The following is a 55,681-nucleotide window of genomic DNA, read 5'->3' on the forward strand; positions in this document are numbered from 1 at the left end:
CTGGAAGCAGTTGAACCGTTCGACCAGGTATTTCCTGAGGCGTAAGATGAAGTCAGAGTTACGGAGCCACTGCCACAAATTGCCACTGGACCGTTCGCACTTACTGTCGGATTACTTGGAGCTGTAGTTACAACAATTGTTTCCGTAGCAGTTCCCGTACATCCGGCACCATTATCGCCTGTTACAGTATAAGTCATAGTTCCTGAAGGAGTAAACGGTGTATTGTTCACTACTCCGTTATTCCAGGAAATGTTTTGTCCGCCGGTTGCAGAAAGCGTCACTGATTGTCCCTGGCAAATACTGTTGGAAGTTGCATTGGTAACCAACGTAATTCCTGTGGTAGTGACATTGAAATTGCCGGTATAGTTAAATTGCCCGTCGTTTGCAGTAAGCGTGATCTGAGCAGTTCCCAAAGAATTGTTACTCAAATTAGCGATCACAATCCCATAAGTTCCACCTCCTAAATTATTCACTGTAATATCGCTGTTATCAATGATGCTTTGATTATTACTTGTTCCGACAACCGATGAGATTGCAGAACCCACATTTGTTATAATTGCGTTTACACTGCTCATTCCCGTCGATTGACAGATACTTTGAGTGGAAGGCATCGAAATTGTTGCGTCGTTATCTAAATTCGTGATTGCCTGGTTTTTATTCGGTAATGCTGCATAAGCTACATCCGCACTTCCGGTGGTTGAGGCAACCAGATTGAAAGGAATATCTCCGTCATCCGTCACGTCATCTACTCCTGTTACCATCACATTCTGAACTACGTTCCAGTTTGCAGGCGTAAAGGTTAATTGGGATACGCTTACTGTTCCTTCAGTCAAATCAGACGAAGTTAAGTTTACAGTAACATTTGCAGTTGGTTGCGTTGCAAGCGTAACTCCTATTGTTGCAGTAGTTCCCGTTTCACTTATTGTGTAAGTTCCCGCGTTACTGAATGTGACAGAAGGGAAAGACACCGCATTGTATGCACGTGAATAAATTCCCTGAGTATCTCCCTGAAACCCATTTCCTGCCCAGCAAGCAACAAATCCACCATTTGGTAATTTTGCACAAGTGGCATATTCCTGTGATCCTGAGTTTGTACTGTTCATCTGTAGAACTCCACTATTGCTCGTATTGTAATTTACTCCATAAATAATATATGCTTCTCCTTCATTTGGATTGGCAGATCCACTTACAGACATGGATTTAGATATCAAGAAGTTACCGTTATTATACAACTGACATTCAAGCCTGTCATACCAGAAATAATTTGTACCGTCCAACAAAATAGTGTTATTAACAATAAAACTTCCGGTATTACTTAAAATCCACAAACGCATCTGTCGATAAGTGGATCCAGTAAAATGTGCTGTTGTAATCATTATTTCGTCATTATCATTTCCACTTGCATCCAAGTCATCTCCTATATAGTCACTAGCCTGGGCTGACCACAAGGTATATTCCGGAATTTCAGCTACAAAAGAACTGCTGAAAGTCTTACGTAGGATTCTTCGTTCATAGTTACCTGAAACATTGATATACAGATTATAAATTGCAGTTAGCCGACCATCATTGTGGTAGATAATATTCGGTTCGAAATAGGCAGACGAACCAATTTCAGTAACTAAAGTACCTGCATTAAACCAAGCGTTTGTTGATAAATTATATCCTCTCAAATACAATTGACCATTTGATGTGCTTCTATATAGCAATGCTAAGGAATCTCCTTTTGGCGCAAGGTCGTAATCAAAAGCAGAGGCTAAAACAGTTACTTCGGCTCCAACTGCATTCAGTTCATCCAAAACAGTAAATTTGAGATTATTTCCTGTTGTCTCAATATAGGAGATCACATACTTCCCATCTTCCCAATGTTCAATATTGATAGCTGATGAATTTTGTGAGTTAATGGTTAACTCTCCGGAAATAGCCACGTGTGAACTATTATACCTTCTGGCCATAACCGCACCGGAATATTCTTGTGTGGTCCAGATAATCACATAAGCACCTGTCGGGTCGGTCGCGATCTGACTATTGAACTGGGTTGTTGAAACATCTGTGTTCACGAGTTGTTCCAAGGAAACCGGACTCAGTGATTGTCCCCACGAAACCGTCAGAAAGACGGCAAAAAAGAGCATTAAACCTGTTGACTTCATAAATTCTTATTAAACAATTGGCTGCAAAATTAGGTGTTAAATAATGCCTTCAGTTGATTTTGAACACTCAAAAACGGATGGATTTATATCTGTAAAAGACTTTTTTTGAAAAGTGTTGATTCACAGTGATTTAGGTTTGAGCCAATTGATAAGCGTTTTTATAACCGAAAACCATTTGTAAAAACAAAAGCCCCATCCGTCATGCGAATAGGGCTTTCGATAATTCTTTATTTCAACAATTACACGTTAAATCTGAAATGCATGATATCTCCATCTTGCACGATGTATTCCTTACCTTCTACTTTAAACTTACCGGCTTCTTTCACTGCTGCTTCCGAACCCAAAGTCGTGTAATCTTCGTACTTCATCACTTCCGCGCGAATAAATCCTTTTTCAAAATCGGTATGGATCACTCCGGCAGCTTGTGGAGCTGTAGCACCAACATGAACTGTCCAGGCTCTCACCTCTTTCACTCCGGCAGTAAAATACGTCTGAAGATTCAACAAAGAGTATGCTGAGCGGATCAAACGGTTCACACCCGGTTCTTCCAAACCAAGCTCTTCCAGGAACATCTGACGCTCTTCGTATGTTTCCAATTCTGTAATATCCGCTTCTATTTTCGCTCCGACGATTAAAATTTGAGCACCTTCGTCTTTCACCGACTCGCGAACAGCGTCCACGTGTGCATTTCCGGTTTTAACTGCAGATTCCTCCACATTACAAACGTACATTACCGGTTTCGATGTGATTAACTGGAATTTCTGAACGATTTCCTGCTCTCTCTCATCAAATGTCATGGAACGAACAGACTTTCCTTGTTCCAACGTAGCTTTAATTGCTAATGCAAGCTCATTCTCTTTGATAATTTCCTTATCTCCGGATTTCAAGGCGCGAGCCAAAGATTGGATGCGTTTTTCAATGGATTCCAAATCCTTCAACTGCAACTCGATATCGATGATTTCTTTATCACTTACCGGATCAACACGTCCGTCAACGTGAATGATGTTGCCATCTTCAAAGCAACGCAATACGTGTAAGATTGCATCAGTTTCGCGGATGTTTGCCAAAAACTGATTACCAAGACCTTCACCTTTTGAAGCTCCTTTCACCAAACCTGCGATATCTACAATTTCCATGGTTGTAGGTACCACTCTCTCCGGATTCACTATCGATTCCAATTTCTCCAAACGAGGATCCGGAACCGAGATAGTTCCCACATTCGGTTCAATTGTACAGAAAGGGAAATTCGCAGATTGCGCTTTAGCGTTTGATAAACAATTAAACAAAGTCGACTTCCCTACATTAGGTAAACCAACTATTCCGCATTTCAATGCCATAAAATATTTTTTTGCAAAGATAATTTATAATTGCGAATTGAGAAGTGTGTAAGTTACAGCCGATTTATTTTCTTACACTACTTGCTGTGGATGTTGCGTTGAACCTTACTCAAATATTTTTCATAGAAGTACTTCAGCCCCCATAACGCTAAGCCCATGTTAGCCGTTCCTTGTTTTTTCGTTCGTTTGCCTGGTCGGATTTTGGTTGAATAATTGTCTAATCGATGTCAAGTGTCCAAAAAGTACAATTGGAACGATAAATGTCGGCAACCAACTAAATGGAAAATTCAAAATTGCTATGTTCGGTTGTTCAAATGCAAATTTCTGTATCGGTGAAGGCGCTGAAAACAAAGCATTCACAACGATATTGATTAATAATCCAAGGCAAATGAAATTCCAAATCAATAAGATATTTCTGCTTAGTGTTAGTTTTACAAAACCAAAATAGGCGATTATTGGAGCTGTTATTCCTGCAAGAATGTCAAAGTTCCGACCTTCAAAAGTCATCAATTCTGGAATTGCTTTGTTCAGAAATAGCCAAAATAAAACTATCTCAACTGGAATTCTCACTACATTTATTATTGTCAAATTTCGTAATGGTAAACTGTCAATAAATTGTCTGCCTTTTGATGTTGCAAACAATGAAATAATGATCAAAATTGTCGGTAATATTCCTGTCAATATTATTTTCGGCGGAAAAGTGTTAGTGTCAGAGTTGTAACTATTTTTCAAAGTCAACACGGCCTGAATTGTCAACCAAATCGTTAAACAAATAAAAATTGGCGTTGCTTTTCTCTGTGTTTGTTCAGAATTCGAGTTTCTAATTGTCCAAACAAAAAGCAACAAAGTCGCAACTGTTGTCAGTCCAAAAGTCAGCGAAATATAGGTCGGTAAATTGTCTATCATTTTCTATTTATTCAATGTCTTCGGTATCTCGGTGCAATGATGGCTAACGTTGGGTTGCAACAAAAAGTTGGCAATTTCGAAGCACAAAACTGTCTGCCAGTACTGAACTTGATAAGAAGCACAAATGTTCATTTAAGCACTGAATCGCCAATTTCTTGTAGGTGCTGTTAGCGACTGCCCGATTAGTTTTATACCGCTTAGTCAACATGTCCCGCAGATTTAGCTGTGTTTTCTATAAACAGTTTTCTTAGCTCTTCAAGTTTGTTTTTTATCGCATTGTCGTGTGGATTATTTGCCAAATTTGCCTCATAATATTTTATTCTCATTTGCTCAATCAGAACTCTTGATATTGTCAAGTGATTTGGAAAACCTAAGTTGAAAATTTCCCAATATTTATCCGTATCTGTTTTGTCAAAAACAGAAAATAAACTCTCTAAAGCATTCAGACAGGAATTCAGTTCATCGTTTAATTCATCATAAGTCGCTTGAGCATTGATGTCAATTTTCAAGTCAGGAACGACATGTTCTGTTGAGTTTACAATCTCAACCCTTTTCCAATACTCCTCTGTCTCCTTACGCAATGAAAATATGTGAGCCATACTAACAACCATTGGAGATAAGATATATTTCCCTTCATGTTCTACTTTCATTTCTTTGAGGACTTTAACTGTGAATTTTATTTCATCGTTTGTCTCCACATGATGCTCGTAGCACATAAACATTATGTTTTCATAGCTGTTTATCTGTTCGTCTGATAGTTTAGGATTGAATCTCTCACCAGCCACACCTTCAATATGGCACAACTGTGCAATGAATTCATACTTCTGATTAAATAAAGAATTCGGGCAGCCAGGAAAGGCACATTTATTCCCTGACCTTGCCAGCAAAGTCTTATATACTTGACTATTGATAGTTCTTTTAGCCATTCCAGTCTTTTCCTTTTAAATGGCTTATTACATCTTGAATGTACTTACGAAACTCATCATCCGTCATTTTGTTATGTCTGCCATCATAAGTCCTTGAATTGTGATTGTATGTTGAAGTCTTTTGAAAAATGACAAATGAGCCTCTGAAATGTCTTGTTACAACTCTAGCAGTTGATGGCAATTTTTCTTGATTGTATTCACCTTCATCCCAATATCCTCTTGAAACATAATTACCAGGACTTAACTCACACAGCTCTTCGTCTGAATACTCATTTCCTTCGTAAACACCAGATGGTTTTAACTCTAAAGTTTCAAGTCGAAAATAATTCCATTCGTGTTCTGCTTTAAAAGAATGAAAAATTAGCTTGCTTGGTTTAAGAATGTCAATTAATCCACCTGTGTCTATTTCAACACAATTTTCCTCGACCGAAATGTTCGCATCTTCCAAATCAAGTCCACCACCTCTTGGGAAAAACATATGGTTTGAGTTTCTAATTGAACCGATTGTTTTCAGCACATTTACAATTTCATTTATATCAGTCCATTCGCATCTTTCAGGAAGTCCTGATGGAAATATTTTTCCTTCAATTTCTATCCAATCTAATTTATTCCTTTCTAAAAAGTCCATGTAGTTATTTCTTTGATTTTATAATTGTCTTTGGTCTGCTCTTTTTATGCAGTCATTTCGACTACCCACGGGTTGTCGCTAACGTTTTGAGGCTATGCACCTTCCGAAATTTTATCCAAAAACGACACCTCGAAGTTTAATTGTTTTTAAAAATACAAAATCGTTTCATCGTAGCGTAATATCGGAATGAAGCATGAGCCTCTGTTACAAGCTGCCTTTATTTCTCGCTTGTTTTGCGCAGTTCTGTCAAGACGTTATTTCCTTCCTCAAACAATTTTAGCCACGTTGAAGAATTATTTTCAAAATTTTTCATTTGCTCTTGCCCAACAAAAACACCTTTATTTGTCAATAAGTAAAACCTTACTTCGTCAGCTGATGGTAACGGTTTTATTTCTGTTTTGGTTGTTTTATCAAGATATGTTTGTCCTAAACTAACAAATTGCTTAGCTGCACTATTCACGTTTTGATGTTGCCCACCACCAATTACACCACCACCTGAACTTAAATATAAACTTGCGTCTCCAGTCTGATAGGAAACTGTTGTCGCTGTTGCACCGCCCATTTCCCAATCCATTACAACACCATAAACAACAGTCTTGTCTGTCGGCAATGAAAGTCCAAGTTGTTCGGGTGTAGCTGAAAATGCCATATTTCTTAAACCTTCAAATGAGTTTTCGGTTGTTTCTGCTTTGTCATTTTGACTAGGGTCTGTTCCCCAACCGTCAAATTCACAGTCGAACTTATAACCGAGTTCACACATTTGTTTTGTCCACTGTTTTACAACTTCGTCTGCCATTTTCATTTTTGTTGTCCAGCCAGTTACAATAAATAATTTCTTGTCGCCAGCGGAAACACCGTGTTGAACTGTATAATTTAGCTTCCCAATCTCTATTGCCAATTGCTCAGCTTTCTCTGCTGTGTTTGTGTAAAAGAAATATTCAAGTTTTAATTCTTTATCAGCCGTAACATTCAGTTTTCTTAATTGGTCAAGTGTCTGCGGTGTCATTTGCATTTGCTTGTCACGGTTGCTATTGAATACAGTCTCACTAACAAATTGTCCGCTGTTAGATTTTGGTTTTAAAAAGTCAAATATTCCCATCACAACTAGTGTTGTCGTTATTAAAATTAGCCCTGCTATAAGTGTTTTTTTCTTTGTCGTCATACTTCGGTTCGGTCTTCCTATGGCTACTTGTAACGTTTTCCAAATAGGCAAAGGCGCCTTACAAGTATAGTGAATTTTGCGCTTTTGCTTATTTGGTGTTATACGCATCTATTTTTTCGGTTTTGATAAAGTTTAATATCTGTTTCCCAGTGCTTAATAACTGCTCAAGTTCATCAGATTTCTTCGTTTGAATATCATATAAACTATAAGTTATGTTTCGATCCGAATAAGTCATTTTCGACTCATCAAAATCTTCTTTACCATACTTTTCTTCATAAGCGCCCCAATCAGCCTGATGTATTACATATTCAACTTTTACAATATCACCATCTTCTATGTAATATTCTTTTTTTCTGAAACCGAGCTCTGCGTTTTGTTTTGCCTCAATTATCCGCAGATTGTTTGCATCGTATTTTAATGTTAACCCTCCCCAGATGGTTAAATTGGGATAGGAATATGTAGTTAGATTATTATAAGTTGAATGAACTGTCTTACTTCCGGTTGATGTTGTGTCTTGAGAGATAGATTCTCTAATCTTTTTAGTCTTGACATTAATAACTTCTTCCTTTCCAGCATCAACGGGCACGTTTTTCTTTCTTCTTTCTTTACATGAAAACAGAAAAGCAACAAATAATATTATTAAAATGACTTTCATATTCTGGTTATTACAGTTAACGTTCTGCAGCTTCGTGTCAGTGACGACAACCTACTGCTCTGTTGAAATATATGTAAACTTCTCGTTGAGTAATTTCCAGCTAAAGAAAAATAAACCAGCCATTGCTCGAAACCGCTGTTAGCGGTAGTTTTTTTTTAGAATAAGCCACCGTATATCGTTGGATTTGTCAAAATATTTGCAACAATATTGGATAATACATCTCCACCAAATCCTTTAACTTTTTCAATTACGTTGCTTTTTGTCTGTTCGGGTTCTTTTTCATAATCTGTCATTATTTCTTTTAATGCTTTAAAGTCTTTTCCGGTTATTTCATCTTTTATTGCATCAAGAAATATGTTCAATGTTAATTGTTGTGAGACAGATTGGGTATTAGTGATATTTATATTATTTGTAGAACCTTTAACTTCAATCGTTCTTTCTGGTTCATTTGGAAGTAACTTAATAGCCTTTAAAATTCCCATTATTTTTCTATGATTTTCCGGGCTTATTTTTTTAGAAACTTCTTTCACTTCTTCTAAATCGCTCGAATGATAAGTTTTTACAAATCTTAAAACTGAGGATTGCCAGTTTTGGTACTTTTCTAAGTCAGAAGCCGTATAAACTGATCCGACTCTAATTACATTATGCCCAGCAGGAACATAACTTATTGTATTAGTTAAAGTTTCTCCTTCAGTTATTAAATTCTCTAAAATATCAATGTTCATGATGTTAATTGTTGGTTGTCGAAAAATTCCGCTAACTCACTTATCTGCGCTACATAATTACCCTATTTGTAATTAAAGTGTTGTATAGGCGCAACTTTGTTTCGTTTTATTTTTCAATCAAATATATTCAATTTCGCTGCAAATCAATAGCAATGTGCTCTCTTCCGTGATCCTCGATTTGTTTACAATTATTTGCTGTAGTTTGCCAATTCGTTTCTTATTTTCGCAGCATTACAAATGCTGAAATTATTCGCAAGTATGAAATACACTTCTTTTTTGTTGCTTTTATTGCTATCTGGCTTTTCCTTTTCTCAAAAAAGTTCCGGGCCGGATTCTACCATCATCAGACAGTTCTTCGACGAAGCATTGGTGAAAGGAAAATCTTATGAAGATCTCCGTTCTTTATGTAAAGGAGTCGGTGCCCGACTTTCCGGTTCGGCTCAAGCTCAAATGGCAGTAGAATGGGGAAAACGGAAAATGGAGTCTTACGGTTTTGATCAAATTTACTTACAACCGGTGATGGTTCCCCATTGGGAAAGAGGAAATAAAGAGGTCGCCTGGATTCAAAGTACTTCAGGAGATGCAATTCCGGTTGATATTTTAGCACTTGGAGGCTCCATCGGTACAAACGGTTTGTTGAAAGCGGAAGTGATCGAGTTCAAATCATTGGATGATCTGAAAAAAGCAACCAAGGCGAGTGTTCAGGGGAAAATCGTTTTTCTGAACCAAGCCATGAATCCTGCTGATATCATTACATTTAAGGCGTATGGTGGTTGTTACAGCATTCGAGGACACGGCGCTGTGGAAGGTGCAAAATTAGGAGCAGTGGGTGTTGTGATCCGTTCTCTTGCTTTACCTGAAGATCATTTCCCGCATACCGGTTCGATGTATTATGAAGACGGTGTTTCAAAAATTCCAGCCGGAGCATTATCGACGATTTCTTCCAATGAATTGTCAAAAGCGCTGGAAAAAGGAAAAGTGACCTTGATTATGGAAATGGATTGTCGGGACTTCCCGGATGAACCTTCTTTCAATGTCATGGGAGAATTGACAGGCAGTGAAAAACCAAACGAAATCATCACCATCGGCGGACATCTCGATTCCTGGGATGCAGGTGAAGGAGCCCACGATGACGGAGCCGGAATCATCCATTGCCTGGAAGCATTGCGTATTCTGAAGGCTTCCGGTGTAAAACCAAGACATACTATCCGCGTGGTTTTCTTTATGAATGAGGAAAACGGAAACAAAGGCGGACATGCCTATGCAACATGGGCTAAGAAAGAGAATCAAAAACAAATTGCCGCTGTGGAAAGCGATCGTGGCGGATTCAGTCCGGATGGGTTTGAATGCGATGGAAAAGAATCGTATATCCAATTGATCAAGGGATTCGCACCATTACTTGCTCCGTATGATTTACATCATTTTGAAGCCGGTTATGGCGGAGTGGACATCAGTCCGTTAAAATTGCATTACGATGGGATTCCACTGTTCGGTTTTGTTCCCGATTCACAGCGCTATTTTGATTTTCATCATGCAGCAAGCGACGTTTTTGAAAGTGTCAACAAACGCGAACTCGAATTGGGTTGTGCGAGTATGGCTGCTTTCGTATATTTATTGGATAAATCATTATAACCATGCAAGATCAAAATCGATTCCTTGGAAGACCCAATCCGGAATTTTCACCGGCTTACGCGAAGTATTATTTTGAACGGACAATCGGTCAGGAAGACCTGCTTCTTGCTTTGGAAAAGGATTTGGATGAAACTACCCGCTTTATTTCGAGCCTTCCGGAATCAAAAGCAGATTTTCAATATGCGGATGATAAATGGACTTTAAAAGGTGTTATTCTGCACTTTATAGAAACAGAACGCATTTTTCAATACCGGGCGCTTCGTTTTTCACGCAAGGACAAAACACCTCTAGACGGATTTGACGAAGGCTGGTACAGTCAACATAACAACACCGAACAACGCACTTTGGAAGATCTGCATTCCGAATTCATTGAAGTTCGAAAAGCAAGTATTTCCTTGTTCAAAGGAATGACCTCCTCCATGCTGGATTCCATCGGCACCGCAAACAACAGCCCGAATACTCCACGGAACCTGGGCTGGATCATGGTCGGACATGTAATCCACCACTGCAATATCATTAAGGAGCGGTATCTGGTCGATGTAGATGAAGCGTTTTAACTTATATCGATAGGTACCCGATTAATCCCGCACCTACCAGATAATAAAATCCTCAATTACCCACCTGTTCATTTCTTGGTTAATTAATTTCATTATGAATTGGTAATATGAGCTAGAATACTGCTAAATTTGCACTCTTAACTGTTAATCATGCGACAACATTGGTTAATAGAAAATGAACAAGTATGGCAGATATTTTTGATAAAATTGAACGTAACCGTGGACCTATTGGACAGTACTCAAAAGGAGTTCATGGTTATTTTACCTTCCCGAAGTTAGAAGGTGAATTAGGTAACAAAATGACTTTCCGCGGAAAAGAATGTTTGGTTTGGTCTTTAAACAATTACCTGGGACTGGCAAATCATCCGGAAGTTCGTAAAGCTGATGCTGATGCGGCGGCTCAATACGGTTTGGCTTATCCTATGGGAGCTCGTATGATGACCGGTCAGACAAGTGAGCACGAAAAGTTGGAAAATGAGTTAGCTGAATTCATGGGGAAGGAAGATTGTATCCTTTTGAACTTCGGATATCAGGGAATGGTTTCTGCAATCGATTGTTTGGTTGATCGCAGCGATATCATTGTTTACGACTCTGAAGCACATGCTTGTATTTTGGATGGTATGCGTTTACACACCGGTAAGCGTTTCGTATTCCAACACAACGATATGGAAAGCTTTGACAAACAAATGAGAAATGCAACTCGTTTGGCTGAGACAACCGGTGGTGGTATTTTGGTTATCACTGAAGGAGTTTTCGGAATGGCAGGTGACCAGGGAAGATTGAAAGATATCATTGAATTCCGTAAATCCGGAAAATATGATTTCCGTTTATTTGTGGATGATGCACATGGATTTGGAACATTGGGAGAAACAGGTCAAGGTGCCGGTGAAGCTCAAGGTGTTCAAAATGAGATCGACGTATTATTCGGAACTTTTGCAAAATCAATGTCTTCAATTGGTGGATTCATTTGTGCGAAAGAATCAATTGTAGAATTCTTCCGTTACAATATGCGTTCACAGATGTTCGCCAAAGCATTGCCGATCACTATTACAATCGGTGCTCGCAAGCGTTTGGAATTGTTGCGTACACGTCCGGAATTGAAAGCTAAATTGTGGGAAATCGCAGATGCACTTCAATCAGGATTTAAAAATGCTGGTTTTGATATCGGTGCTTCGAATTCTCCGGTAACTCCGGTTTTCATGAAAGGGAACCTGGCAGAAGCAACGAATTTGACTTTCGATCTACGTGAGAACTACAATATCTTCTGTTCCATTGTAATTTACCCTGTCGTTCCTAAAGATGTGATCATGTTGCGTATTATTCCAACTGCAGCACATACTTTGGAAGATGTGACTTACACTATTGAGACATTCAAGAAGTTAAAAGATAAATTAGATGCTGGCGCTTACAAGGCTGACGAATTAGCAGCTGTTGAAGTAGACAAAAAAAAGTAGAATTTATTCTCTGATAATATGAAAACCTGGTCATCTGACCAGGTTTTTTTATTTTCCCACAGACGTGCACAGAAGATCACAGAAGTTTGATTTGTCCCTTATCAATGAATATTTGGAGGACTATAACACACTTTATTTAATAAATCCTCTTTGCTCCTCCGTGAACTTGCGTGGGAAATAATTCCCATACTTTCACTTTTCAACCAACATACCAAGTGAATCACTAAAAATTTAGCCGATAATCGAATCAGTGATTCAAAGAATCAGTATCTTCACTTTACAAAACTAGACTATGCTTAAGCTACTTCAAAGTGTGTTCTTTCCAAAGTTCGCCAATGAAACCAATTTCGAAGATGAAACCAGATTAACGCTGGCTTACCGCATGTCTTTATTTTTGGCAGTTTCCATCGGAATTCTCAGTGTTATACTTTTCATTTATTTTCACATTGAAGTTGCATTCATTACACTCATTGCTTTTTTCACCGTATTGGTTGCAACGATCTATATTTACCGGACAGGAAAATTCCGCACTCCTACCATCATCTTCAACCTGATCGGAGCGATATCCTGTACAATTCCACTTTTCCTGCTAGAGAATGAACCCCACTTTCTAAATAGCTTATGGATGACCATCAACATCCTCTTTGCCTTTATTGTGATTGGTTCAAAATGGGGAATCGGATTCACTATTTTTCATGCAATCACCCAATCCATCTATTACTACTATTACCTGGACGATCAGATGGAAATCATGCGGAACCTAACCCATGAGCAGCTCATCGCAACCGTGGTCAATGGCGCTATTTGCTTCCTGATTATCGGCTATCTGGGATGGGAAAATATCCGCACCAATGAGCTTGGAAGGAAAAAATTAAACGAAGCACAAGACGTATTGCAAGTGCAATACAACATCATTTCAAAGCAAAACGAGGAGAAAACGGTCATGCTGAAGGAAATTCATCACCGGGTGAAAAACAACCTCCAGATCATTACCAGTTTATTGCGCTTACAATCACGTGAGCTTGAAAACCCGGAAGCCATCGCCAAATTCAAGGATGCCACACATCGCGTCATTGCCATGTCCATGATTCATGAAAAAATGTATCAGAGTGACCATCTTTCAACCCTGCATTTACGTGAATACCTGCATGATCTGTCTTCCGATTTGGTTTCTTCCTACCAATCCGGTTATCATGTAAACCTTAAAATCGATTGTGATATTGATTCCATCGGTTTACGCTCCATAGTTCCCATTGCATTGATTTTGAATGAATTGATTTCCAACTCATTGAAATATGCTTTTGACGATTACGACAACTGTCTTATTTCAATCTCATTCATGCATTACCAGGGCAAAAAATGTAAGCTCATATACAAAGACAGCGGAACTTGGAAAGCACCATCGAGACAGGGATCATTCGGACTCGACCTGATTGAATCCTTAACAGACCAATTGGAAGGAACGATGGATTTGAAAACCTATCCGGAGACAATTTTTGAAATCACTTTCAGTCCGCAAGAGGACCATTAAACAAATTCAAAATGCAATCCCGATAGCTATCGGGATGAGAATGCAAAAGTATCTTACTCAATTCCCCTGCCTACTTTTGAATTTTGCATTTTTAATTTTTAATTTTCAAAATCTCCTGAACTGCCGACGAAACGTACTCCACTCCAATTGCAATGACAATGAATCCGATAATTCGTGATATCGCATTGATTCCTGAAGCACCAAGTGCTTTCACGATGAAATGTGACGTTCTCAGTATTAAATAAATCACCAAACAAACAGCGATAATAGCACAAACGGACAACAAATGCTGTTGTTGATTGTCAAATGTTTGATTGTAAGTGATCAACAAGGAAATCGATCCCGGTCCTGCCAACATCGGAATTGCCAAGGGGGTTAATGAAACCTCGGATCTCGTTTCCAGGTCAGCCTGAACACTTGCTCTTTTCATTCCTTTATGCTTAGTGAAGCTTCCGGTCAGCAAGGCAAATCCGGATGTAGCTATGATCAATCCACCTGCAACACGCAATGAATTGATGCTGATTCCAAAAAAATTAAGAACATACTTCCCTGCAAAGAAGGAAATTAACAGAATGATACACACATTGATTGAGGTCCATAACGAAGTCTTGTCCCGGTTATGTTTGGTATCGTCTTTAGTTAGTCCTACGAAAACGGGAACGGTTCCCAAAGGGTTCAAAACTGAAAACAAGGCGGCAAAAACACTGATAAAAAGTTCCATTTTTTGCCGCAAAATTCCCTATATTCCGTGGTTTCGACGTTAGGTGTATGTTAATTCTTAATTACGCTTTTTAAGACTTTAGATAGAAAACCGGAGACTTAAGACAGATTATTGTCTCAGGTCTTTAGCCTATCCTCTTCTGTCATAAGAATTATTAATTTTAAAAAAAAGAGCAATGGAGAAAGATCAATTAGCGGCATTGGCTTCACAATTAAGTCATCCATCAGGAGAAAAGGGACTTGAAATTGCTGAAATGATGAATGAAACAAATAGTGGAATGACTAAAAATGCCATTTCGAATTTGAAGCTGACTTCCGGCGATGCTATTCTGGAATTGGGGCATGGAAATGCAGGTCATTTAAATTTTCTCTTTTCCTTCAGTGAAAGGATCCATTATACCGGCTTAGAGATTTCAACATTGATGAACCAGGAAGCCCGGCAACGGAATAAAAACCTCATCGAAGCCCAAAAAGCTACTTTTGTTTTATATGATGGAAAGCAAATTCCGCTTCCGGATAACCAGTTTGATAAATTGTTCACTGTAAACACCCTCTATTTCTGGAAGAATCCAGTGGAAATGCTTACCGAATTATCGCGCATCTTAAAGCCAAAAGCACTCTTCTCTCTTACTTTTGCGCATCGAAGTTTTATGGAAACCTTACCTTTTACGCCTTATGGGTTCACTTTATACAACCCGGATGAAGTAATGACATTGGTGCTAGAAAGTGTTTTTGATCTGAACTACGAGGATTCACAAATTGAAACAGTCATGACGAAAGACGGACAAGCAGTTGAAAGACAATTTTCTACTTTTGTATTGGAAAACAATAAATGACAATTCCCGATTTAAACCTTTTAACTCTTTGAACTTATTATGAAAGAACATACTTACGAAGCAACCATTTCCTGGACAGGAAACAAAGGAACCGGAACATCCGATTATGCAGCTTATGGAAGAGAGTTTACGCTCGAAATCCCAAATAAACCCAACTTGTTCTGCTCTGCAGATGTTCCGTTTCGTGGTGATAAAACGAAACACAATCCGGAAGATTTCTTTTTGGCATCCCTTTCAAGCTGCCATATGTTATGGTATTTTCATTTATGCGCGGATGCCGGAATTCAGGTAATCGAATACCAGGATCATCCGATTGGAAAAATGATCCAGGATCCGAATGGAGGTCGCTTCACCTCTGTCCTGCTTCGTCCAAAAGTGGTAATTACTGATGCTTCTCAAATTGAACTGGCAAACAGCTTGCATCAGGAAGCAAACAAACAATGTTTCATCGCTAATTCCTGTAATTTCCCGGTAACTCACCAACCCACTTGTTCTTCAGAAGATGCTTGAGTTAAGACCGACCTGTGAAAATTGCTCTAAGAAGTTACCTCCGGAGAGCACCGAAGCACTTATTTGCAGTTTCGAATGCACCTTTTGTTCAGACTGTGTAGAAAAACTACCTGGAAAAAGCTGTCCGAATTGTGGCGGAGGATTCGAGAAAAGACCCATCAGACCGAAACATTTGCTTGTAAAGTATCCTGCAACAACTCATATTACTTTCAAACCGATCACTAAATCTTGACAATGAACAAGAGAAACAAATCTTTGCGCAAAGTCAGGTATGTTCTGTATAAAGAAACATTGGTCGATTTCAAAGAACATTTCTGGACTTTCATTGGTTCTTTCTTCGGTATTGGGTTAATTGCTCTAACACAGTCCCAATCGCTCGATAAGCTGGAGAATATCTTCCTCATCGGTTCATTTGGAGCAAGCAGTGTATTGATTTACGGTGCAATTCAAAGTCCATTAGCACAGCCACGAAATCTGGTTGGAGGGCATCTCATCTCAGCATTTATTGGTGTTTGTGTTTATAAGTTGGTACCTGATCCAATCTGGATTTCCGCGCCTCTGGCAGTCAGTCTTTCAATTGTAGCCATGCAGATGACCAAAACATTGCATCCTCCAGGTGGAGCAACTGCCTTAATTGCTGTGATCGGAACTCCAAAGGTTAAAGCGCTCGGATTCATGTATGTTCTTTCTCCTGTGTTAACCGGTGTACTGATTCTTTTGGTTGTTGCCATCATTGTGAATAACCTTACAAAGAACAGGAAATACCCCACCAATAGCCGATGGACAAAGTATCTCAAACTGAAAAATCGAATGTAATTTGAGTTATATTTATCCTTGGAAGACTAATAGACATAAGATTCAAGACCAAAGACTTGATCTGTCTATAGTCTTAGGTCTAACGTCTTTTGTCTTAACAACATGAAAACTTTTACAACTGTCGATCAATATATCCAAGAGTTTGAGAAGGAAACTCAAGAGCGCTTAAATGCCATCAGAAAACTCATTTTGGAAATAGCTCCACAAGCTGTTGAATCGATTTCTTACGGAATGCCGGCTTACAAAGTGAACGGGAAGCCATTGGTCTATTTCGGAGGATACAAATCACATATCGGATTTTATGCTACTCCGACCGGTCACAAAGCTTTTGAAAAAGAGTTGTCCAAATACAAACAAGGCAAAGGATCTGTTCAATTTCCATTGAGCGAACCACTTCCGGTAAAATTGATCAAAGAAATCGTGCTGTTTCGCCTGTCCGAAAATCAACAGAAACACCAAAAGAAGTAAATAGACAAGCTTCCGGAAAAAGGAATCATTAAATTTGAAAAAAACAATCCATGAGATACCTGCTTATTCTTCTTTTGACACTTTCAACTTCGTGGTCATTCTGTCAATTCACTCACGGGGATTCCTTGAGAGGGACTTATGGTTCGGCTCGCAATTGGTGGGATCTGAAAAACTATGACTTAAGTGTCACATTTGACATCGAGAAGAAGGAAATTCATGGAAAAAACAGGATTCAATTCTCCCCTGTCGTGAATGAGCAATCAATAACCTCAGAATTACAACTGGATTTGCAGGAGCCAATGGTTCTCGACAGTGTCATGAATAAGGGAAACACAAAAAAATTGCTATTCCGAAAGGATGGGAATGCTTATTTCATTTCCGGTGGTTTTGATGATGAAATAACCGCCTATTTCCACGGAAAACCAAGAGTTGCAAAACGCGCACCTTGGGACGGCGGGATTGTCTGGACGAAAGATCACAATGGCAAACCCTGGGTTTCGGTTGCCTGCCAGGGACAAGGTGCAAGCGTCTGGTTCCCGTGTAAAGATTCCCAGCTCGATGAACCGGATAATGGAGTTAGCATGCATTATACCTGCCCTAGTGATTTGGTTTGTGTGAGCAATGGATTATTCCTTGGCAAGGAAATTAACAATATGAATCAATCAACCTATTCCTGGAAAGTCTCCAACCCGATCAACAATTACTGCATGATCCCTTATATTGGAGATTATGTCAACTTGCACGAACATTTTGCAGGCGAAAAAGGAAACCTGGAAATCGATTATTGGGTTTTGAGAGGGAATGAGGAGAAAGCCAGAACGCACTTTCAGGATGCACCAAAGACCTTGAAGGCTCTGGAGTATTGGTTCGGTCCCTACCCTTTTTATGAAGACGGATACAAATTGGTCGAAGCTCCCTATTTAGGAATGGAACACCAAAGTGCGGTAGCTTATGGGAATGGGTATAAAAATGGTTACATGGGCTCCGACTTAAGCGGAACCGGAGTTGGATTGAAATGGGATTTCATCATTGTTCACGAAAGCGGACACGAATGGTACGGGAACAATATCACATCAAAGGACATTGCAGATATGTGGATTCATGAAGGCTTCACATGCTACAGCGAGACTTTGTTTACGGATTATTGGTTCGGAAAAGAAGATGCAGACAAATACTGCCAGGGATTGCGCAAGAATATTGCAAATGACAAACCGATTATCGGTCCATATGGTGTAAACACCGAAGGAAGCGGCGATATGTACTACAAGGGAGCAAATATGATCCATACCATCCGGACGATTTATGGAAACGATTCCCTCTTCCGTATGATGCTCCGAAAGATGAATGCGAGGTTTTACCATCAAACAGTGACAACCGCACAAATTGAGCAATTCATGTCTGCCGAACTGGGAATGGACCTGTCCAAAGTGTTCGATCAGTATCTGAGAACAAAAAATCCACCGACACTGCAATTGAAATACTCCAAAAACAAAGTGAAATTCCGTTGGATCAATTGTGTTTCCGGATTCAATATGCCAATCATGAATGGAAAGCAAAAACTGGCTTGTTCATCCAAATGGGGCTCCTATGCAATTGGTCACGATTATTCCTTTGAGCTGAATCCAAACATCTATGTGATTCATCATAAAAAGTGATGAAATCGAAGAGAATTGGCTAAAATATGTACTTTTGCAGCCTATTCTTATCATATGAAAATCATACACCACCTCATCATTTCATGTCTACCTCTTTTTTCTTTTGGACAATTAACCCTAGGGGGAAATAATCCGCAAGATTTAGTTTTGCAAACTCTTTCCGGATCTGGAGTAACTATTTCCGATATAATCTATGTAGGTTCGTCTGAAGCGATTTCTTACTTCAGTGCCAATACGCAGAATATGCCTTTTCATTCCGGGTTTTTAATGACCACAGGTTATAGAAACTTAGCAGTTGGCCCAAATAATGATCCGCGAGCAGGGATTGACAACGGTTATCCGGGATCAACGATTATGAATAGTTATATTGGAGGCGAGAGCCATAATGCCGCTATACTTTCTTTTGACCTTATCCCTTCAGGAGACTCCCTGAAAATAAAGTATATTTTTGGGTCAGATGAATACCCGGAATATGTTGGTGCACAATACTGTGACGCATTCGCCATTTTTGTTCAAGGTCCTGGTATAAATGGAACTATCAATATTGCAACAGTACCAAACCAATCAATTGTATCCATAAATACTGTTAATGGAGGAAACCCGGGAGGAACAGGTAGTGGCATTAACGCCAGTCCACCTGTCAATCTTTCTTACTTTATAAATAATGGAGATGGATCTCAATCGCCTTACAACTCCAGCGCAGGATACGTGCAATATGACGGATTAACGAAACCATTAATTGCAAAAACAAAAGTAACCCCAAATCAAAGTTATCATGTAATGATGATCATTATTGATGCCGTGGACGGAATCTACGACTCAGGAGTTTTTATCGAAGAAGGTGGAATAACTGCAAGCGTTTCAGAAAACAACTTGAGTAACTTTGTGAATGTGTTTTATAGTGCTTCAAATCAACAAGCTACGATTCAAATAACAGACTATCAGGAAAATCTGACTTATTCCATTGTCGATCTATCCGGAAAGATCATGACACAATCAAAAATCAGTGAAACGACATCCATTGATCTGAGCAATTATTCTTCCGGAATGTACCTGATTCAGGTAGAAGGAGCGAACGGAAAAATGACTAAAAAAGTGATTCGTTAATTTGTTTCATAGTTATTCCGTTCTCTTTCAGATTTTATTAATCAGTTGATTTTGCAGTGTATTAAAATGCACTTGGAATGGTTAATTTTCCTAAATTAGTATGAATAATTTCAAGTAGACCCCAACTTGAAGATGAAAACAAGTCATCGATCAAAAAGTGAATGGTATGTCGAACGAAATATCTTATGTCTGCGGACAATCTTCTTTCCCCTTGTTGGGTGAAACAATCGGACAAAATTTAGCTAAAACAGTTGCTCAATTCCCGCAATCCGAAGCATTAGTATGCCCGGAGCAAGAATACCGGGCAACTTACAGTGAATTTTATACCCAGACAACACTCGTGGCTAAAGCTTTGATAGCTCTTGGAGTTGAAAAAGGGACGCGTGTTGGAATTTGGAGCCCGAACCGCTCTGAATGGGTGTTGATCCAATATGCAACTGCTCGAATAGGAGCTGTTTTGGTAACTATTAATCCTGCTTACCGACCACATGAATTGACTTTCGTTTTGAACCAATCCGAAATCAGTTATTTATTTTCTGCAAGAGCATTCAAAACCAGTAATTACGAATCCATGGTAGCAGAAGTAAAAGCAGATTGTCCCAGTTTAAAAACATCCGTTTTTTTCGATAAAGATTGGAATGATTTTTTGGAAACTGCACATTCCGTTTCTGACTCTGCATTGGACGCCATTGAAAACAGTTTGCAATTCGACGATCCAATTAACATTCAATATACTTCAGGAACAACCGGTTTTCCAAAAGGAGTCACTCTTTCTCATCACAACCTTTTGAATAATGGCTATTTCATTGGAAAACGATTGAATTATTCCTCCCGAGACCGTGTTTGTATTCCTGTTCCTTTTTATCATTGTTTCGGGATGGTGATCGGAAATTTGTGTTGCACATCTCATGGAGCTTGTATGGTTATTCCTGCTGAAAGTTTCGATCCTGTTAAAACACTACAATCCGTCGAAACAGAAAAATGCACTTCTCTTTATGGAGTTCCCACCATGTTTATCTCGGAGTTAACTCACCCGGAATTTGACCGCTTTGATCTCAGTTCATTGCGCACAGGTGTTATGGCTGGATCTCCCTGTCCGATTGAAATCATGAAACAAGTGCAGTCCAAAATGAATATGACAGAAGTGTCAATTTGCTATGGAATGACTGAAACCTCTCCCGTTTCGGTTCAAACCATCATCGGTACACCACTAGAAAAGCAAGTGAGCACCGTTGGGACAGTTCACGATCATCTGGAATTAAAAATCATCGACCCGGAAACCGGACATGCAGTTCAACGGGGAGTAAGCGGTGAACTTTGCATACGCGGTTATTCGGTTATGCTTAAATATTGGAATAATTCAGAAGCCACAGCTACTGTATTGGATCAGCAACGCTGGATGCATACGGGAGATTTAGCCACCATGGATGCAGAAGGTTATATCAATATTACCGGAAGAATCAAAGATCTCATCATTCGAGGTGGAGAGAATATTTCACCCAAAGAAATTGAAGATTTTCTCTATACCCATCCTGCTATTGCTGATGTCCAGGTGATTGGAGTTCCTAGTGAGAAATTCGGAGAAGAAGTAATGGCCTGGATTCGGTTAAAAGACGATTCTTCAGCAAATGAACAAGAGTTGAGTGATTTTTGCAAAAAGAATATTGCACATTACAAGATTCCTAAATATTGGAAATTTGTTTCTGAATTCCCCATGACCATAACCGGAAAAATCAGAAAGATTGAGATGAGAGAAACAGCAATTAAAGAACTAAATCTATCCTCCATTTCGAAAATTAAAACTTCTTAAGTAATTGGTTTATTTGAATTAGTTGGAAAGAAAAAATCCGATCAAAGCTTCTTTCATTTTGTGAATTACTTTTCAGAATGAGCTAGCAATCGCGTCCATCAAATTGGTAATTTTGCCGTAAAATGATGAAGATGTTAACGCTCGATCCGAAAGAACTTCCCGTACCAAAACTTCATAGTTATTTACTTGGGGCTATTGGACCACGTCCCATCGCTTTTGCTTCAACAATCGATGAGAACGGAGTGAACAATCTATCGCCGTTCAGTTTTTTCAATGTGTTTTCGGCGGCTCCTCCCATTCTGATTTTTTCTCCTGCAAGAAACGGAAGGACAAATACAACCAAGGATACTTATAACAATGTCAAGCATATTCCCGAAGTGGTTATTAACATTGTGAACATGGATATCCTTCACCAAATGAGTTTAAGTAGCTCTCCGTATGCTCCGGGAGTTGATGAATTTGTAAAGGCCGGATTAACTCCAATTGCTTCTGATACCATCAAACCCATGCGTGTTTTGGAAGCTCCTGTTCAATTTGAATGCAAGGTATTGGAAGTGCGCGAATTGGGAGATCAGGGAGGTGCAGGAAACCTGGTGATTTGTGAAGTCACTAAAATTCACATCCACGAAGAAATTTTGGCGGAAGATGGAACGATTGACCAAAAGAAAATCAATTTGGTGGCTCGCATGGGAGGAAACTGGTATTGTCATGCCAATGAAGCTTCCATGTTTGAAATCACGAAGCCAATTACCACAATTGGGATTGGTTTTGACCAGATTCCGGCAGATATCCGCATCAGTTCCGTGCTATCCGGAAATGATCTGGCACAGTTGGCGGGTGTTACCGAATTGCCAAATGAAACGGATGTAAATGAGTATAAGCTATTGGAATTAAGTGATTTATTCCTAACTTTAGAAGACGAGCCGGAAAAATTAGAGCTCGCTTTGCATCAACGTGCAAAAGAATTAATAACTGAAAACGATATTGAAGGAGCTTGGATGACCTTGCTTTCCTTTAACGATTAAATAGTGTAAATAACCAGTAGAAATATGTTTAAAATATCCGGAATCCTTAAGGTAAAAAATGATACAGTTCAAGTATCGGAGAAATTTTCAAAAAGAGAATTTGTATTAACTGATAACGCAAGTATGTATCCTCAAGATATTATGTTCCAGTTAACACAAGATAAATGCAGTTTGATTGATGGATTTAATACACAAGACCAAATTGAGGTATCTTTCAATTTAAGAGGTCGTGAGTGGACAAGTCCTCAAGGTGAAGTGAAATACTTCAATACTTTGGAAGCTTGGAGAATTGAAAAAGTTGGAACACCTTCCATGGGTGGTGGAATTCCAGCTGGCGGACCAACAGCAATGAGTCTGGATCCGATTGCCACTCCAAGTGCATCAACAGCACCAAGTGACGACGACGATTTACCGTTCTAATTATTGAAAGCCCTGATTCCGTAAATACGGAATTGGGGTTTCTTTTTTACCCATCATTTCAGAATCACTATGAACGAACAAATTTCGCGTAAACTAACGAACAGCATAACATTAATCCGAATTGTTTTCGGCGGCTTGTTGTTCGGTTTGGTCAGTTTTCTGACTGCTATGATGATCATTATTCCTTCCGGTGGAAGTCAGGAAACCGAACCTAATGAGCTTTTTCAATTGATTGCACCTATTTTCATGGTAATCACGGTGTCCACTTCTATTTTCTTGAGACGTGCAATGTTGGCTAAAGTACACAACGAAACCAATCCATTGAATCTGATCAAAGCTTATACTTCCTCCAAAATTATCCAGATGGCACTTATGGATGCCTCCATCCTATTTTCGATTGTCTGTTATGTCCTTCCACCAATTCCTATTTCACCATTTTAAGTGGATTGGGAATTTTATACTTTATATCGCTTTTTCCACTTCAACAGAAGGTTGCACAACAATTGAAACTCGATAGTCCGATTGGATATTAGTTTAAATCAGTTCCTTTTAAGCTTGATTCCCTTATTCAAATCGGGAAGCTTTTTTCCAATTTGGAAATTTCCCTTGTGTTTATACCACTTTGGCATAAGAGAACCCATGAACCTAACTTAAGTTCAACCATTTAATAATCAATTCATTAAGTATCTATTTAACTTATTTTACAAAGTCCAAACCCGGCACTGGCATTATTTTCCCAAATGACCAGTCAGAAATAATTTAAATCAAGTAATATGAAAAAGTTTATTATCGCTGCAATCGCAATTACAACAACAGTATTCGCTAATGCACAAGCAGATGTCAATGCAACTCAGGCAAAAACAGAAGAAGTAGCAACAACTAATCCTGATCGAGTTAAAATCAATTTGGAAGATTTACCGGCGGCAGTTAAAAAATCACTTACGGAAGATGCATTTCAAGGATGGACAGCAAAAACAGCATATATTGTAAAAGCTGAAAAACCTTACTACGAGGTAGAATTGGTTAACGCTAAATCCGAAGCAAACGTAGTGAAATTCAATGAGGACGGGACAGTTATCAAATAACCGATTACCCTTGTTAATATTAAGAAAGGTAGTAGGTACGTGATGCGTCTCGTACCTACTACCTTCCCTTCCATTCAGGTTGGGAAACCATTAGGTAAGCCAGTAGTGCAAATAAATAGACCGGATAAAACAATTCAAACAAACCCAGCCCTAAGAGATCAAACCCTTTCGGCTTCTTTCGGTCCATTTTCACCAACATGAAATCCATTCCATACTTGAATCCGATTAGCAGAATGGTCAGCCAATAAACTCCTGCAAAAAAAGTGATGATTAGAAGCAGGAAGTAGTACAGATGAAGTCCGACCGCCCAAATACCCAAGAAATTATTCAATGAATCAGCCACATGACTTGTTTTTCCCAGCCAGCGTACACGTTGCTCCATTACTTCAGATAAGGTTTCAGGAGTCTCTGTTTCCACTTTGAGCGCTTCATTTTCCACGATTTCTATCCGTTTTCCCGAGCTTCGAAAAGCTCTTAGGGTATAGATATCATCTCCACTCAAAATATGGTCATGATCATCAATATCATCTACTTGATCAAAACTTTCAACATGAATCAGGAGATTGGCACCACTGCAGTTTACGGGTCTCGCCCAACCTGCAATTCCTTTATTTAAAAGTGTCGTGAAAAGGTATTCCAAGGTAAAGAATGATTGCCACCATTTGGTTCCGGTCATTTCGACAGGAAGAATGATCAACTCGGCTTCCGGAAGCATCAACATCGATTTCATGTAATCTTTTCCGAATAAAACATCTGCATCCATCGTCAGGCAGTATTCCGTCCGGACATGATCCATTCCAAAGCGGATCGCACGCTTCTTCCCTCTTTGCTCTTCGGGTAAATGCAATAAGCGGATAGGGAACGAATCCATTTCCTTGAACAGGTCAATATACGCATCCGAAGAATGGTCATTGACAAAGATCCATTGCGCAGGTTGGTAGCGTTGCGCATAAATGCACTCCAGAAATACTTTCAGATTGTCAACTTCATTTCTAAAAGGAATCACAACGGAAATTTCATCTATCGCCATCATCTTTTTTGAATTTCGGCTGATCCGCAAGCGGTTTACACCGAACAACAGTGTTAGAATCGAAAGAACATAAAGAAGTAACCAGGAACCAATCAACCACATAACCTATTTTTTTCTTTTCGGCAACCAAATAAAACTACTCATAAATGCCGGCAAGGCAATATTAATGAGGTAAATAATAATACTTGAAACAATGATATCCGGAACGGAAACGAGAGTTCCGCTAAAAACAAATAAAGCAGCCGTTTCACGGATCAAAACCTTCCCCGACCACAAAGACGGAACAAATGAGGTGAACAGGTAGATCAACCAGATTTGTGTGAGCAAGAACCAAAAGTCTTCATATCCGAAAGTCACAAACAACAACACGTATTGCAAACTGAAAACCAAAAACCGGATCATTGAAAAGGTTAAGAACGGCCATTTCAAACTTTGATACCTGCCCCGGATGCTTTGAAGTCGTCTAACGAACTGGAATCGGCTTCTCTTTTTGGGAAGCAGGTAATCGCCGAAGAAATAAAATGCCAAAATGCAGATTGCCCCGGCACTTGTGAAAAGCCAGATCGAATTTGAATCTCCATACTTCAGAAGTACTGCAAACAATCCGAAAAGCAAAGTCGGAATCAGTTGACTCAAATTGGCAAGCGCCGTGGAAAAGATGATATAAATGGTTTGTCGCTTTTGAAAGTAGATCAACCTGCCTAAGAAATTTCCCCAGCCATTGGGAGACATGAATCCGGAAGCTACTCCTGCCCAAAAGGCATTCTTCACCAGTTTCATTTCCACATGCATGGGATTTGTGATGATTTTCCATTTCAGAAACTCCATCCATAAATTGGGAATAAGCAATAAAAAAGCCAAAACAAGTGCCCACCAATGCTTTATCTCCAATCCTTTGGCATGCTCCCAATCCACATTATTCAGCTGAAAATACAAGGTCCCAATTACGGCTACAAACACCAATAATTTGAAGAATGTCATTAAACCAGCTTGTTTTTTAGTAGCTTTATCTCTCTCTTTCATTTGCATGGCCGAAGATAAAATAATTTTAGGGATTGACCCCGGAACAACAGTATTAGGATATGGTTTAATTCATATCAAGGGCACGAAAATTGAGATGCTCAACTTTGGAATTATTCAGTTGAACAAACTCGATAATCAACCGGATAAGCTGAAACGAATTTTTGATCGAATTGATGGTCTGATGGAAGAATACAAACCAGACGAAATGGCTATTGAAGCACCTTTCTTCGGAAAGAACGTTCAATCTATGCTTAAACTTGGAAGAGCGCAGGGAGTTGCCATTGCGGCATCTCTTAGAAGGAATATTCCATACGAGGAATACACTCCGAAAAGAATCAAACAAGCGATTACAGGTAATGGAAATGCATCCAAAGAGCAAGTAGCACTAATGCTTCAGACCCTGCTTCGTTTTGACGAACTTCCAAAATACCTGGATGCAACAGATGGGCTGGCAGCAGCAGTTTGTCATCATTTCTCAAAAGGGATCGGTGAAAACAATAAAAGCAAAGGAAATAGCTGGACCAGTTTCCTAAGTAAAAACCCGGAACGAAAATTAAGATGAAATACCTTTTTTTAGCACTCGCCTTTTTAAGCTTATCTCCTGAGGAACTGACCGCTCAGGAACCTACTTTTGAATGGTATGAAGGATCCTGTCTTTTCAATGGAGTGATCGACACTTCCAAAACAAATTACCAGGAAGTCCAAAATGTGCATTACACCTTGATCCAGGCTTCGGAACTGAGCCAACCCTATCTGGCATACCAACCGAAAGATACCGCTTATCTGAAGGTCAAGAATATTCAATTCGAATGTGATAATTTTCTGAAGGAATTGAACCAAATGGAATATCCAAAAGGGGATTATTGGACCAATATCAAGAAAATGCGCTTGGCAAATATCCGGGAACAATGCTTATTACGAGAAAAAGCTGTCATCTCATTAAACCGTCCAAATGCATTGAAGGGAACTCCTTATTGCAAGGAATGCTCCAAATACGTAACCGCATTGGATAAAGGAGGTAAAACATTGTTGAATCTTTGGAAGGAAATTCACGACAAGGAAGTTGCGGATGCTCTTGATCCAAACCCGATAAACAAGTCATTTGAACAACATTGGAATAGTCCGGATCAGGAATTATGGGCGCGGATTGAAGTTTTAAGATATGGTTGGTGGAACTGTATTCTGGAAAATCAAACGATTTGGTTCAAGGAAAGTCAATACAATTCAGAGTTTAAGAAATTGATGACTTCAATAAAATCCGATTGTCACTAGGATTTCTTCTGCAGCTCGATTGATTCCTTTTGCAGATTTTCCATCACTTTCTCCATCATCCCCCTGTATTCTTCATTCTTACTGCTGTAGTAAGCAAATGAATCCTCGTATTGTTTTTGGGAAATATGTTGTGTTTTCAAGTACGATCTTCCGGATGCACTCATGACTTTGTAATAGCGGTTGACCGAAGTATAGGTCGTTTGGATATGACCTTCCAAAATAAGCATGTCTGTCATCACCCGAATCATTTGATCTTTTGGGATCAGCTTATCCGGTTTTTTCAACCCATGAAGTTCACTGTTACAAGATTGTAAACCCAATAGAATGAATATGATCAGTGCGATTCTCATCTGTTAAACAACAAACGCTCTCCGCTTTGTCTTCCTGTTAACTGACCATTGTCATAAACCAACTCCCCGTTTACAAATGTTTTTTCAATGCTGGAAGAAAAAGTGGTTCCTTCAAACGGCGACCAGGCGCATTGATACAGTAAGGATTCTTTTGTAACCGGTGATTTTTTAGTCAAATCCACCAAAACCAGATCTGCGAAATAACCTTCTCTCAAGAAACCGCGCTCCTTTATCTGAAAACAGGTAGCAACCGCATGAGCCATTTTTTCAACCACCCGCACCAACGGAATTTTCCCGTGAGCAGAAGCATCCAGCATAGCCAATAAAGCATGTTGAACCAAAGGTCCGCCAGAAGGTGCCTGCAAATATTTCTGTTGTTTTTCCTCTATCGTATGCGGTGCATGGTCTGTTGCGATCACATCAATTCGATTATCCAAAAGTGCCTCCCAAATCCGGTCTCTATCAGAAACTGTTTTCACCGCCGGATTCCATTTGATCCAAGCCCCTTTACTGGCGTAATCCACATCCGAAAACCACAGATGATGAACACATGCCTCTGCAGTGATTCTTTTTTGTTCCAAGGGAATGTCATTCCGGAAAAGTTCCGTTTCAATTCCGGTTGAAATATGTAAAATATGTAATCTTGTATTGTTCTTTTTTGCTAATTCAACTGCTTTGGAGGAAGACAAGTAACAAGCTTCCGCACTTCGGATCAATGGATGTGCTGACATTGGAATGTCTTCACCGTATTGTTCTTTGTACTGCTCCAGGTTCTTTCTGATGGTTGCTTCATCTTCGCAATGCGTAGCGATCAACATGGGAACATTTGCAAACAGGTGCTCCAGGGTATTGGTATTGTCAACCAACATATTTCCCGTTGATGAACCCATGAATATCTTGACTCCACAAACATTCTGAATATTCGTTTTCATCACTTCCTCGTAGTTGTCATTCGATGCTCCCATAAAAAAGGAATAGTTTGCCGGAGAAACCTCAGCAGCCCTTTGATATTTTGCTTCCAACAACTCTTGGGTCAATGCATTTGGAACCGTATTCGGCATTTCCATGAAAGAAGTAATTCCTCCTGCAACTGCTGCTCTGGATTCCGATTGAATAGTCGCTTTATGTGTCAACCCCGGCTCTCTGAAATGAACCTGATCATCAATACAACCGGGAAGTAAGTGTAAGCCTTCACAATTGATTTCAGTTACTGATCCATCAATGGAAATCGAAGAGGCAATTTTAGAAATACGCTTTCCATCTATCAGGACATCTGCAACAAATTCCTTTCCTTCATTTACGAGTGTTGCCCCTTTCAATAAAATCTTTGCCATTACACTTTTAAATTTCTCATTTTCCAAACTCCGAAGAAAGCTTCCTTGAAGATACTTGAAGACATTTTGGACTCACCAAACTGCCGGTCTATAAACGTAATTGGAACTTCAATTATTTTAAATCCTTTTTTCTTTGCGGCATACTTCATTTCAATCTGGAAAGCATATCCTTTGAAATGGATATTATCCAAATCAATTGCCTGAAGCACTTTGCTTGAATAACACATGAATCCTGCTGTAGTATCCGAAATTCCAATAAACAAAATCATCCGAACATATACAGAGGCAAAATAAGACATCATGATCCGACCCATCGGCCAATTCTGAACTTTTCCACCCTTGGTATAGCGGGAACCGATACTCACATCAGCACCTTTCTCGACACAAGCTGCCAATAATCTTGGCAGATCCAACGGATTGTGTGAAAAATCACAATCCATTTCAAAAATGTATTCGTAATTCTGCTTCAAAGACCATTTGAATCCATGGATATAAGCCGTTCCCAAACCTAATTTACCTGCTCTTTCTTCCAAAAAAATGCGTTCGGGGAATTGTAACATCAAGTCACGGATAATTGCTGCAGTTCCATCAGGAGAATTATCGTCTACGAAAAGAATATCTATTGCAACAGGCAATCCCATCACTGCATGAGCCATACGCTCAACATTCTCTTTTTCATTATACGTAGGAATAATTACAACTGCTCGTGTCACGTGGATTTTATTTCAGGTGATAAAAATAGTCAAATTCCGCTTCCTTCAACGAATTTATGCAGTTTCTAACATAATTTTAGAATCCTTAGACCAAAAAGAAGTCACAGTAAATAACTTTTACATTTCACATCATATTACTTACATTTAAAGGAATGACACCTCTTGACTTTGAATAATAATTAACTTTGATAGAGATGAAATGGACTTATCAGATAGTATTCTTAGTGATTTTCACAGGTCAAAACCAGGTGTTGTTTAGTCAATCATTTCACAATATGAGCCTTCTTGACAACTGGCATCAGGATAGTCTCATTTCAAATTCTTCCAAAGTACGCTATTCCGATTGCTTCGGATTTGCACAAAATGGCAATGAATACGCTGTTATCGGGTCAACAGAAGGAACGCATGTTTTCCTGGTCAATGAACAGGACCGATTGATTCCGAAAGGATTTATCAAGGGACGATATTCCAGCACCTTCGTCCAACACCGGGAATATGCTGTTTTCAAACATTACCTGTATGCCGTGTGTGATGAAGGGGTGAGTAGTTTGCAGATCATCGATCTTCAATATCTTCCGGATTCCATTCACTTAGCCAAAGAAGATACGCTACAATTCGGTCGTGTCCACAATATCTTCATTGACAGCTTACAGGAGAAGTTCTATTCCTGTATCCATCGAAGTACTGTCAATACGCAGGTAATCGATGCTCCGATGAAAATTTTCTCCTTGACAGATCCTTTGGCTTTACAGGAACTTTGGAGCGGTCCGACCGATGTGAATGAAGTTCACGATATCTATGTTCGAAATGGAATCGCTCTCATGAATTGCGGCTACGATGGATTGAAGGTTTACGATTTCACCAATACAGGTAGCCCTGTTTATTTGGATTCCAAATCCATTTACACGGATCAGGGATACAATCATCAAGGCTGGCTGACACCTGATGGGACACGCTACCTGTTTGCTGATGAGACAAATGGTAAGCGTGTTAAGAATTGTAGTTTTAACGGATCCGTTGTGACCATTCAGAATTACTTTGGAACCAACTATGAGAATGGCTCGGTTCCACACAATATCAAAGCGACGAATGATTTTGCATTTGTAGCTTATTACAATGAAGGCATCCGAATCTTTGACCTTCGTTACAATGTTCCTTTGGAAGTAGCCCACTACGATACTTATCCGGATGAGAATCCATATAAGATGAATGGAAACTGGGGAATTTTTGCAGACCTTCCATCTAAAAGACTCCTTGTTTCAGATCGACAATACGGTTTGTTCCTGCTTCATTTTGACCAGGGAAGAATGCTTCAGTCGTTTCCTTTGACGGACGATGAAATCGATCTCTTTCCAAATCCTGTCTCAAGTAGCGAATCTATTTCATTGACTATTCCACTAGGAACAGAACGAACCGAATGGGAAATTTATGATGTAAGCGGAAAGAAGGTTTCAACAGGTATCAGTGAAAATTTCAACTATGCCGATGTTCCTGTCAATTTTTCTGCAGGAACATATCAAATTAAAATCCATCTTTACGATAAGCAAGATAAATCACAAGAGATCATTCGAAAAATAGTCGTTATTTAATTAAGAATCAAAACCCGGTAATATGAATATGAAACACGCAATTATTCCAGTTCTGTCAATCGCCCTTTTTGTATTGGGGGCTTGTGGAGGACCTACAAAAAAAGATTATTCAAAGGAAGTCGACGAAGGTACATTCGATGGAAACAAATTTACCAGCCAGGCTTTGGGCTGGACCATGGAATTTCCCGATAATTGGATCATCACAACAAAATCGAGTCTGGAATCGATGGATGAACGCAGCAAACTCGCAGCAGGTGATTCCGTTTCCGATATGTCAGGGATCAAGCGAACGCTTGCTTTCCAAAAGAACTACGACAATAATTTCCAATCCACCTGGGAAGAATTCTCCGGAGATGAAGCGAAATACAAACGAATCATCAGCAATATCCATGAAATGATCTATACCAATTATTTGGATCAGCGAACTTATCTGGATTCTGTTGCCGGGAAATTGGAAGTCAGCGGTGTCACATTTGACACTTACCAGGTTTCACTGTTTGACAGGGACAACAAGAATTTTGCCAATCAATTATTGTTGACTGCGATTGTTAAGAATAAATTCATGAGTGTTACCATCACCTATAACAATGATGCCGACAAGAAAAAGATATTGGATTTATTTAAGAATTCGACTTTTAAATGAGAATGAGAAACAGAATGAAAATGATGAAAGTTTCTCATTCTGTTTCCGCCAAAGCCTCAAAAATCAAATCGTTTTCAACCCCTTTTGATTGCACATAACGAAGCACTTTTGCTTTCTTTTTCCAAGGATCTTTCTCCGTAGAAAGGTCCTTTTTTATGTGAAAACAGCTAAATAAGATTAATTTTTAATCATTAATTGATTAAAAATCATGTTTAATTGAAATAAAATGCTTATATTTGTACCACGATTGTAACGAATTGAAGAGGTTCTTCGCAGAAGATACTGAATAGGTACGATCACTTTTAATCAATTTAATTTAACCTTAGACTACCTAACTAATCGCTGAATAACCTAATTACCTTAACCAGTATTTAAAACCTATTCTTCAATTATTCCTTAGTGGCATTTTCGCGACTTTTTAGGTGGTCCATAATCAGTTTTTATGGAAACAAAAAGAAAGACGGATCTTTTCAGGTTCGCAACAATGAGGGCCCCTCAGCTTATTTCTAAAGAAAGAAGAGCATTGGGGTTTGTAGAAAACGGCTTAATCAACAGTTCACACTTTTTACAAGGTTTGGACCCAGAAGATGGTTTAGATGTTTTGCGTCTGGTAATTCAAGGTAGAATCGCGACATTCAGTGCCTATGAAACTGTTGAACAAGTCAAAGCAATCAATGAGCCTTTTTGGGATTTTTCCTTGTGGCTGGCAGAAAACAGAAACGAGCTTGTTCGGGATGAATTGGATGCAAAAGCAGCAAGTTTTTTAGGTATCAATAGCAGTACCAGAAACAAATTGTGGGACCAGGTTTATTACGACATTCTCACAGAAACAAATCCTTATGTACGCCAGGCTTGTATGCAGTTGTTGGTTGCAGATAATTTCATCTGGAATTACCAAACTTACAGCCCGAATTTGCCAGACGCAGACAAGGAAGCGGAAGCCAAATTATTGAAACGATTGGCCAACGGTAAGTTAATCATCCATGCAGCAATCACCCGTAAAAAAGTGGCCGTATTGCCAGGATCAAGAGTGAATCATTTGCCCGCTTTAAAGCAGGAAGAAAAAATCAAGGCACAGGTTGCAGCGCTGCATGCAGACAAGAAAAGAGTGATTGAAAAAGAATTGATCGCACTGAAGGCTCAATACATTAAAGATTATAACGCAGCTTTCAAAACAGCTCAGACAGCTTACCAGGCAGTTGTAAAACCAATTATCGCTGACTTTTTGGATGACAATCCAGAGATCAAGAACAGCCCAGATAGAGAAGACCTCATTCCTGAACATATCATTGACCCATTTACTTTTACTTTCAACGAGCCTTTATCTCCGATATATGCATCTCCGAAAGTCTCGAAAGAAACCCAGGATTTCATTTCGGCTCAAAAACTTCAGGAATCGGATATTGACGGAGCAATCGGTTTAATTTCACAAGAAAAAACAGCTTTGAAACGAACTGCAGCGAATGTCATTCAAAAACAAGTTTCGCAGGTAACTGTCAACGGGGTACAAATCAATGCAACTACCGGAGATTCGAAAGAATTTGCTGTTCTTTTCGATGAAACAATTGATGAAAACAAATACCTGGTTTATGTTTCTGTGAATTCAGGAGTGAAAGGTGCTTATTTCAAAGACGCCGGCTTTTCCATTCAGCAGGAAGGTTCAGCTGCAAAAACATTCAACAGTCCTTGCCTGAAGACTTCAAACGACGGAAGTATCTTCGTGCTGTTATCCAATGAACCCGTTACGCTTGATCCTTGCAAGATTTTCACCTTTACCGGAACATTCTTGCTGAACAACTCCGAATCCTACACCATTGAAAAAAAGGGAAATACGAACCAACGGGTAATTAGCGGACGTGCATACCGTGCATTGATTACTGACGATGAAACTGTGATTTACGGTGTCAACAAGATCGGCGTGATCGATTACCGGAAAGTAGAACAGGAATTGTGCTGTTATATCCCAGGAGAAGTTTCTCACATTGAGAACATCATGGCTAAGGAATATAAGGACCGTTCGACACGCAGCTTGCTAAGAGTGGAACAAAATACCGAAACTACTACCGAACACGAAGTGGAAACCAATACCGACACCACTTCCACGACACGCGATGAATTAAGCTCCGAAATTTCCAAAATCATTGAGAAAGAACGCAGTACCGATTTAGGATTCAATGCACAAGCTTCCGGAGGTTCCGAGAAAACATACCAATGGGGCGTTGATGCTTCAGCAGATTTCTCTTTCGGGCAATCATCTTCAAACAGCAACAATATTGCCAGAACAAAAGCGCAGGAACTGACTCAACGTGCTTTGGAGCGCGTTGTACACAAAGTTTCCAGCATTCGAACTTCCAAAATGCTACGTGAATTCGAAGATTCAAGTGCTCACGGATTCGACAACAGAAAAGGAAATTCCCATATTACAGGTGTTTACCGCTGGGTTGACAAAGTCTACAAAAACCGAATCGTCAATTACGGAAAACGACTGATCTATGAATTCATGATCCCGGAACCATCTCGTTGGTATAAAGAAGCCATCATTGTTGAAAAAGAAGAATCCGAAGCAAACGGTAATACAGGAAATGGGGACAACGGTCTTGTACCCCCAAAACATCCAAAGGAGAACCAGATTTTCAATGCAGAAAGCATTACCCGTACGAATTACACGCAACTGGCCTCTCTTTATGGAGCTGATATCGTTGCACCGATGGACCAATTCAAATCCGTATCGGAATCGTATGCAGAATCAGTAGGTGATAACAAACACCACAGTTACAATTCTTACACCCCGATTACTTTCCCGGATGGATACGTTTGTACACGCATCAAAGGATCTGTAAGCGGTGAGTACAAATCAAAGTCTTCTCCTTATGCAAGTTTGGTAGTTGGACTCAGCGGAGCTCCAAGTTACACCAAAAACTTCGGAGATGGAAAAGGAAATTATTCTGGCTCTTTTGATTACTCAGGACTCAATTGTACACCTTCGGTAAAAGTTACCATCGGTATGCAAAAAGTGGACTCTGTCAATCTTTCCGTAGAATGTGTTTGTGAATTATCCACCGAACGCTACAAACAATGGCAGCAAGATGCATACGCGGCAATCATGGAAATTTACAACCAGCAATTGGCTCAGTACAACGATGCTGTTACAGCGGCTAAGAACGAACAAGCAGCCAAAGATGCAGCTGAAAAAGCAGAAAATGAATCTGTTCCGAGCAATTCCAAATTCAATGCTCAAATCATCAATACCGAATTAAAACGCTTGTGTATTGAAATGCTGACAGCTCCTTTCGGGCGCGTTCAGGGGAAAGATTTCTACCTGCCAGGTGAATGTAAAGTTCCGAAAGTGGCTCAAAGCGCCGCTTTGGATGCTTATGCTTCACAAGTCAAATTCTTTGAGCAGGCATTCGACTGGAGTATTCTTTCCCAAATGTTTTACCCTTATTACTGGGCGAAAAAATGTGACTGGAAAGAATTGTTCCAATCCCAGGACAGCGGTGACTTAAATTTCCAGGCATTTTTACAATCCGGAATGGCGCGTATCATGGTACCTGTTCGTGAAGGTTTTGAAGATGCGGTAACCTTCTATATGGAAACCGGAAAAATTTGGAACGGAACCGGATTGGTTGTTGATACGGATGATGAATTGTACATCTCTATCGTAGAAGAAATGACCGATGTCAAAGGATTTACCGAAGGGGATGAATGGGAAACAGTTGTTCCTTCCGACCTGACGATCATCCAGGCTAAATCTGTTTTCTTGGAAGACGAAGGATTACCTTGTTGTCATGACAATGAAGACCTTCCTGTAAACATGAAGTTCCAGGGAACTGACAAAGTCCTTACGGCAAAAGACGAATCGGATGATCCCGAATTAATACCCTTAGGATAAATTTCCAACAAACAGGCGGCAAGACCATGTCTTGCCGCCTTATTAATCAACTTTCAAAAGAATAACCATGGCACGAATCACCAAAATCCAATATACCTCCAAACCGGCAAGCAACGGAAAGTATCAGTTTAAAATCTTCAGTGACATTTTCGACCCGAAAAAGGAAACCTTGATCTTTAAGATCTCCTACAAATTTTATTACCCGGTATTCAACACAGAAACCAAAGAACATTATATCGAAATCAACAAGAGTGATTTTGAGTTCGACTCCGGCAAAACATCCAGCGAACGGATGGTCCGTTTGTTTTCTTACAATTTCCAAAGTGATGCAACAACTTACGTAGCTACCGGAAACATTAAAATCTACAAATCATCGGCATCATCCGTTTCCTACTGGAGTTATTCCGCGCTTTCCAAAGCAGCCATCACTTCCGAACGTCCCTGGGTTGACGGATTTAAAGTCCTTGAAGTTTGGGGACCTTACCAGAATAATCAAATTGTGACAAAAATTGATCTTTCCAAAAAAGTCAGATATGCTGCAATTACCAACAAATCCAATCCTTCACAAGCACAGTTGTTAGCCGTCAAATGGAGTTATTCCATCAACGGTGGAGAAAAGGCAGCTTTCTCCACCAAAATAGAATGGTCTCGCGACGAAGATAAAAACCGGGCAATCATGGAGTTTAACCCGCCCGAAAACTGGGATGGGAAAGAAATCAAAGTCTATGCTTTTTACCGCGGAGAAAGTGAAGAAGTGGCTCAAAAAGGAACGGGTTCCGGGATTCCGGTTGTGAAAACGACCAATTCGACCAATACCGGAAAAGGTACTGAAAACAGCCCGCAATTGATTTGGGGGAACAGAGTATCCTTAGCATTTGAGCAAAAAGTAGTGGCGATCTGCAAAGAAATATGGGGAGAAGGGCGAAAGTTTGAAATGGCAAACGGACTTATGGCCGTAATGAATGTAGAAACATGGGGCAGTTTTAAAGCACAGCATTTGGAAGGAGAAACAAAAAGTCAGGATGTAAATACCCTGACGATCGAAAGTTTTTATAAAAAAGGTAATCCGAAATCTTCCAAAGCAGTAGGCTTAATCCAATTTACCCAGAATGCTCTTGAAGCACTTGGAGATTTCCCGAAAGCAACCGAACAAAATAAAGGAACTCAAGAAAGATATGACGCTTTAAACAAAAAGAAGCTGGAATATGCCAAAATGGGGGAAATAAAGCAATTGAACAAGGTTAGGGATTATTTAGCCCTATCAGCTAAAAGATCTAAAAGTCCATCTGACATATACCTCCAGGTATTTGCCCCAATAGGTCTCGGAAAGGAAGGCAATCCCGTTCTATATAAACCCGGAAGTGATGGCTATACATCTAATCAATCAATGGATACAAACACAAAGGATGGCGGAATTACAAAAAATGAATTATTGGCTCGTTACTGGAAAAGCTATGAAGAAGGATTGAAGAATAAGAAAGGGAAAAGCACAACACCAACTCAAGCCCAGGAAAACACACCTGACGATGATAAGACTGATGAACAAGAAACAGGTGCTTTCAATGCTAAAGATGTTGCAACCTTTCGCACCTATCATGACGGAAGAATAGAACTTCATTATCCGAAAATCATTAAACCGGAATATGCCAAAAAAGTAAAGTATATTTACATTACTGCTGAAAACAAAGAATATGATATTTGCACTTTGGATTGGTTTGAAATAGATAAAATAAAATATTCCTCAAAGTGGACTCAGGCAATCCCCAAAGGTTACATCGATCATGAGTCATTTAACATTGATGGTGTAAATCAAAAAGAAAAGTATATTTATGCTGATGGGTCAGTCATAGCAAGTGGATTACCCGGAGAAGGTACCGGAACACTAACTTTAAAATACGTAAAAGCCGGAGGTAAAGCCAGAATGATTAAAATTCCTGAACCATTTGTTTTTAATAAAGATTCGATAAAATTTAACTTTAAGTTTGAAGACACAATTAGAAAATATATGAGCAGATCACACTTTGCAGCTTTAATTGGAGTACTAATTTCAGGCAAATTTAGTGAAATCGTTTCTACTGGTTCAGCAATGAGTGATGGAACATGTTTTCCTAGTAAAGGACATGTTAACGGGGAAAGCGTAGATACCGATTATTTAAGTCATGTAAACACACAAAAATACATTGATCTGATGGCTAAATTTGGCTTTAATCGATTTCTTTATTCTCCATCTTTGAATTTCACAAACCCTAAACCTAATGATTCGAATTTTGAATTTAAAAAAGATGCAGCGCACAGACACCATTTACATGCAGGCTCCCCTTTAATTACCGTGAAAATAATTAATGAAAAATGATGAAAAAAAATAATTCCCTTTTGATTAGCTTTTTTATTTTGCTAATCTCTTCATGTACTAATTCTAATCAACCAAACCAAGAAAAAGAATTGATTAAGAAAGAAATACAAATCGTTAAAAACCACAACTCGGTTGAATTACCCTATGGAAATGAACTGATTACATCAAAATTCCCTGTATTGGAAGATGGAGCAGATTATGACCAGGAAGAAATCGATTTATTGGATGACGAAGAGTCTGAATTAAATCAGTTCTATTCAAACTTGTTCAATAGCAAGGGTACATCCACAAATTATCTGTTCGAAACAAAAAACACCCTTGATTATCATTTACAGTATATTGAAAACATTAATAGTAAGAAGTTCAATCATGATACTTACAAAATCATAGCCGAGCTTCCTGATAAAAAGGGTTTTAAAGTTTATATTGTCTGTTCACAAAAAGCAAATAAGCATCTTTATGCCATTGATAATATAATTGATCTCGTTGTTGTAAAAAACAACGAGATCATCAGTTCACAAAACATATCTATGCGATCAACCTCTGAATTGGGTTATGAAAGCTATTTCGGGGATGTTTACAAGTATTTCTTTATTGATAAGAGCTATACTATTCACCTAAAATATTTTCATGTTAGAAGCGACCAGATTTCAGCAGCTTTTGCTCATACTCAATTCAAAATTAACGCAGAAGGAAAAATCATTCCTTATTTTGATAAAACAACCAAACTGCAAAAGTATCTTGAAGAAGGTCAAATGGTTGATAACACCAAATCCGGAAAGTGGAAAGAATTATTTGCTGGATTTGAAGGTGAACATAGCCGTCGTGCAACAGCTTTGATTACTTACGAAAAAGGTGTGAAATTACCAACTGTTGATATTTACAAGTATCACGAACCTGCAAACGGTAAAATTGCTATTACTGATCCGAGTACCAAAACTATTCTGCTCAACAATCGGAATAAATTCTTGCAATGATTTAATAATGGTCTGAATTTAAATGAAACTAACAGCATTATTAATCGCTTTAACTATTGTTTTGTCTGGTTGTCATAACTCAAATGATGACAACCAGGCATCATCTATTCAAAACAAATCGGAGGAAACAAAAAAAAAGATCATTCCAAAAGGAAAGATTTACACTTACAGATCTGCATATTATCATTGGACTGATAACGGAGATAATCCTGAAATAAGAACCGAACTTGTTCGTGAAAAATTTCAAAATTTACCGATTCATCTTTCAGATGATTCCATTTTTCTAGGAAACTCTGCATTCTCTATCCGGAATGCAGAGTTGAACACCCGTTCTTTTTTCACAAGGAAATACGTTTATGACTATTACAAATCAGCATTTAAACTGGGTTACAATGAAAATTTAGGTGATCAAGTAAAAGTTGTTAGTATTAATTTTGAAGGAGATGTTGATCCTGATCTTTTGGATTCCTTCTTTGAAGGAGGATATGCCATTGTCGTTGGAAAGAATCTATACCTGTCATACAAACGATTTATTATCCAATATTCCTGTGAACCACTAAAAAAAAGCCAACTATGTGATTTGCCTTTTGATATGTGGCAAGATTGGCGTTTTTGTGAATATGATGAAAGGGATTTAAATTGTGATTTTTGCGCTTCCGAATTCCCTATTTATCTATTAAAAAAAGTACCCGAATTAAAATCATCTTTGGAAAAGTTGATTCACGAAGAAGGTCGTGTAATTAAATACATTCATAAAATCAATACTAAAAAAGACAATCCAGAGGTATATATTGTCATTGCACAATCAATGGAAGAATCGAACGGGGACAACTTTATTGTGATTCGAAATAAAAAAAATGAACTTGTAATCCTCAAGGACACTGAAAATGAATTCCTGCACTCCTATTTTTTCACTATTTCAAAAAGCCTGAAAGTAACTATGTATGAAAATACAGGTTACACTCCAAAACAGAAGGTAAATTCTGAATTTCAGATTCAGGCTGACGGAACATACTCAAAATTGTAGAAGATGGCGTTCTGGAAGTTTATTTTACTGGAAAAGAGACTTCTTAGGTTTGTAGCCTCCGTGAATAATCATCATTCTGTTTCAATCTCCGCCAAAGCCTCAAAAATCAAATCGTTTTCAAACCCTTTTGATTGCACATAACGAAGCACTTTTGCTTTCTTTTTCCAAGGATCTTTCTCAGTAGAAAGGTCCTTTTGTTTTTTCCTGATTTCCTTCTGCAGGATTGAAAAGTACTCATCCAAATCAATGGTCTTGAAAGCCAATTGAATGATGTTCTCCGGAATTTGCTTCAGTCTCAAGCCTTGTTTGATCTTAATCCTTCCCCAATGCTTTATTCGGAGCTTTCCTGAAACATAGGATTCGGCAAAACGCCCTTCATCCAGGAATTTGTTTTCAATCAGATAAGCGAGCAACTGGTCGATCTGATCTGAGTGCAATCCCCAGGAAAACAATTTGTTTTTTACTTCGAAATGACTTCGGTCTTGATAAGCACAGTAGGATTCTATTTTGTGCTTAGCTTCCAGAAACGAAAAATTGCTCCCCATTTCTAGAGAGCAATTTCGTTATTATTTTTATCCAGGAAATTATATTCCAGCAAGTGATAAGCAGTTACACCGCGTACATCAACCCACTTTTTATATTTCATGAACCACTTCCAACGCTTTGAAAACAATCCTTTCTTGAAGTAAGCCTCCAGGTAAGGATGCACCAATAGCACAATTTTTTTCTCTTTCTTATCTGCCAACAGGAAATTCAAATTCATTTCAATTTCTTCAGCAAAAAGAATGGAAGCTTGCACTTCACCCGTACCATTACAAGTCGGACAAGTTTCGGACGTATTGATATCCGTTTCAGGTCTGACTCGTTGACGAGTAATTTCAACAACTCCAAACTTAGACGGAGGAAGAATGTTGTGCTTTGCTCTATCCGAGCGCATAAACTCCTTCAACTTCTCGTACAAGTCCTTGTTATTCTCCTTATCGTGCATATCAATGAAATCGATACAAACGATTCCACCCATATCACGCAATTGAAGTAAACGTGCAATTTCCTCAGCAGCTTCAACATTGGTTGCAAGCGCATTGGATTCTTGTCCATCGGCACCTTTACGGTTTCCACTGTTCACATCCACAACGTGCATCGCTTCCGTGTGCTCAATAATCAAGTAACCGCCTGAAGGCAAAGGAACTTTCTTACCAAACATGGTCTTGATTTGCTTATTGATTCCGAAACGCTCAAAAATATCGAGTTTTCCATCATACAATTTCAAGATCTTCTCACGACCCGGAGCAATTCCACTAATGTATTCCTTCAATTCAGCCATCAGCTTTTCATTGCTGATATGGATGTTTGAAAAATCTGCATTCAGTAAATCCCGAAGAATGGAGGAAGTTTTGTCAATTTCTCCTAAAACACGACGAGGTGGAGTTGCCTGCTTTAAATTTGCATGCATGTTCTTCCACTTCTCCATCAAGTTTCGAAGATCCTGGTCAATTGCTTCAACCTTTTTGTTTTCGGCAACAGTACGAATGATCACACCAAAGTTTTTTGGTTTGATATCATCCATCAGACGACGCAAGCGATCGCGTTCTTCCTGACTTTTAATTTTTTGGGAGATGGAAACTTTTTCCGAAAACGGTACCAATACCAAATAGCGACCTGCAAGTGTCAATTCTGCACTTAAACGAGGCCCTTTGCTTGATATCGGTTCTTTGGCAACCTGAACCAATATTGGTGATGAGGTTGATACAATTTCGGTAATTTTTCCGTCTTTTGGAATGTCTTTTTCCGACTTAAAGTAAAGTAGGTCAGCGACATTCTGCTTCCCTTGCATGGTATCTTTGGTAAACTTATTCAAAGATTGGAATTGCGGCCCCAGATCAAGGTAATGCAAGAATGCATCTTTCTCGAATCCAACATCCACAAAAGCTGCATTCAGACTAGGAACTACTTTCCTAACTTTACCTAGATATATATCACCTACAGCAAAGTCAGTACTTCCGCCCTGTTCCTGATGCAACTCAATCAATTTCCCATCGCGCAAGAGAGCAAGCCAAACACCACCATCACGGGTGTCAACAACTAGTTCTAAACTCACGAACGTATAATTAGAAAGTAACTAAAATAGAAAAACTTAGTAAGCAAAATTACTTACTAAGCTCTTCCAACTATCTTAAGAAGATCTTATTTCTTCTTTTTATGACGATTTTTTCTTAGTCTTTTCTTACGCTTGTGCGTCGCCATTTTATGTCTTTTTCTTTTCTTACCGCTTGGCATAGCAATATTATTTTATGGTTATTAATTCAATTATTTCAATTTCAATAGCTTTTAAAAAAAGCACTCCTGTGCGAAACAGGAGTGCAAAGATATTAAAATAAGTTTTGCTACAACTAGTTGTAGTAAAAAAGATGGAATTATTTCACAATCACCTTATTCTTCACCTCTTCAACAAAAGTTTTAGCCGGTTTGAATGAAGGAATATTATGAGCCGGGATAATAATCGTTGTGTTTTTTGAAATATTGCGCCCTGTTTTCTCTGCTCTCTCTTTCACAATGAAGCTACCAAAACCTCTTAAATAAACGTTCTGACCTTTCGTCAAAGAAGTTTTAATAGAAGTCATAAAAGCCTCTACAGCCTTCTGTGCTTCATTTCTTTCCAATCCTGTTTCCTCTGCAATCTCAGCAACGATATCTGCCTTTGTCATCTTATTATAAATTAAAAATTTTCAACATTGTGATTTTCAGGTGCAAAAGTAGTCAGCAAAAGCGTTTATTTTTGCTTTATTATTAAAAATTATGAATTTTTTCCCTAAATGGCTGATTTTGTTCTACTAATAAGCGATTGGTACAGACTAAATGCTCGTGAGCTCCCTTGGAGAAACACGAAAAACCCATATTTTATATGGTTATCTGAGGTCATTTTGCAACAAACGAGGGTTGATCAAGGGATGAACTACTACCTGAAGTTCATCGAAAACTACCCCACTTTGAACCAACTTGCCGATGCAGATGAAGAAGCAATCCTGAAACTTTGGCAAGGTTTAGGGTATTATTCGCGTGCCCGAAATTTGCATAAAACCGCTCAACAAGTCCGGGATGAATTCAATGGAGCATTTCCGAAAACCTATCATGAGATTATCCAATTAAAGGGAATCGGACCGTATACTGCCGCTGCAATTTCATCCTTTGCATTCGACCTTCCGCATGCAGTTGTTGATGGAAATGTATACCGCATCCTTAGTCGCTACTATGGAATTGACGAGCCTATTGATACCGGGAAAGGGAAAAAACTGTTCCAGGAACTGGCAGATTCATTGATTCCGGAAGCGGAACCTGCACTTTTCAACCAGGCAATTATGGAGTTTGGAGCAATTCAATGTACTCCGAATAATCCCGATTGTGAATCGTGTGTGCTAAATCAAAGCTGTATCAGTGCGTTTAACAGCGACCTAATAAAGATGCTTCCTGTAAAAAAAGGAAAAATCAAAGTACGGAAACGTTATTTCCATTACCTGCATATTGAAAAAGGACTTGAAATTGCCCTGGATCAAAGAACGGGGAAAGATGTGTGGGAAAAACTATACGAATTTCCCCTAATTGAAAGAGAGGATGATACCATGCCATTGGAATTCAAGGATTCCGCCAGCCTTTCCTATCAGACCAAACATATTTTAAGCCATCAGCATATTTATGCCTTCTTCTATAAATCAGATGAATCCGAAATCGACGGACTGAATCTTAAATTTGTAGAAAAAAGTCAATTGGAAGATTATCCGATTCACCGATTGATGGAGAAATATCTTGAATCCAGGTGACTTCGACTACGCTCAGCCACCTTACCAAAACCCTGTTGATTCAATAAAAAAGGTGACTGAGCGTAGTCGAAGTCCCTTTTTTTGAATTTTGATCAATTCATTCGTAATTCGTAAATCGAAATTCGTAATTTTATATTTGTATCTACAAACACAATTATGTCAGGTAGCGTAAACAAGGTTATTTTAATCGGGAATCTAGGGAAAGATCCTGAAGTGAGACGTTTGGAAAACGGGGCAATTGTTGCAAGTTTTTCAATTGCTACGTCTGAAACGTATACAGATAGAACAACCGGGGAACGTAAAGACAATACGGATTGGCACAATATCGTTGTTTGGAGAGGATTGGCCGAAGTAGTTGAAAAATACGTTCGCAAAGGTCAGAAAATATATGTAGAAGGAAAATTAAAAACACGTTCCTGGACGGATCAGGCTGGAGCCACCCGTTATACAACTGAAGTTGTAGCAGATGAATTGACAATCCTTACTCCGAGGAGCGAACAGGGTAAACCTGCAAGTTCAAACAATCCTCCATACCCGACAGAAGAACCTCAAAATCCAAGTCCGATGAATCTGGACATCAGTCCTAATGATGATTTACCATTTTAACCATGGAACCCATACCCGAATTAAGTTCAGATGTCATTCCCGTCAGTATTCATGCCGGATTCAATGCTTCTGACGATATCATTTCACTGATTATCATTTTCATCCTGATTGCCTGTTCGGCATTGATATCTGCATCAGAGGTTGCTTTCTTTGCTTTAGGACCAACCGATAAGAAAAACCTGGAGGACGAACAATCCAGAAGTTCAAAAGCAATCCTGAAACTCCTTTCGAAACCGAAAGACCTGCTAGCAACAGTCCTGATCGCAAACAACTTTATCAATGTTTGTATCATCATCCTTGCAACAGAAGTTATCGACCAATTTTTCCCACAATCAGACAAACCGAACACGATTCGTTTTCTGGTTGAGGTTGTAGGAATCACCACATTCCTGTTATTACTCGGTGAAGTCGCTCCAAAACTTTACGCATCCAGAAATACCTTGTCCACAGCCAGATTCATGTCGAACCCGATCATCTTCATCAATATCCTCCCTCCTTTTTCGTGGATGCGCTGGTTACTTGTAAATGGAACGACTATGATCAATAAGCGGGCTAAAAAACGGGGAATCAATTTATCTACAGATGACTTGGAACATGCATTGGCTTTAACAAAGGAAGATTCTGACAATGAAGATGAACACCGGATCCTGGAGGGAATTATCAAGTTTGGAAATACAGAGGTAAGACAAATCATGAAATCACGTCTGGATATTGTAACCATTTCCAGTGAAGCGAGTTTTCAAGAAGTCCTGGATGTGGTTTTGGATGCCGGTTATTCGCGAATTCCGATTCATGAAAGTTCATTCGATAATGTGATTGGAATACTGTATATCAAGGATTTGCTTCCTTTCATCAATAACGAACTGTTTGATTGGGCAACTCTTATGCGGAAACCTTATTTCATTCCTGAAAACAAAAAGATCGATGATTTGTTGAAGGAATTTCAGGACATGAAAATGCACATGGCAATTGTCGTGGATGAATACGGAGGTGCCAATGGATTAGTGACCCTGGAAGACGTGTTGGAAGAAATTGTCGGTGATATCACAGATGAGTTTGACGATGATGATCTGATCTATACCAAAATTGACGATTCAACATATCTGTTTGAGGGAAGAACGTCTTTGGTCGATTTCTACAAGGTTTTAGAGATCGATGGGAAGGATTTTGAACAAACGAAGGGAGAATCCGATACAATCGGTGGATTTATTATTGAACATGCGGGCAGAATTCTGCGAAATAACGAATACATTCGCTGCGGAAACATCAAATTGGTAGTTGAAAGTTCCGATAAGCGTAGAATAAAAATGATTAAAACAATTCAGGAAAATGATTAAGATTATCGGTTCAGTATGTTTATTGGCAGTTCTAATGAGTAGTTGTGGAGGAGATGAATTATTGATCCCAAAACCACCCACTTACCTACGTACCAATTTTCCAAAACAAGAATATGTGAAGGTCGATGATGCAACCACCTATTCTTTCGAATTGTCAAAGACCTATTTTGCAAAACCATTGACTTACAAAGGTCAGCTTACCAATCACAAAGAAATCAATCTGGGACCATTGAATGGAATCCTGTATCTGAATTATTACCCCATTCCGAACAGAGATACTTTGGTACGATATATCAATTTATCGAATGACAAAGTAGATGAACATCAAATCAAGGCAACCAAGATCTCCGATGAGAAATTCATCTTTCCCGATAGAAAAGTCTACGGCACCTTGTTTGAATTCGAAGGAAACGTAGCAACCAATTTCCAATTTTACCTGACAGATTCCACTTCGCATTTTATCAGAGGAGAAGTTTTAATGAACTGCAGACCAAATTACGATTCACTCCGTCCATCATTGAACTATCTGAAAGCGGATATCATTCATCTGATCAATACGCTGGAATGGAAGAACTAATTCAGTAAGGGTGAAAAATTTTTCACCCTTACTGAATTATTAGTTAGTATAGAATGGGTAAGAATTCATTATTTTTATAGCAAACTATATTTCTCTATGAAAACAACTCTCCTATTATTTTCATTCCTGATTTCGTATTGGGGATTCTCTCAGGAATATTCCAGAGCAAAGATCATGACAGACTCTGATGGTCTTCAAACATTAGCTGAACTTGGAATCGGTATCGACCATGGTACTGTAAAACGCGAAACTTTCTTTATCTCCGACTTCTCCGCAGAAGAGATCACAAGAATTCGCGAAGCCGGTTTCGAAGTTGAGATTCTTATCAAGGATGTGAAGGCTTATTATGTGAACCGTAATTTAAATCTGGATCCAAACACTCCGACAACTGAAAAGAACGCAACTTGTCCTCCGTCATCCGGATCCTCCACATTCACACCGACAGTTCCAACGAACTTCAACCTGGGTACAATGGGTGGATTTTACACCTATCAGGAGTTTCTTGATGAGATTGATGCAATGGCTGCTCAATATCCCAATTTAATCTCGGTAAAAGCTCCTATCAGTACCTTTTTAAGTATTGAGAACAGACCTATTTACTGGCTGCGTTTAAGTGATAATCCAAATACGGATGAAGGCGAGCCGGAAGTACTTTACACCGCTATTCACCATGCACGGGAACCCAACTCCTTATCCGAAGTGATTTTCTACATGTGGTACCTGCTTGAAAATTATGGAACAAATGATGAGATCAAATACCTGGTAGACAACACCGAAATGTATTTCGTTCCAATGATTAATCCGGATGGATATATCTATAATCAAACAACTGATCCAAATGGTGGCGGTATGTGGCGGAAAAACCGCAGACAGAACAGCGGTGGAAGCTACGGTGTTGATTTAAACAGGAACTATTCTTATGGTTGGGGAACGACAGGAACCACCACCACGCAAAGCAACGATACTTATTGTGGGACTGCTGCATTTTCAGAACCGGAAACTCAAGCTATCAAATGGTTTTGTGAAAACAGAGATTTTAAGTATGCATTTAACGCTCATACTTATGCAAACGATATTCTCTTTCCAATCGGAACTACAACCGCTGAATTTGCGGTAGATCACAATTATTTTGATGCATTTACGCATCACATGGTTCAATACAATGGGTATTCAAATATCAAATCTTCAGCGCTCTATCCGGCTTCCGGAGATTCCGATGATTACATGTACAAAGTAGATACGGTCGTGAAGCCTAAGATCTTTGCGATGACTCCTGAGGTAAGTAATACCAGTGGTGGATTTTGGCCGGCAGTGAATGAAATTACCGGAATTTGTCAGGACATGGTTTTTCCAAACCTGATCTTATCTCATCTGACTCATCGCTATTTGGAAGTAAAAGATCTTGATCCCGGGATGATTGCAACTACAACAGGTAATTTCAATCACAGTGCGTATCGTTTAGGGCTTGAAAACGGCCCCGTAAACGTGAGCATCACTCCAATGACCGGAATTCAATCGGTAGGTTCTCCAAGTACTCACAACCTGGCAATTATGGGTTCTGAAAATAGCGGGATATCCTACGTATTGAATCCGACCATCCAATTTGGAGATGTCATCAAATATGTATTGAATACTGAATATGTCGGTTGGACAAAACACGATACGATTGTAAAAACATTCGGAAGTATCACTTCCCAGTTTATCGACGAAGCAAATAGTGCTGTTAATTGGACAGGTAGCTGGGCTACAACCAACTCAACTTATGTTTCTCCAAGCAATTCATTTACCGATTCGCCTAGCGGAGATTACGCAAACAATGTCACTAAGACCTATCAATTCAACAATACCATTAACCTGACAAATGTAACAGAAGCAATGATCAAATTCTATGCGAAATGGGACATTGAAACGGATTATGACTATTGTCAATTTCAAGTTTCAACTGACAATGGAGCTACTTGGATAGGTCAATGTGGGAATTATACGGTAGCCGGAAACAGTGCAAATGGTTCAGTGCAGCCAAATAATCAACCCATTTACGAAGGAACAGAATCAAATTGGGTTCTGGAGGAAATCAATCTGAGTGATTACATCGGAGACAGTATCCAAGTTCGTTTCGTTTTGAAATCGGATGGTGGAACGAGAGCTGATGGTTTTTACTTTGATGATTTTGAAGTGCTTTACAACATTGATGTCACAGGATTGGCAGAGAATGAGAAATCGTTGTTTCACATGGTTCCAAACCCGGCAAGTTCGTATGTGAACATTGTTTTTGATCAAGCGATTCAAGATGGAAACATTGAAATTGTAAATATGAACGGTGAAACGGTTGCTACACATTCTGTGGAAGGCTCCAATTCAAAAGTTCAAGTGGGAACGGATAAACTTTCTGTTGGAGTTTATTATGTTCGTTACATCGGTTCTGTTGAACAAAAATCGCCTGTAAAATTGGTGGTCATTCATTAGACAAAATGAGAAGCAGAAGGAGAATGAAGAGAACTTTCACACTCATTGCTCAATCCCGATAGCTATCGGGCCACACTAAAAAGAATTACAAATTACTTAAACAAAAAAGAGGTTTTTCATCCCGAAAAACCTCTTTTACACAATCTGCGATGATTAATTCATCAGTCAATCCACTTATCATCTTTCATTTCACCAAGAATCACTACGTCTTTTGTACGTGAATAATCCTCAGCTGCAAGAAGCATTTGCTCTCTAGTATCTCTTCTAATTCGTATACCTTGTGATCCTGAATTTCTTACTTCAATGTAAAAACCATCTCGCAATCTTGCTGGTTTCGTTGGAGGTCTACCCATTTGTCTGTGTTTTTCTACGTCTAATATAATAATACATTAAACGCTTCGATTAAAATTATATTTTTTTAGGAATCTAATAAATCAGATTCCACTTTTTGTTTGTATAGAACTCCTTGTCTTTTAAACCTGTTTGACTGGATGATTCCAACGATGGAAAAAGCCACAATCACGGGTGTAAAAAAGAAAAAACCTATACCTACTTCATCAAAACTTACGCCCGACGGAGAGCTAAGCATGACTAAATCCCACAGCAAAAACAGTGCCGATAAGGACAAGCCAATAATTGACAAAACCTTATTTGTAACTCGTTTGATTTTAATCAAACCAAGTAAAAATGTCGTTATAAAAAACAAGAAGAAAAACGAGCTGATCAAGCCAGCTTCTTCGGTTTCGTTTGATCCTGAATTGTAAGATAATCCTATATCTCCAGTATATAAGTAACTATACCTCGCTGAAGATACCAAATCAATGTAGTAAAGTACTATGACACTGAATAGTACGCTAAGAACCAAACTTGAAATGTAAAACGCTTTATTCATCCTCAAATTTGGCGCGAATATATGACTTTATTTTTAAATTCCTAAAAAACGGACTGATTATCACCAAAATAAGAGATCAACCGCGGCTGATCGATAAATGTCAAACGTTAAAGCAGACATCATAGAAAACAAAGCTTTTAATAAATAAACAAACCACAGTGCGGTTTCTTTCTTTATTAACTTTATCTGATCTGATAAAAAGTACCATTCTCATTCATCTCCATTGAAACAAGACCCCAACAAATGAACAAAGGTAATAACCGGTCAATATTGGACTTATCCAGGGAAGAAAGCCGATAGATTTTACTCAGGGTGATCTGTGGATTTTGGTCGATGATATTCAGCAACCGGGTTTCCTCCTCTCCTATCTTCTGTGGTTTCTTTTGGTCGAACCGCTCCAATTTCCAAGTGCTTAGAAGTATTTTATTCGCCAATAAGGTGTGATCTTTTCTGCGGACGTATGCTTTCCATTTTCCTTCCTCGTCCAAAGCCAACACAGGTCTGTTTGCAGTTTTCTCAATGGAAATTTCCAATACCAGTTTCATATCTTCCTGCCAGACCCGTGATTGAAATTCCAACTTCGGTTTAGAGTACATATCCACCGCTGCTTCAATCATGTGAATTTCTTCGGTTGGATCAACTCCTGCAATTTTTCCGTTATCCTTTACCCCGATCAGTAATCTTCCTCCGTCTGTATTAGCAAAAGCCACCAGTGTTCTCGCTATCTTTTTGGAATCGTCAATCCGAAATTTGAAATCTTGCTGTTGATGCTCTCCTTCTTGAATCAATTGTTTTATCGACTGCATAGCACAAATTTACGAAGAAAAAGGAATTAGAATTCGTAGGTTCAGGTCAAAACACATTCATCGACCCAACCACATTCCGTAGCAATACTTGGCAAATTTGCCAATTCGCTAATTTGCCATATAGCGAACCATTACCAGGGTATCTATTCTTACTTGTTCCAAATTTCCCAAGCCTTGTTAGCTTGTTCTTTTAGCATCGAAAGTCCGTTTAGAGTAGTGGCTCCATGCAATCTGGATTCTCTCAAAAAAACAGTTTCTTCCGGATTGTAGATCAGGTCTATGCACAAATGTTTATCAGTCAGGTATTGAAATGGGAAAGGTAAACTATCGGTTATATTCGGGAAAGTCCCTACAGGTGTGCAATTCACAATTACTTTGCAAGCCCGCAACATGTGCTCGTTAATCGCATCATAAGCAAATTCCTTTTCCTTATTCGGATTGCGCGAAATCCAAAGAACATCCAAACCGATCTTCTTCAGAACATAAGCAACCGCTTTTGATGCTCCTCCGGTTCCAAGAATGATTGCCCGCTCATGCTCATTTGTCAGGAAGGGTTTGATCATCTGATGAAACCCAAAAGCATCCGTATTGTATCCTGTTTTCTGTCCATCCACAAGAGCAACACAATTCACCGCTCCGATTGCAATCGCTTCTTCACTTAATGAATCCAGGAAAGGAATAATTGCTTCCTTGTAAGGTATTGTCACGGAAAAACCTACTAGGTCAGGAGTACTAAAAACTCCTTGAATCTCTTCTATGTCGGACAGTTCAAAGTTTTCGAATGTATGATCCAATCCTTCTTTTTGAAACTTTTCTTCGAAATAGTGCTTCGAAAAGGAATGCCCCAACCTTTTACCAACCAATCCGTATTTAGGCATTTTTCTTCGCCATTTTGGAACGGATGAAGCTGATAATCATCGGAAGTATGGAAATAAAAATGATTCCCAAACAAACCTTTTCAATGTTGTGCTTGATCCACTCGATACTTCCCAAAAAGTATCCTGCCAAAGTCAAACCGAAAATCCAAAGAAACCCACCAATCACATCAAAAAGGAAAAACTTACGGTAATTCATTTTTCCAATTCCAGCTGCAAAAGGGGTGAATGTTCGTACAAAAGGCACGAAACGCGCCATAATGATCGCTTTTACTCCATTCTTTTCGAAAAAAGCCTCCGTTTTCTCCAGATAGACCGGTTTCACCAACTGCCTTCCCTTGATTTTCCAATTGAATACATTCAGCCCGATGTTTCTTCCAATCCAATAATTTACATTATCTCCAAGAACAGCTGCTACGACCAATAAACCAAGTAATAAAGCAATGCTCAATTCTCCGGAAGCAGCAAACAAACCAGCCGTGAACAACAAGGAATCACCCGGCAAGAATGGCATAATCACCAACCCCGTCTCCACAAAGATCACGAGAAAAAGAATGATGTAAATATAGTTTTCGTAAGCTTTAACGAAATCTCCAAAATGCTCCAGGTCAAATAACTGATGGAAAAACTCTATCATAGGTTCAATTAATACATTTCATAAGTCGGTTCGAACGTTTCAAACCAATTTGTTATTCCTCCTTCCAAAATGGCAATTTTTTGAAATCCATGTGCACATTCCAATAAGTTAGCTACGGATTCTGCTCTTCTTCCTGTTTTGCACAAAATGATGTAATACTTTGATTTATCCATTGATTCTGCAACTTCAGGCACTTTATGCATAGGGATTTTAGTTCCGCCAATAGCACAAATTTCAACTTCCCACGGTTCGCGGATGTCAATTAATTCTGCCTCATTATTTTGAATCAGTTGCTTACAAGCTTCAGAGGTAATGCGATTCATTCCGATTTATTTTCGGCAAAGATAGATTTTAATTCAGAATGCAAAAGTCAAAATGCAAAAGTAGGTTCTTCATTATCAAAAACAGGGATCAAGTAGTTTTTGAATTTTTCATTTTGAATTTTGAATTCACTTGATCTTGACTGAGATTTCCATTTCAAAGAGCGCAACCACTTCTCCGTTCAGGTCTTTAGCTTTGACCTTCACCCAATGGTTTTGGCGTTCATTTGTCTGGATAGCCTTCAGAACCTGTTCACGAACAATTGCTCCTTCATCACAAGTGAATTCCACATCGGTTTCCGCTCGTTTTAAGAATTCCGCTTTCATTCCTTTAAAAGCAAAAGAAGGACGCACATTCAATTCATCACAAAAATAAAAAGCATGTAATCCTGCTGTAACATCAGCCCCAACAGCCAAAGCGCCGAAATACATACTTTTCAGATGATTCTTCGTTCTTCTCCTAAGCCTGATTCGGACAACCACCTGCTCATCATCGATCTGCACCAACCGAGGACTGACATATCCAATCATAGGGATTTTAAAAATCCCCATCAATCGGAGCATCATTGTATATTTTTTCAAATTCGGATTACTCATGGCTTACCAGTTTATCAATAATCTCCTTTACGGATTGAATGGATTTCACATGTTCTATACTTGGACCTGCGCACCAAACGGTTTTGTAAGTTGCACTGAAAGCAGCCTTCTCCAAGGATTTCATCCCCCTGTAAAAAGTCATTGCTTTCACCCATTTTTTCAAGCGTTTATTTCGATTTAAAAACCGTTCCAACCACGATTGTTCTGTTCCGATTTCCTTCACATAAGGGGTATTGATTACAGTACATGGTGTCCCTGACAATTTCGAGGTCATGACAATGTCCTTTTCACCGTAGTTCACACACGCTTGCTTATATTCCTCTGAAACTCCAGCTTCGTGGGATGCTATGAAAACAGATCCGATAGAAAATCCATCTGCCCCGGCTGCTATCAATTCGTCCATTTCCTTTTTTGTTCCAACACCACCTGCTGAAATAACCGGAATCGAAATTGCTTGCTTGATACTTGTAATCAATGTTTTGGCATCAATTCTTCCGGCATGTCCTCCCGCCCTATTGTTTACAGCGATCACAGCATCTGCTCCAAGCGCTTCCACCTTCTTCGCATATTCCACATCTGTAACATCACAAAAAACCTTGATGCTTTTTGCTTTTGCTGCCTCAATCACTTTTTTGGGAGAACCTAGGGAAGTGATGAAGAAATCGATTCCTTCTTCCACACATATCTTCAATTGCTCCTCCACATAAATATTGGATGCATTCACAATCAAATTAACTCCAACAGGTCCTTTTGCTCTCGACTTCATGCGCTTCAATCCTTCTCTTAGCAATTCGGTAGAGCGATAGTTCAATGCAGGAATCGCAGCAGCAACACCATTTTCAGTACCAGCAATGATCATCTCTTCATTCGACACCAAGAACATAGGAGCGATAATGATCGGATGCTTGATATGCAATAAGTCGCTCAGTGCTAATTTTTCCATCTTCAATTGATTACATCCAAATATACAATTAATTATGCACGCATATATTAATCGAGATAAAAAGGTGACTTCGACTACGCTCAGTCAACTTTCTAAATAGTAATAAAAAACAAAACCAAGGTGGCTGAGCGTAGTCGAAACCGCGGGTTTTCAATTAAAAAAGCCTCCCGAATTTCTCCGAAAGGCTTTCCATTATTTTAGAAGTCTTTTTTATCACATTCCAAATCCAAACTTCAGACCTGTGGCAAGATTGATGCGAACACCTGAATCTCCATATGAACTCCAGCGATATTGAACATTCCCTTGATCATCAATATAATTATCCAGGTAATTTCCCTGAATATTGAACATTCCCAATCCCACACCAAAATACATGTCAATACTGAAGTTTCCATCTCCCGGCCAAAACTGGAACCCCATATTGAACCTGAAAATCATCTGATTGATATGCGATTTCGCGTCATCTAACACTCCATTCATATCTTCATTCATATAATTGTATTGTCTGAACTTGAAGACCGGAGACAAATAAAGTCCCTTTAACTGATTGTCTTCTGAAGCCGGATAGAATTTTGGGGCTAATGATGCATGAAAACCGATCGCAGGTTCTGCTTCGGAATCGATGGATTGAAACTGCCAGAATCCTAAACCATCCTCCCCTTGCCATAACCGTTGATTTCCAAAGTTCAATCCGAATTGAGAAATTGTCGGTCCCACTTCCAATTCCAAACTTATGATTCGGGCAAGCCGCTGTTCGTAGCTGAAATTAAACTCTCCGGCAACCAATTGTGTCGGACAGAATTTAAGTACAAAGTTCTTCTCTCCTGAATCTTCCATTACTTCCTGGGAAATAGCCCCAAATGAAGCTCCCGAAAGAATTAATATTCCAAGTAATTTTTTCATACGAATCGATTTACCAAACAAAGAAACTCTTTTTTTATCAATTCCTAAAGTTTCAGGTCTCAATTAGCACACTGTAGGGATAAAATACCGAAATTTGAACATGGCAAATTCATCAGACTGGATAGGTGCACTTAGATTAAGAACCCTCCCTTTGTCCATTTCCGGAATATTGGTCGGCTCATTCGTAGCTGTTTTTCAAGGTTATTGGAATCCGATCATTTTCACATTGGCATTATCGACAACACTTCTGTTTCAAATCTTGTCCAACCTGGCAAACGATTTGGGAGATTCATTAAAAGGTGCCGACAATTCGGAAAGAGTTGGTCCGATGCGTGCCGTTCAATCAGGTTCGATCTCTAAAGATGCGATGAGAAGTGCAGTTATCCTGACTTCCATACTATCCTTTATCAGCGCAGGATTACTGATTTATTTCGGTACTAAGAACCTGTCTGCAACCAGTGTTTACATTTATATCGGTTTAGCTGTTGCTTCAGTGTTTGCAGCCATCACTTACACCATTGGAAAAAAAGCATACGGCTACAATGGTTTGGGCGATCTATTTGTTTTCATCTTCTTTGGATTAGTTAGTGTT

The 55,681-nt window shown here is 39.1% G+C and carries 56 protein-coding genes (1 of these 56 running past the window's edge); 31 read left to right on the forward strand and 25 right to left on the reverse strand.

What is annotated here, in order from left to right:
* From AAG807_RS17295 to AAG807_RS17330, 8 genes are all read right to left on the reverse strand, one after another.
* Nucleotides 1–2,147, reverse strand: the 5' portion of a protein-coding gene (locus tag AAG807_RS17295; RefSeq protein ID WP_341906637.1) for a T9SS type A sorting domain-containing protein. 1,435 nt of this gene lie to the left of the window's left edge; only the first 2,147 of its 3,582 coding nucleotides appear in the window; it begins with the start codon at nt 2,145–2,147; its stop codon lies off the left edge, out of view.
* Nucleotides 2,148–2,386: 239 nt separating this feature from the next.
* Entirely contained in the window at nt 2,387–3,478 is a 1,092-nt protein-coding gene (ychF, locus tag AAG807_RS17300; protein ID WP_341906754.1) for a redox-regulated ATPase YchF, read from the reverse strand.
* Nucleotides 3,479–3,643: 165 nt separating this feature from the next.
* Nucleotides 3,644–3,991, reverse strand: a complete 348-nt coding sequence (locus tag AAG807_RS17305) for a hypothetical protein (protein ID WP_341906639.1) — start codon at nt 3,989–3,991, stop codon at nt 3,644–3,646.
* Nucleotides 3,992–4,587: 596 nt separating this feature from the next.
* Entirely contained in the window at nt 4,588–5,316 is a 729-nt protein-coding gene (locus AAG807_RS17310; RefSeq protein WP_341906641.1) for a hypothetical protein, read from the reverse strand.
* Nucleotides 5,309–5,944 (reverse strand): hypothetical protein, encoded by a 636-nt coding sequence (locus AAG807_RS17315; RefSeq protein ID WP_341906643.1) that lies wholly within the window; start codon nt 5,942–5,944, stop codon nt 5,309–5,311. Before AAG807_RS17315 ends, AAG807_RS17310 begins: the two co-directional genes overlap by 8 nt.
* Nucleotides 5,945–6,161: 217 nt before the next feature.
* Complete coding sequence (locus AAG807_RS17320; protein ID WP_341906645.1) at nt 6,162–7,214, reverse strand: ribonuclease E inhibitor RraB; 1,053 nt, start codon at nt 7,212–7,214, stop codon at nt 6,162–6,164.
* Nucleotides 7,195–7,761: a hypothetical protein gene (locus AAG807_RS17325; protein WP_341906647.1), complete on the reverse strand. Its 567-nt coding sequence runs from the start codon at nt 7,759–7,761 to the stop codon at nt 7,195–7,197. Before AAG807_RS17325 ends, AAG807_RS17320 begins: the two co-directional genes overlap by 20 nt.
* Before the next feature lie 155 nt (nt 7,762–7,916).
* Nucleotides 7,917–8,486, reverse strand: a complete 570-nt coding sequence (locus tag AAG807_RS17330) for a hypothetical protein (protein ID WP_341906650.1) — start codon at nt 8,484–8,486, stop codon at nt 7,917–7,919.
* A 237-nt stretch (nt 8,487–8,723) separates the two neighbouring features.
* Here AAG807_RS17330 and AAG807_RS17335 point away from each other — a divergent pair, with 237 nt between their 5' ends.
* The 4 genes from AAG807_RS17335 (at nt 8,724) to AAG807_RS17350 (ending at nt 13,660) form a co-directional block, all read left to right on the forward strand.
* Entirely contained in the window at nt 8,724–10,118 is a 1,395-nt protein-coding gene (locus AAG807_RS17335) for a M20/M25/M40 family metallo-hydrolase (RefSeq protein WP_341906652.1), read from the forward strand.
* A 2-nt stretch (nt 10,119–10,120) separates the two neighbouring features.
* Complete coding sequence (locus AAG807_RS17340) at nt 10,121–10,675, forward strand: DinB family protein (RefSeq protein ID WP_341906654.1); 555 nt, start codon at nt 10,121–10,123, stop codon at nt 10,673–10,675.
* Between the two features lie 185 nt (nt 10,676–10,860).
* A complete protein-coding gene (locus AAG807_RS17345; RefSeq protein WP_341906655.1) occupies nt 10,861–12,129 on the forward strand; it encodes an aminotransferase class I/II-fold pyridoxal phosphate-dependent enzyme in 1,269 nt (422 codons plus the stop codon).
* A gap of 292 nt (nt 12,130–12,421) precedes the next feature.
* Nucleotides 12,422–13,660 (forward strand): sensor histidine kinase, encoded by a 1,239-nt coding sequence (locus AAG807_RS17350; RefSeq protein ID WP_341906657.1) that lies wholly within the window; start codon nt 12,422–12,424, stop codon nt 13,658–13,660.
* A 91-nt stretch (nt 13,661–13,751) separates the two neighbouring features.
* On the opposite strand, the gene AAG807_RS17355 is transcribed toward AAG807_RS17350, so the two are convergent.
* The gene (locus AAG807_RS17355) at nt 13,752–14,381 is read right to left on the reverse strand and encodes a MarC family NAAT transporter (protein ID WP_341906658.1); all 630 of its coding nucleotides are present in this window, start codon (nt 14,379–14,381) and stop codon (nt 13,752–13,754) included.
* Nucleotides 14,382–14,556: 175 nt separating this feature from the next.
* Here AAG807_RS17355 and AAG807_RS17360 point away from each other — a divergent pair, with 175 nt between their 5' ends.
* From AAG807_RS17360 to AAG807_RS17415, 12 genes are all read left to right on the forward strand, one after another.
* Complete coding sequence (locus AAG807_RS17360) at nt 14,557–15,216, forward strand: class I SAM-dependent methyltransferase (RefSeq protein WP_341906660.1); 660 nt, start codon at nt 14,557–14,559, stop codon at nt 15,214–15,216.
* A gap of 39 nt (nt 15,217–15,255) precedes the next feature.
* The gene (locus tag AAG807_RS17365) at nt 15,256–15,726 is read left to right on the forward strand and encodes an OsmC family protein (RefSeq protein WP_341906662.1); all 471 of its coding nucleotides are present in this window, start codon (nt 15,256–15,258) and stop codon (nt 15,724–15,726) included.
* Complete coding sequence (locus tag AAG807_RS17370; protein WP_341906664.1) at nt 15,719–15,958, forward strand: DUF1272 domain-containing protein; 240 nt, start codon at nt 15,719–15,721, stop codon at nt 15,956–15,958. The genes AAG807_RS17365 and AAG807_RS17370 overlap by 8 nt, the downstream gene beginning before the upstream one ends.
* A 2-nt stretch (nt 15,959–15,960) precedes the next feature.
* On the forward strand, nt 15,961–16,542 hold the full coding sequence (locus tag AAG807_RS17375; RefSeq protein ID WP_341906666.1) for an HPP family protein: 582 nt from the start codon (nt 15,961–15,963) through the stop codon (nt 16,540–16,542).
* A gap of 102 nt (nt 16,543–16,644) precedes the next feature.
* Nucleotides 16,645–17,010, forward strand: a complete 366-nt coding sequence (locus AAG807_RS17380; protein ID WP_341906668.1) for a DUF1801 domain-containing protein — start codon at nt 16,645–16,647, stop codon at nt 17,008–17,010.
* Nucleotides 17,011–17,060: 50 nt separating this feature from the next.
* Nucleotides 17,061–18,665, forward strand: a complete 1,605-nt coding sequence (locus tag AAG807_RS17385) for a M1 family metallopeptidase (protein WP_341906670.1) — start codon at nt 17,061–17,063, stop codon at nt 18,663–18,665.
* Nucleotides 18,666–18,719: 54 nt separating this feature from the next.
* Nucleotides 18,720–19,772: a choice-of-anchor L domain-containing protein gene (locus AAG807_RS17390; protein ID WP_341906672.1), complete on the forward strand. Its 1,053-nt coding sequence runs from the start codon at nt 18,720–18,722 to the stop codon at nt 19,770–19,772.
* A 166-nt stretch (nt 19,773–19,938) separates the two neighbouring features.
* Complete coding sequence (locus AAG807_RS17395; RefSeq protein WP_341906674.1) at nt 19,939–21,582, forward strand: AMP-binding protein; 1,644 nt, start codon at nt 19,939–19,941, stop codon at nt 21,580–21,582.
* 131 nt (nt 21,583–21,713) lie between these two features.
* The gene (locus AAG807_RS17400; protein ID WP_341906758.1) at nt 21,714–22,607 is read left to right on the forward strand and encodes a flavin reductase family protein; all 894 of its coding nucleotides are present in this window, start codon (nt 21,714–21,716) and stop codon (nt 22,605–22,607) included.
* Nucleotides 22,608–22,631: 24 nt separating this feature from the next.
* A complete protein-coding gene (locus AAG807_RS17405) occupies nt 22,632–23,027 on the forward strand; it encodes a DUF3127 domain-containing protein (protein ID WP_341906676.1) in 396 nt (131 codons plus the stop codon).
* Nucleotides 23,028–23,096: 69 nt separating this feature from the next.
* Nucleotides 23,097–23,468, forward strand: a complete 372-nt coding sequence (locus AAG807_RS17410) for a hypothetical protein (protein WP_341906678.1) — start codon at nt 23,097–23,099, stop codon at nt 23,466–23,468.
* 332 nt (nt 23,469–23,800) lie between these two features.
* The gene (locus tag AAG807_RS17415) at nt 23,801–24,112 is read left to right on the forward strand and encodes a hypothetical protein (protein WP_341906680.1); all 312 of its coding nucleotides are present in this window, start codon (nt 23,801–23,803) and stop codon (nt 24,110–24,112) included.
* A 58-nt stretch (nt 24,113–24,170) separates the two neighbouring features.
* Here the strand turns inward: AAG807_RS17415 and AAG807_RS17420 are convergent, their stop codons facing one another.
* Both AAG807_RS17420 and AAG807_RS17425 read right to left on the reverse strand, forming a co-directional pair.
* A complete protein-coding gene (locus AAG807_RS17420) occupies nt 24,171–25,244 on the reverse strand; it encodes a glycosyltransferase (RefSeq protein WP_341906682.1) in 1,074 nt (357 codons plus the stop codon).
* Nucleotides 25,245–25,247: 3 nt separating this feature from the next.
* Nucleotides 25,248–26,171 (reverse strand): hypothetical protein, encoded by a 924-nt coding sequence (locus AAG807_RS17425; RefSeq protein ID WP_341906684.1) that lies wholly within the window; start codon nt 26,169–26,171, stop codon nt 25,248–25,250.
* Between AAG807_RS17425 and ruvC the strand changes: the two genes are divergently transcribed.
* Both ruvC and AAG807_RS17435 read left to right on the forward strand, forming a co-directional pair.
* Nucleotides 26,170–26,727 carry a crossover junction endodeoxyribonuclease RuvC gene (ruvC, locus tag AAG807_RS17430; RefSeq protein ID WP_341906686.1) on the forward strand — a complete coding sequence of 186 codons (558 nt, stop codon included), beginning with the start codon at nt 26,170–26,172 and terminating at the stop codon, nt 26,725–26,727. The genes AAG807_RS17425 and ruvC overlap by 2 nt on opposite strands.
* Complete coding sequence (locus AAG807_RS17435; protein ID WP_341906688.1) at nt 26,724–27,437, forward strand: hypothetical protein; 714 nt, start codon at nt 26,724–26,726, stop codon at nt 27,435–27,437. The genes ruvC and AAG807_RS17435 overlap by 4 nt, the downstream gene beginning before the upstream one ends.
* Here AAG807_RS17435 and AAG807_RS17440 read toward each other — a convergent pair.
* From AAG807_RS17440 to AAG807_RS17450, 3 genes are read right to left on the reverse strand one after another with little or no spacing between them, the layout of a single operon-like run.
* Nucleotides 27,434–27,787, reverse strand: coding sequence for a DUF4296 domain-containing protein (locus tag AAG807_RS17440; RefSeq protein WP_341906690.1), 354 nt, complete (start codon nt 27,785–27,787; stop codon nt 27,434–27,436). The genes AAG807_RS17435 and AAG807_RS17440 overlap by 4 nt on opposite strands.
* A complete protein-coding gene (locus tag AAG807_RS17445; RefSeq protein ID WP_341906692.1) occupies nt 27,784–29,121 on the reverse strand; it encodes a dihydroorotase in 1,338 nt (445 codons plus the stop codon). The genes AAG807_RS17440 and AAG807_RS17445 overlap by 4 nt, the downstream gene beginning before the upstream one ends.
* Nucleotides 29,121–29,834, reverse strand: coding sequence for a polyprenol monophosphomannose synthase (locus tag AAG807_RS17450; RefSeq protein ID WP_341906694.1), 714 nt, complete (start codon nt 29,832–29,834; stop codon nt 29,121–29,123). Before AAG807_RS17450 ends, AAG807_RS17445 begins: the two co-directional genes overlap by 1 nt.
* Before the next feature lie 194 nt (nt 29,835–30,028).
* Here AAG807_RS17450 and AAG807_RS17455 point away from each other — a divergent pair, with 194 nt between their 5' ends.
* From AAG807_RS17455 to AAG807_RS17480, 6 genes are all read left to right on the forward strand, one after another.
* Nucleotides 30,029–31,423, forward strand: a complete 1,395-nt coding sequence (locus AAG807_RS17455; RefSeq protein WP_341906696.1) for a choice-of-anchor B family protein — start codon at nt 30,029–30,031, stop codon at nt 31,421–31,423.
* Between the two features lie 28 nt (nt 31,424–31,451).
* Nucleotides 31,452–32,066, forward strand: coding sequence for a hypothetical protein (locus tag AAG807_RS17460; protein WP_341906698.1), 615 nt, complete (start codon nt 31,452–31,454; stop codon nt 32,064–32,066).
* Between the two features lie 442 nt (nt 32,067–32,508).
* The gene (locus AAG807_RS17465) at nt 32,509–35,958 is read left to right on the forward strand and encodes a hypothetical protein (RefSeq protein ID WP_341906700.1); all 3,450 of its coding nucleotides are present in this window, start codon (nt 32,509–32,511) and stop codon (nt 35,956–35,958) included.
* Nucleotides 35,959–36,025: 67 nt separating this feature from the next.
* A complete protein-coding gene (locus AAG807_RS17470; protein ID WP_341906702.1) occupies nt 36,026–38,311 on the forward strand; it encodes a hypothetical protein in 2,286 nt (761 codons plus the stop codon).
* 89 nt (nt 38,312–38,400) lie between these two features.
* The gene (locus tag AAG807_RS17475) at nt 38,401–39,288 is read left to right on the forward strand and encodes a hypothetical protein (RefSeq protein ID WP_341906704.1); all 888 of its coding nucleotides are present in this window, start codon (nt 38,401–38,403) and stop codon (nt 39,286–39,288) included.
* 22 nt (nt 39,289–39,310) lie between these two features.
* Nucleotides 39,311–40,315 (forward strand): hypothetical protein, encoded by a 1,005-nt coding sequence (locus AAG807_RS17480; protein WP_341906705.1) that lies wholly within the window; start codon nt 39,311–39,313, stop codon nt 40,313–40,315.
* Nucleotides 40,316–40,386: 71 nt separating this feature from the next.
* Here AAG807_RS17480 and AAG807_RS17485 read toward each other — a convergent pair whose 3' ends face one another.
* The 3 genes from AAG807_RS17485 to AAG807_RS17495 all read right to left on the reverse strand — a co-directional run bounded on the left by AAG807_RS17485 (nt 40,387) and on the right by AAG807_RS17495 (nt 43,020).
* Nucleotides 40,387–40,860, reverse strand: coding sequence for a regulatory protein RecX (locus tag AAG807_RS17485; protein WP_341906707.1), 474 nt, complete (start codon nt 40,858–40,860; stop codon nt 40,387–40,389).
* Nucleotides 40,861–40,862: 2 nt separating this feature from the next.
* A complete protein-coding gene (locus AAG807_RS17490) occupies nt 40,863–42,413 on the reverse strand; it encodes an Rne/Rng family ribonuclease (protein WP_341906710.1) in 1,551 nt (516 codons plus the stop codon).
* 316 nt (nt 42,414–42,729) lie between these two features.
* Nucleotides 42,730–43,020 (reverse strand): HU family DNA-binding protein, encoded by a 291-nt coding sequence (locus AAG807_RS17495; RefSeq protein WP_124745023.1) that lies wholly within the window; start codon nt 43,018–43,020, stop codon nt 42,730–42,732.
* A 108-nt stretch (nt 43,021–43,128) separates the two neighbouring features.
* On the opposite strand from AAG807_RS17495, the gene mutY reads away from it, so the two are divergent.
* The 5 genes from mutY to AAG807_RS17520 all read left to right on the forward strand — a co-directional run bounded on the left by mutY (nt 43,129) and on the right by AAG807_RS17520 (nt 49,116).
* Complete coding sequence (mutY, locus tag AAG807_RS17500; RefSeq protein ID WP_341906711.1) at nt 43,129–44,130, forward strand: A/G-specific adenine glycosylase; 1,002 nt, start codon at nt 43,129–43,131, stop codon at nt 44,128–44,130.
* 156 nt (nt 44,131–44,286) lie between these two features.
* Nucleotides 44,287–44,736: a single-stranded DNA-binding protein gene (locus tag AAG807_RS17505; protein WP_341906714.1), complete on the forward strand. Its 450-nt coding sequence runs from the start codon at nt 44,287–44,289 to the stop codon at nt 44,734–44,736.
* Between the two features lie 2 nt (nt 44,737–44,738).
* Nucleotides 44,739–46,073 (forward strand): gliding motility-associated protein GldE, encoded by a 1,335-nt coding sequence (gene gldE / locus AAG807_RS17510; protein WP_341906717.1) that lies wholly within the window; start codon nt 44,739–44,741, stop codon nt 46,071–46,073.
* Nucleotides 46,066–46,650: a hypothetical protein gene (locus AAG807_RS17515; protein ID WP_341906720.1), complete on the forward strand. Its 585-nt coding sequence runs from the start codon at nt 46,066–46,068 to the stop codon at nt 46,648–46,650. The genes gldE and AAG807_RS17515 overlap by 8 nt, the downstream gene beginning before the upstream one ends.
* 96 nt (nt 46,651–46,746) lie before the next feature.
* Nucleotides 46,747–49,116, forward strand: a complete 2,370-nt coding sequence (locus AAG807_RS17520; RefSeq protein WP_341906723.1) for a M14 family zinc carboxypeptidase — start codon at nt 46,747–46,749, stop codon at nt 49,114–49,116.
* Nucleotides 49,117–49,277: 161 nt separating this feature from the next.
* Here AAG807_RS17520 and AAG807_RS17525 read toward each other — a convergent pair whose 3' ends face one another.
* Complete coding sequence (locus tag AAG807_RS17525) at nt 49,278–49,469, reverse strand: hypothetical protein (RefSeq protein WP_294859590.1); 192 nt, start codon at nt 49,467–49,469, stop codon at nt 49,278–49,280.
* Between the two features lie 150 nt (nt 49,470–49,619).
* Between AAG807_RS17525 and AAG807_RS17530 the strand changes: the two genes are divergently transcribed.
* Nucleotides 49,620–49,880, forward strand: coding sequence for a hypothetical protein (locus tag AAG807_RS17530; protein ID WP_341906729.1), 261 nt, complete (start codon nt 49,620–49,622; stop codon nt 49,878–49,880).
* A gap of 310 nt (nt 49,881–50,190) precedes the next feature.
* Here AAG807_RS17530 and AAG807_RS17535 read toward each other — a convergent pair whose 3' ends face one another.
* The 7 genes from AAG807_RS17535 to AAG807_RS17565 form a co-directional block, all read right to left on the reverse strand.
* A complete protein-coding gene (locus AAG807_RS17535) occupies nt 50,191–50,814 on the reverse strand; it encodes an RNA-binding domain-containing protein (RefSeq protein ID WP_341906732.1) in 624 nt (207 codons plus the stop codon).
* Between the two features lie 149 nt (nt 50,815–50,963).
* The gene (locus AAG807_RS17540) at nt 50,964–51,692 is read right to left on the reverse strand and encodes a shikimate dehydrogenase (protein WP_341906733.1); all 729 of its coding nucleotides are present in this window, start codon (nt 51,690–51,692) and stop codon (nt 50,964–50,966) included.
* On the reverse strand, nt 51,685–52,326 hold the full coding sequence (locus tag AAG807_RS17545) for a VTT domain-containing protein (RefSeq protein ID WP_341906735.1): 642 nt from the start codon (nt 52,324–52,326) through the stop codon (nt 51,685–51,687). The genes AAG807_RS17540 and AAG807_RS17545 overlap by 8 nt, the downstream gene beginning before the upstream one ends.
* A gap of 8 nt (nt 52,327–52,334) precedes the next feature.
* Nucleotides 52,335–52,649, reverse strand: coding sequence for a rhodanese-like domain-containing protein (locus AAG807_RS17550; RefSeq protein ID WP_341906738.1), 315 nt, complete (start codon nt 52,647–52,649; stop codon nt 52,335–52,337).
* 126 nt (nt 52,650–52,775) lie between these two features.
* Complete coding sequence (locus AAG807_RS17555; protein WP_341906743.1) at nt 52,776–53,243, reverse strand: DUF4442 domain-containing protein; 468 nt, start codon at nt 53,241–53,243, stop codon at nt 52,776–52,778.
* The gene (locus AAG807_RS17560; RefSeq protein WP_341906746.1) at nt 53,236–54,186 is read right to left on the reverse strand and encodes a nitronate monooxygenase; all 951 of its coding nucleotides are present in this window, start codon (nt 54,184–54,186) and stop codon (nt 53,236–53,238) included. Before AAG807_RS17560 ends, AAG807_RS17555 begins: the two co-directional genes overlap by 8 nt.
* 213 nt (nt 54,187–54,399) lie before the next feature.
* On the reverse strand, nt 54,400–55,089 hold the full coding sequence (locus AAG807_RS17565; RefSeq protein WP_341906749.1) for a hypothetical protein: 690 nt from the start codon (nt 55,087–55,089) through the stop codon (nt 54,400–54,402).
* Nucleotides 55,090–55,189: 100 nt separating this feature from the next.
* On the opposite strand from AAG807_RS17565, the gene menA reads away from it, so the two are divergent.
* Nucleotides 55,190–55,681, forward strand: a 492-nt coding sequence (gene menA / locus AAG807_RS17570; RefSeq protein ID WP_341906751.1) for a 1,4-dihydroxy-2-naphthoate octaprenyltransferase, incomplete at its 3' end; no start/stop codon positions are given.

Source organism: Fluviicola taffensis DSM 16823 (assembly GCF_943372375.1).
Taxonomy (GTDB): domain Bacteria; phylum Bacteroidota; class Bacteroidia; order Flavobacteriales_D; family Crocinitomicaceae; genus Fluviicola; species Fluviicola taffensis_A.

Excerpts from the sequence above, each read along its gene's own strand:
- AAG807_RS17305 (WP_341906639.1), bottom strand. The coding sequence starts at position 3,991 with ATGACTTTTGAAGGTCGGAACTTTGACATTCTTGCAGGAATAACAGCT.
- AAG807_RS17310 (WP_341906641.1), bottom strand. The coding sequence starts at position 5,316 with ATGGCTAAAAGAACTATCAATAGTCAAGTATATAAGACTTTGCTGGCA.
- AAG807_RS17315 (WP_341906643.1), bottom strand. The coding sequence starts at position 5,944 with ATGGACTTTTTAGAAAGGAATAAATTAGATTGGATAGAAATTGAAGGA.
- AAG807_RS17320 (WP_341906645.1), bottom strand. The coding sequence starts at position 7,214 with ATGCGTATAACACCAAATAAGCAAAAGCGCAAAATTCACTATACTTGT.
- AAG807_RS17325 (WP_341906647.1), bottom strand. The coding sequence starts at position 7,761 with ATGAAAGTCATTTTAATAATATTATTTGTTGCTTTTCTGTTTTCATGT.
- AAG807_RS17330 (WP_341906650.1), bottom strand. The coding sequence starts at position 8,486 with ATGAACATTGATATTTTAGAGAATTTAATAACTGAAGGAGAAACTTTA.
- AAG807_RS17335 (WP_341906652.1), top strand. The coding sequence starts at position 8,724 with ATGCTGAAATTATTCGCAAGTATGAAATACACTTCTTTTTTGTTGCTT.
- AAG807_RS17340 (WP_341906654.1), top strand. The coding sequence starts at position 10,121 with ATGCAAGATCAAAATCGATTCCTTGGAAGACCCAATCCGGAATTTTCA.
- AAG807_RS17345 (WP_341906655.1), top strand. The coding sequence starts at position 10,861 with ATGGCAGATATTTTTGATAAAATTGAACGTAACCGTGGACCTATTGGA.
- AAG807_RS17350 (WP_341906657.1), top strand. The coding sequence starts at position 12,422 with ATGCTTAAGCTACTTCAAAGTGTGTTCTTTCCAAAGTTCGCCAATGAA.
- AAG807_RS17355 (WP_341906658.1), bottom strand. The coding sequence starts at position 14,381 with ATGGAACTTTTTATCAGTGTTTTTGCCGCCTTGTTTTCAGTTTTGAAC.
- AAG807_RS17360 (WP_341906660.1), top strand. The coding sequence starts at position 14,557 with ATGGAGAAAGATCAATTAGCGGCATTGGCTTCACAATTAAGTCATCCA.
- AAG807_RS17365 (WP_341906662.1), top strand. The coding sequence starts at position 15,256 with ATGAAAGAACATACTTACGAAGCAACCATTTCCTGGACAGGAAACAAA.
- AAG807_RS17370 (WP_341906664.1), top strand. The coding sequence starts at position 15,719 with ATGCTTGAGTTAAGACCGACCTGTGAAAATTGCTCTAAGAAGTTACCT.
- AAG807_RS17375 (WP_341906666.1), top strand. The coding sequence starts at position 15,961 with ATGAACAAGAGAAACAAATCTTTGCGCAAAGTCAGGTATGTTCTGTAT.
- AAG807_RS17380 (WP_341906668.1), top strand. The coding sequence starts at position 16,645 with ATGAAAACTTTTACAACTGTCGATCAATATATCCAAGAGTTTGAGAAG.
- AAG807_RS17385 (WP_341906670.1), top strand. The coding sequence starts at position 17,061 with ATGAGATACCTGCTTATTCTTCTTTTGACACTTTCAACTTCGTGGTCA.
- AAG807_RS17390 (WP_341906672.1), top strand. The coding sequence starts at position 18,720 with ATGAAAATCATACACCACCTCATCATTTCATGTCTACCTCTTTTTTCT.
- AAG807_RS17395 (WP_341906674.1), top strand. The coding sequence starts at position 19,939 with ATGTCGAACGAAATATCTTATGTCTGCGGACAATCTTCTTTCCCCTTG.
- AAG807_RS17400 (WP_341906758.1), top strand. The coding sequence starts at position 21,714 with ATGTTAACGCTCGATCCGAAAGAACTTCCCGTACCAAAACTTCATAGT.
- AAG807_RS17405 (WP_341906676.1), top strand. The coding sequence starts at position 22,632 with ATGTTTAAAATATCCGGAATCCTTAAGGTAAAAAATGATACAGTTCAA.
- AAG807_RS17410 (WP_341906678.1), top strand. The coding sequence starts at position 23,097 with ATGAACGAACAAATTTCGCGTAAACTAACGAACAGCATAACATTAATC.
- AAG807_RS17415 (WP_341906680.1), top strand. The coding sequence starts at position 23,801 with ATGAAAAAGTTTATTATCGCTGCAATCGCAATTACAACAACAGTATTC.
- AAG807_RS17420 (WP_341906682.1), bottom strand. The coding sequence starts at position 25,244 with ATGTGGTTGATTGGTTCCTGGTTACTTCTTTATGTTCTTTCGATTCTA.
- ruvC (WP_341906686.1), top strand. The coding sequence starts at position 26,170 with ATGGCCGAAGATAAAATAATTTTAGGGATTGACCCCGGAACAACAGTA.
- AAG807_RS17425 (WP_341906684.1), bottom strand. The coding sequence starts at position 26,171 with ATGCAAATGAAAGAGAGAGATAAAGCTACTAAAAAACAAGCTGGTTTA.
- AAG807_RS17435 (WP_341906688.1), top strand. The coding sequence starts at position 26,724 with ATGAAATACCTTTTTTTAGCACTCGCCTTTTTAAGCTTATCTCCTGAG.
- AAG807_RS17440 (WP_341906690.1), bottom strand. The coding sequence starts at position 27,787 with ATGAGAATCGCACTGATCATATTCATTCTATTGGGTTTACAATCTTGT.
- AAG807_RS17445 (WP_341906692.1), bottom strand. The coding sequence starts at position 29,121 with ATGGCAAAGATTTTATTGAAAGGGGCAACACTCGTAAATGAAGGAAAG.
- AAG807_RS17455 (WP_341906696.1), top strand. The coding sequence starts at position 30,029 with ATGAAATGGACTTATCAGATAGTATTCTTAGTGATTTTCACAGGTCAA.
- AAG807_RS17460 (WP_341906698.1), top strand. The coding sequence starts at position 31,452 with ATGAAACACGCAATTATTCCAGTTCTGTCAATCGCCCTTTTTGTATTG.
- AAG807_RS17465 (WP_341906700.1), top strand. The coding sequence starts at position 32,509 with ATGGAAACAAAAAGAAAGACGGATCTTTTCAGGTTCGCAACAATGAGG.
- AAG807_RS17470 (WP_341906702.1), top strand. The coding sequence starts at position 36,026 with ATGGCACGAATCACCAAAATCCAATATACCTCCAAACCGGCAAGCAAC.
- AAG807_RS17480 (WP_341906705.1), top strand. The coding sequence starts at position 39,311 with ATGAAACTAACAGCATTATTAATCGCTTTAACTATTGTTTTGTCTGGT.
- AAG807_RS17485 (WP_341906707.1), bottom strand. The coding sequence starts at position 40,860 with ATGGGGAGCAATTTTTCGTTTCTGGAAGCTAAGCACAAAATAGAATCC.
- AAG807_RS17495 (WP_124745023.1), bottom strand. The coding sequence starts at position 43,020 with ATGACAAAGGCAGATATCGTTGCTGAGATTGCAGAGGAAACAGGATTG.
- mutY (WP_341906711.1), top strand. The coding sequence starts at position 43,129 with ATGGCTGATTTTGTTCTACTAATAAGCGATTGGTACAGACTAAATGCT.
- AAG807_RS17505 (WP_341906714.1), top strand. The coding sequence starts at position 44,287 with ATGTCAGGTAGCGTAAACAAGGTTATTTTAATCGGGAATCTAGGGAAA.
- gldE (WP_341906717.1), top strand. The coding sequence starts at position 44,739 with ATGGAACCCATACCCGAATTAAGTTCAGATGTCATTCCCGTCAGTATT.
- AAG807_RS17515 (WP_341906720.1), top strand. The coding sequence starts at position 46,066 with ATGATTAAGATTATCGGTTCAGTATGTTTATTGGCAGTTCTAATGAGT.
- AAG807_RS17520 (WP_341906723.1), top strand. The coding sequence starts at position 46,747 with ATGAAAACAACTCTCCTATTATTTTCATTCCTGATTTCGTATTGGGGA.
- AAG807_RS17525 (WP_294859590.1), bottom strand. The coding sequence starts at position 49,469 with ATGGGTAGACCTCCAACGAAACCAGCAAGATTGCGAGATGGTTTTTAC.
- AAG807_RS17530 (WP_341906729.1), top strand. The coding sequence starts at position 49,620 with ATGGAAAAAGCCACAATCACGGGTGTAAAAAAGAAAAAACCTATACCT.
- AAG807_RS17535 (WP_341906732.1), bottom strand. The coding sequence starts at position 50,814 with ATGCAGTCGATAAAACAATTGATTCAAGAAGGAGAGCATCAACAGCAA.
- AAG807_RS17540 (WP_341906733.1), bottom strand. The coding sequence starts at position 51,692 with ATGCCTAAATACGGATTGGTTGGTAAAAGGTTGGGGCATTCCTTTTCG.
- AAG807_RS17545 (WP_341906735.1), bottom strand. The coding sequence starts at position 52,326 with ATGATAGAGTTTTTCCATCAGTTATTTGACCTGGAGCATTTTGGAGAT.
- AAG807_RS17550 (WP_341906738.1), bottom strand. The coding sequence starts at position 52,649 with ATGAATCGCATTACCTCTGAAGCTTGTAAGCAACTGATTCAAAATAAT.
- AAG807_RS17555 (WP_341906743.1), bottom strand. The coding sequence starts at position 53,243 with ATGAGTAATCCGAATTTGAAAAAATATACAATGATGCTCCGATTGATG.
- AAG807_RS17560 (WP_341906746.1), bottom strand. The coding sequence starts at position 54,186 with ATGGAAAAATTAGCACTGAGCGACTTATTGCATATCAAGCATCCGATC.
- AAG807_RS17565 (WP_341906749.1), bottom strand. The coding sequence starts at position 55,089 with ATGAAAAAATTACTTGGAATATTAATTCTTTCGGGAGCTTCATTTGGG.